Below are 57671 nucleotides of genomic sequence, written 5' to 3' on the forward strand. Positions count from 1 at the left end.
GAAGCAGTTCAGCCGCCGACGATTTGCAATCACTCCCTATAAAGATTTTATAATTTTACCCTCATGCCCTCATAAGCTACTTCAATCCCTTTATTCATCGGGGTTGTAGCTATGAGGGTAAACTATGATAGCACCCTGATAGTAAAAGTTACCCTCATACACAAAAATTACCATATCCAGAACTCTGTCATCTGATTTACAGGGTATTAATAGTTATCATGCCAAGTATTAACACTCTACATCCCAACTATTAATAGTTGAGAAATCAGGTATTAATAGCTGATAAATGATGCAATACTACCCAATAAATGATTCAGCATTACTTGAAACAACAGATAGAATAGCCTACAACTCTAAAGCAAAAAGTACATCTTATAGGATAACAACTTGTTTGCTATAGGGCGACAATCTGTTTCATGCTTTGAAACAATGTGTTCAGAGCCTTGAAACAAAGTGTTTCACCCTATTAAACAGTTTGTTTCAAGCGCTTGAAACAAATTTAATCTACTGCCAACCCGAAAAGTAAAGCATTTAATACGGTTGTTATCTAATTCCCGCCAATTTAATTGTTTGTACTCCAAAAATATCTATATTTACAATAAATGGCGAAAATTAACCGCCGTGAAATTAACCGTCGTTATTTTTAGGAGACACTATGAGATTTTATACATCTTCTGTTGAAGTTCCAAAAGTTCCTTTTCCATTTCTTTATCGTTTTTATTAAGGATAGTTATCTAAGAAACCATTCGCTGTTGGATATTTCACAAAAAAGAGAATATAGTCTTCATGAATTTCTAATCTGAAAACAGGCAAATTATTATCTTCCAATTTCAGTTGATATTGTCTTATTTGACCTTCTATTTCATCTGCAAGAAACGGACTAAAAGCATCTACACATTCATAAAGCTCTCTACACAAACCTCTTAATTTTGGTGGAAATAGACTTTTCACCAATCGCGCTTCATAATAATACTCAATATCATTATGCTCACATATATTTTCAATATAAGCATAAACAGTATTTTCTGTTTGAGAAACTATTTTATCTGTTTTCCATTCCAAACTCATAATTTTCTTAGATTAAATGAATGACAATAATTTGCAAATAGCTGACTATTAAGGCAGTCCATAGGCTTATTATCGGTATCTTTTTATTCGTTATCAGATTCAATATAATTTCGTTCCCATTCATCTTCAATAGATATTCGATGAGCTTCTTCTCCGTAGTCCAAATCAAAAACTTCATTCAAAGTTGCATCTTTTAGAATTAATTCTTTCAGAGCTACTAATTTAATATCTTTCCCGGTCTGCTCTCCGGTTAAAAACTGCCAGTCCCCGTCAGAATTATGAACCACATTTAATATCGGCTTACTTTCTTCCAACCATTGTTTGGTTGTAAAGACACCTAAATTTTCACTCTCAAAAAATTTAAAATCATAGTTCCTGTCCAATAGTGGTTGTTTAAATTTGAGATTGCTATCGAAATTTTCATCCCACGGAAAACAACCGTTCTTATCAGTCCAGATAAATTCTAAAACAGGAAATACGAAGTTATAATAATCAAGAGCGAATCCAACATAATCATTCAAACTCCGTTTATCTACTTGCAGAAAATAATTACTTCCATTCTCCAGAAAATCGCAATACAATTCGTTTGGCTGTACGATATTTCCATTTAGTACAAATTTACCAACTTCATTTACAATTGAATGAAGTATATCTATCGAGAGTCCGAAAACAATTATTTCCGGGTGTTTACATGTTTTCCATAATCCAATACTATACGCAAATGAAGGAAGATAATCCGTTGCTTCAATCAGAATGACCGAAAAACCATATTTATCAATATCCGAATTTATTTTTTCAAACACTTTCATATCATTATTATTTTACGTTATACTACATTTTGCAATTTATCGAAATTAAGATAAACAGCCTTGCCTAGAAAATCGTCAAAAGAAGGTGCTATGTACTTGATAGAAGCCATATCTAAATCTCCCAAATCCACCCTATATATACTATTGTCAGGCAGATAAAAAATATATCCAATATCACCATCCATGCCAAATGCCAAATACTCTTTTTGAAGATATTTTTGTATTCCATAATCATGATTGTAAGCAATAATATCTTCAATAGCCCATATATAAATGTAGTTATCTCCTAACTTACCCTCACCACCATTGCTCCATAACAAAAAACTTTTGTACTGTTTTGGCAAGGTTGTATTTAGCTGCTTTTCTACATCTTCAATAAACGCAGTATTTGCACCATCCTTTTTATACCATTTACTTTCTATTACTTCCATATTGTTTTTATTCCCAGTTCTAATGTTTAGTGACTAATCGACCTTTCAGGGCAGTTTATACCTATTGTTAGTAATCTATTTCACTTCCACTTAATAATGTAATATTTCCCAGTCTTTTATATTCTCTTTCTAAATCTTCTTTTGTGAATAGATAATAGTTATCCTCAAATCTTGGCAAATCATATCCCTTTACAAAAGACAAGAAAGAAAATATCTTTTCATCGACTTCTATACCATGTTTATCATTATCATCCAAAATTTGTAATAGACCATCAGCTTTCACAGAAATTGCATTTCTGACACCTTCTGAGTTATATTCTTCGTTATCAGGTAACGCTTTTAGAACTTGATAAAAATTTGTTATTTGCTGTTTGAGTTTCATTCTTAATGGTTTAAATGATTGGTAATGGGTTGGTGAGAAACTGCATTTAGCTGTTTACTCGACCTTATTACCGATATTTAATTTATAATTTATATAAAACATCCTTACCTCTTACTAAGTAGTTTCCATCATTTGTCACAATTTTAATTTTTAGATTATTTTTTCTATTGTAGTGCTTGAGATTCTTGAATATAATAGGCATTTGCATCAGCAAATCAACATTCCCATCTAAAATATTTATATCAATATATCCATATTTCAAACTATTCAAATTGGAAAAAAAGGAAGTGTCTTGCATTGTCCCACAATTTAATAAATATAAATCTTTTAGATTATGAAGTTTATACAATATCGAATAATTCGAGAAGCTCTTGCAATTTCTTAGCGCCAGCTCTTCCAAATTATCTACAGAACTATTAATACCTTCAATAGAACTTAAGTATCGACTGTTCTCAACTGTCACGCTTTTAAGGGACTGACATTCTGATAAAGCATTCAAGTTTGTTATAAATGAATGATTGATAAGGAATTTCTCTATTTTGATATTGCCAAAAGGTGCAAGATTACTTTCTTTATAGTTGAATATATAAAGCTCTTTTAGTTTATCAGCCTTTCCAATATTGACAATGCTGAGATTAGTAGCATCGTAACTCAAATAGGTTAGGTTCTTTAATCTGCAAAAATCAATTTCACCATAAACTTGGGAATTAGTGTGGAAATATTCTAATGTTTCCAATTCATTCAAGAAAGTTATATTCACCTTACTTTGAATACCCTTTATTTCCAACCCCTTTAATGGTATATTTTTAAGTAATGCCAGTTCTTCCTCACTCAAATCCAAAACAACTTCTATTTGGTTAATGCCATGTGCTATTGCATAGTCTATTCCTTTCTTATATGTAGCCTTTTTATCTAACAGTAAAACTTGATAAGGGATATTTTCTTCCCTTGAAAAGTCATTCAAGCAAAAATAGAAACCATCTTTCTTTTTATACAATAACTCTGTCATATTATCTGTTGTTTATTTTTCATTTTATCGGTAATGTTTGGCGGATAATCGACCTTTCAGGGGCCCATCATCACTTGGAAAATCAAACTCGCAACCATTATAGCTGTATGTATTTGAAGAATATTTCATTTCATCTCCTTTGTTTACAACAATATGTAGTTGAGAAATTATAAACGATTGCATTTGTTGTGTCGTCAATTTTTCCGAATTGATAATTATATATGACTTCATTCTTTTCTATTTTTCTCTGCATTATTTAAAAATACGAATAATGAGACTCAACTAACTGCGTTTAGCTGTTAAGATGATTGTTACCAATGTTTTGTTTGGGGAAATAATATAAGCTATCAACTTTGTTTTCCAAGAAATACAACTCTATGTTGCCAATTCTTACAGAATCATTTTGTGAAAGATTAGTCTTAAAATTATCTTTTACAGCATCTATATGTTTCCCCAGAATGAATATATCGTCAATAAATTCAATATTGATATTTTGCTTTTCTCTATTTATTTCGCTTTCTTCAACCATAATATATTGACACACATTATTTGCTTTATTAAAAGAAAACTCAATCTTATATTCAAGTGAGTAAGCTACCATAAGATGATGATGTTTTGTTTCAAACAAATCATCTGACATATTTTTGACAGCATCAATATTTATCAATTCTTTAACTATACTTTTACCAGAAAGCAACTCTGATGTCTTTATCTTATACATAGCTTATATTATTTTCGTAATTCACATATTGGTAACGTTTAGCAAATAAACCACCTCAAACGTTTCATATGTTTGTTAACAACCTATATTTATCCCTCTAATCCATTACATTCACATTCAATTTTACCGTTTTTTATTATTAAGTTATACCATATGACATGACCTGTATAGTAATCAGGAATACTGTTTATATACATATCTATTATTCCTTCTTCAATAGAAAAAACGATAGATTGTACTCTTAAACTATTACAAAAATCGGTTTGGGTTATAGGTAAAAATACTTTCTCTTTATCTATTGTCAAATAACAATCTTTTTCATCTATTACTTTAGAATCTTCGTCTTTCATCCATTCTTCTGCAAGTAATATCATTCCTTCCTCTATTGCTGCTTCAGAACAGGATTCCCTGTTATTATTTACCCATAATAAAACAGCTTTAATGATAGGCGAGATAGATACATTGTCTATTTCTTGTTTACTCAATATTTTAATACGGGGTTGACTATTCCATATTGAAACATGGAATAAAGAACTGAACGGTTTATTACCTTGCAAAAAATCCTTTTCGGTTAGTTGTTCTATTTCTATTACCATTCTATTTTCATTTTATGGGTTGATAATTGTTTGCAGCTAATCGCCATTTAAGACGATTGAAGTATGTGTGTACCGATATTTTCCTTCTGAATTATCCTATTCCACTAAAGATTGTACCATACTTTCGTAGAGTTGTTCACGCAACTGACTCAGTTTACTATTTTCATCTATGCAAATGACCCCATTTCTCACTAAAACCAAATCATTAAATGACCCCATTCCGCCAAATAGACTTTTAATTTTTCTTAGCCAATCCCATCGGGAAGAATAATTGTCTGCATACAACCTTTTGAGATTAGAAGCCCAGCCATGTTCACCTGTAATTTCTAATAATTCTATTATTTCTAAAAGAATTTCTCTTATTTCTTTTTCCATCTTTCCTTTCATGTTGACTGCCAATAATCGGCTATATTACAGATTCTATTTTTTCAGCGTTCTGCCATTAAGCGGTTGTACTGTTGTTATTTAGGCTTCATTCCTATTTTTATTATAGTGTACCAACCGGTCTTCTATTATCTAATAGTTTTCAATAATTAGCTGTTTGTTACCGGTTTTTAATTTTATAGTAGCAACCTTTCTGCCACCATAGACATCTAATGAATCTATTGTATTCAAAATTTCATGTGGTGCATGGTCAAACAAGAAGGATACTAAACAATCACTTACATATTTACCGGGTTCAAGTATGAAATTTTTTATACTCCAGTTTGAAGGAGCTACTTGTGGCAAAACAGTTACAGCATAACAGATTTCTTGTTTAGGAAGAACAGATAATCCACCTTCTTCTTGTTTTAGCCAATATATCTTTCCTTCTTTTTCCATTACTCCTTATTTAATTGATAGTATTATGCCAACAGCAGTCATTTACACTGTTATATTTCTAAGTATTTGCATTGTTATGTGCTTGTTACAACTACCTATATTTGCAAATATAGGGATTGTTTTTTGCAAAAGCGTATTAAAGATACAATAAATGATTGGAGAAGCTAAAGAACTTTCTTATCTTTATGTTCGTTAGATATTTAATAATGAAAGGAAAATAGTTATGGATACAGCAATGAATCAAGGCGTTTTTTTGAGCATACCGAAATCCGATATAAAGTTCTTCAAAGAACTTGCTAAAAAAATGGGATGGGATATTGATATAAGAGAAGACTTTTTGAAAGACTATATAGCATCACGTCCCCAAAAAGTAAATCTTTCGGAAGAAGAAATTCTAGCTGAATTAAACGCCACAAGATACGGGGAATAAAAATAATTATTGATACAAAAGAACTAAATGTTATCATACCAACACATTGTGGTACACCATTCATAAAAATACAGTACATAATAAAAGGGAGATATCAGGTTGTCACACCCAAATCCCCCTTTTTTAACTATCCGACCGACTATCAATTCTTTGTAAGCAGCCGTTTTTCCGAAATCGTTCCGTATTCTTCGCCGTTGATAGTAATACCTGTTGTATTCTCTATCTGTATCATCGAATCGTCGGGAGTTTCTATATCCACGTTCTCTATGTTAATCTTTGCGACTTTGTTAATCACAATGCCTTGCTTCGCACCCGTCACCACCATATTCTTTATGGATATGTTCTCAATCGGCATTTCGGGAAGCCCGTTCAGATACACTGCCCGTCCGGCTCCCTTGCAGAACACGTCCGAGATGTGTATGTTCCTGAATGCCGGAGTTTCTTCGGTAACATCCGGCACAGGCTCACCCGGAGCACCTTTGGCGGCATAATACAAGTCGGCAATCAAGGCATCATTCGGGATGTCTATCATGTTGATATTGTTGATATAGATATTCTCCACAACACCGCCACGACCGCGCGCACTCTTGAACCGCAGCCCTACGTCCGTACCGATGAAAGAACACTCGGACACATATACGTTCTTCACGCCGCCGGACATTTCGCTGCCAATGACGAATCCGCCATGACCGTGCAACACGGTATTGTTTCTCACAATCACGTTCTCGCAAGGCTCTCCACGTCTGCGCCCGTCTTTATCCTTTCCCGATTTCAGACAGATTGCATCATCGCCCGCATCGAAGAAACAGTTCGTTATCAGTACGTTCTTGCAGGATTCCACATCCAGCGCATCCCCATTCTGCGAATACCACGGATTGAACACCTTTACATCATTCAACGTCAGGGATTCACATGACAAAGGATGGAGACACCAACTCGGAGAATTTTTGAACGTCACTCCTTCCAAAAGTATTCTCTTACTCTTCACGACACTCAGCAGAACCGGGCGCAACCAGCTTTTCATTTCTTCCCACTCTTCAATGCCGATGTCCGGACGCTTGTTTCCCCAGTCCGCCATAAGCACAGATGCTTTCAAAGCCCCTTCGTTGGGATACCACACCTTGCCGCTTTCGTCTACTTTCCCACCGGATTTCAACAGCTTGTTCCACTGCCCTTCCGTCATTTTGCTTTTCTTTACAGGACGCCACTTGTCACCCGCACCGTCGAAAACGCCATGACCGGTAATGGCTATGTTCTCTGCGTTCACTGCCGAGATAGGTGATTGGCAACGCTTGGTATCCAGCCCTTCAAACGAAGTAGTTATAATCGGATATAAGGAAGTATCACCACTAAATACTACAAGGGCGTTCTTTTCCGCATGCAGGTTGACATTGCTGAGAAGGACGACAGGCCCCGTCAGCCATAGCCCTTCCGGGATAACCACCCGACCGCCGCCTTTGTCGTGCACCGCTTTGATAGCATTATTTATTGCTTCCGTATTCAGCGTCACGCCATCGCTCTTCGCACCAAAATCACATATATTCACCTGATAATCAGGAAAAGCAGGACGTTCCACGACGGGCATGGAGAAAGGCAGGTTGGCATATATAGCTTTCAAGTCCTGCCCTGTCCCTGCCGCCTGCGGGGCGGGATGCTGGCAAGCGCAAAGGACGCTTAGGATGGCTGGTACAAGACCAGCCATTTGAATCAATCTATTCATATCTTTTTTACCTTAATATATATTGAACTATTTGAACCAGTCGGCGTCGGTATAGCCGTCCCAACTCATGATGGTTTTGCGTGTCCCAAAGTATTGGTTGTACTGTTCGTCACTGAGTTGCAGCACAGTGTTGCGTACTGCTGCCGGAATAGACTCGTAGAGATTGGCTCCCGATTCCGTCTTACAGTTGTAAAGTTTGCAGCCGGTGGCGACAGTAGGCACTGCCGGAGTAAGTGGCTTGTTTTCACCCACAAAGTTGGCACCATATATATCGGCAAACGTACAATTCAAGAAAGTGAGGTTATCCGGTTCGTACTGGTAAATCAGGGTAGAACTGGTGACACCCGCGCCCACAGTGAAGCGGCTGTTCAGGAATACATAGCCCAAGTAGCCCTCTCTGACGCGTGCCTGCATTACGGCACGTGTGCCGGTAGGTGCATGAAGCTGGCAGTCTTCAAACAGTACTACTTTGCCCGAACCCCAGATAAAGTCGGTAGCTCCGGCTATGAAGCAATCCTTGAACCAGTTGTAGCCACCACCCGGAAGCAGGGTATCCTGAAAACTCAACACACGGCAATTAATGAAAGCAGACGACTTGTTGTTGATATAAAGCGCTTCCGCCTGACCATTCTTGCCCAATGTCCATCCATAAGCATTTTCTATCGTCACATTCTCGAAGCGAATCTTGTCGGAGTTTCCATCGAGCATCATCATCGAACGGCCACCGGACTTGGAAATTACAGTACCGACCGGGGCAAACTGGTCGATGTTGATTCCCGCACCTATACCACCGTTAATGTCATTGCTGTTATCGTATTGGATATTGACAGCCGTATTGTCGCTCGCATTCCCTTTCACAGTGATATTGGTCTGGTCGCGCAAGTAGATGATTTCCTGATAGATACCATTATCCATTTGGAATGTCTTGGGAGCATTCAGGTCGATGTGCGTCGCACAGAAATCAATAGCGCCTTGCAGGGTATAGAAGTCAGCGTTGGGGTCGGTATGGCTAATCTTCAGTTCATAATTCGGTCCTGCCGGCATCGGTGCGGGCTTGGTCTTGAAAGTCCATGCACGACCGTATATTCCACGGAAGTCCGTCTGCTTCACGGCAGCCTGGTCTATCGTCACATAATATTCGGTATCATATTGTAGGCGTTGTTGATGAGGTTTGATAATGAAATCGTTGCCTTCCACTCTTACCGGATAATAGTTTACGATACGGCGGCTGACGGAAGAACCCGTAGGCGTGACACCGATAATATCCATCCATGTATTCAGTGTAGTCACACCATCTTTAATAGACTCCCTGCGGTCTGACAGGCTGATTTCGTCTACCAGTTTATGGTCACTCATACGATAGATACGGATAAAGCCGCTTGTGCCAAGCTCGGGCGCAGCACCCTCGAACGATAGTTTCAGTTCGGTATCGGCAAGTACTTGCTGCGTGCCGTCGGCAGGCGTCAGGCTGTATCCGGCAACGGGTGTCTTATCACCGTCGGCTGTGCCATCCTCATTGCTTCCGTCTTCCCAGGGAGCAGATGAGTTTCCGCCGTCTACATTCTCGAGACGTCCCATTTCTACAAAACCGCTGTCGTCAATGTAGAGTGCAAAGGTATAGCTGTAGCCTTTGTGAAATTGTGGAAGCGCAATGTCCAAATTGGTGAATATCCACTCTTTCTCCCTGTTATCCAATACAAAAGAGACTTTATAGGTATCCTTCAACGCCGATGGAAGAACGATGGCCTCGTAAAACCCTGTCGTGGCATTATGATAAGGAGTGATAGTGGCGACAGAACTTTCGTCCAATGTCAGTACATCGGTCTGTACATTGAATGAAGCCGCCGTCTGCATCCCTTCAATCCGTACGTTGCTCACTTCCAACGGTTCTTTCTCCATATTCACGAATTTCAGAATCACTTTAGACAGACGATGCGTAAAGTTCAGCGCGATATGGGGAGCAGTCTCTTCGGAGTAAGTATAATCCTCGTTCGTAGCAGCATACAACAGGTCGCAGGCGGTGCTGCCCTTTCCTTGTGCCGCCAATTGTACGGGATAGTCAAAATTGCGCATATCGGCAGTGTATGGATAGTACGCCACGAACTTTACCGGTACTCCATCGTTCTGCACTTTTAACGGTGCGGTAGAAGTGAAAGAAACCGATGAGCCTTCTTCAGAGCAGATATATGGCACGTTCACTGTCTCTACGGCAGGTTCAAGCGTTTTCGCGTCCAACACGTACGCCCCAATCTTATCACCCTCATTCCATGACGAACCGTCTTGAGTGACACGGGTTGAGAAAGCAGTGAGGTCTACGCCGAATGTGACCTCGCCCGTAGCAGAGGGTTGCTTGATGCCCGTTTCCTGCTCGTCGTCCGAGCAGGAAAGGCAACACAAACTACCTGCCAATAAAGGGTATATTAATGAATGAAATAATTTCATAACTGGATTGTTTAATCAGTATTACAATAATGTATCAAAGATTACCGGGCACTCTTGTACCAACGCGGGTCACCTGCCTGTGCGTCAATCTTGAGTTTGAAGTTGCCGTTTGCGGGGTCTTCAAAGAGTTCGGAGACGGTCATAGAAGTATTTACCCAAGCATTGGGGAAAGTACTTGCATCTACAGGATTTCCGTGTACATTCACTACTGCCAATTTTCCGTCTTCGGAAGCAGCCGCATAATTACCGGAGAATGCCTGCACATTCATCTTATACCCGATATTAGGATTTTTATCTACGAAACAAGCCGAAACATTATTCCTGTAATATAAATTACCATTGTCATACCTGCTTTCAAAAGGAGTTGCAGTCAAACCGACCAAAGTACAGTTCTCTACAGTTACAGCTACATTATTGGCATCTTTTACGTAAACAGCACGCTCTGTCATATTGTAAAGTGTAGAATTAGTGATAGTGATTGCTTTAGAACCATAATAGTTGAAAACGCTTTTCATATTCGCAAACTGGCAGTCATCGATTAGCACGGCAGAAAGCAGGTTTTGCGCTCCATTATCTCCATCCGACCAGTCGCAAACAGTCTTCATATTATTGAAGTTACACTTCTTCAACTCAATGACAGCATCCACCGCGAGTTGGGCAGTTTCATTGTTAGTCAGCAAAGCCGTCAAGTTATCACCCGTAATATCCAGATTGTTCAACGCAACCTTTTGCAGACCAGTATGTTGAATTTGTTTCAGGTTCAGCTTAACCTGTTCTTCAGTATCACCAATCAACAATAATTCGTTTACCTCTTCGGGCACAACCATTGCGTCGCTGAACGTATAACCATCCGCATTGGCGGCAAAAACCAACGCAACCTTACCGGAAGCACCGGACAATACGGTTGTCAAATCTTTTTCCGCAGTAACCGCTTTCTGAGTATAGTCGGCAGGTATAGCCTCATTTTCGGAAACTTTATCACCGTCGCCGTCTTCGCTGCCACCATCACCCCAAGGTGTGTTGCTACCGTTACCACCACCGATTTCTCCGGTGGTTTCCTTGCCTACCGTGATATTGAAAGTATATTCATAGCCTGCCACAAACTTATCAATCCGGCTGGTTTCGGGCACAGTGTACTGATACTTGCTGCCGTCTGCCATAATAGTGAGGGACATCTTGTTTATCACCTCTTCGGCAGGCAGCATAATGCCAATGAATGACTTACCGTCTTTTTTCTGCAAGTCGACAGGTTTCGGCGTATCCATATTTGTCAACGTACCGTCAATCAGGTTGAAAGTAGCCGTAGTATTCATGCCGCCTACTGTCACACTCGTCACATTCGATACATTCTCATTCGTTATGTTGACACGCAGAAGCACCAACTGATGATGGAAAGTAAACGCCAATCCACCGGCCAACAGGGATTCCGTAGACTGATTGGCAGCCTTTGCCCACATTAAATCGTGGGCAGAGATACCATCGGACTGTTCGCCCAAGTCTACCTTATAAAGTGCCGCTGTGGCATCAAGCACATCGGCAGACGTGGTATGCGGATAATAAGCCACAAAATTAACAGGCATATCATAGATAGCTATCCCCGGAGTGGAAGAGAAGTTCACTGTACGTCCACTGCCAATTGTGGTATATTTCACGTTAAGAGCATCGTTCAATACATTCTTGTCCTCCGTGTCGAACATATAGATACCTATCGCGTCTTCGCTTTCCCACTCACTGGTTTCGCTATTCAACCGTGTAGAAAAACGGTCATTACCCGAACTGACGGAACTAAGCCTTTTCTGACCGTCGCCATCCGTAAAAGAACTTTCATTAACTTCGCTACAAGCTACTGCCAAAGTACCGGCAACTGCCAGAAAAAACAAATGTTTCAGATTCATACTATTATATTTTAGTTTATTTCTACTCATATTATTTCATTAAATAAATCTCTGTTTATTTTCTTAAGGTAACCAACGCGTATCACCGGCACGACTGCTTACTATCGGAGACGAAGTATCTTTAATCGTCAAGTCTCCATTAACCGGGTCGGCAAACAATTCGGCGGCCGTAATGTCGAGGTCGGTAGCGTTCATATTCTTACCACCCAGTAAATAGTCTGATGTAGTATAGTTGTCGGAGAAGGTGGTAGTGGTATTCGCACCGATAGCAAACAGGTCACCACAAGGAGATGCCAGTAAGATTCCCTTCATTACCAGTTCGGAACCTACGGCAGACTCTATGTTAATCAGACGTTGGTTGCGGCTGTAATTGTAGATAGTCACGTTCTTAAATTCCAAGTAGACAGGCTTATCCATATAAGGAGCATAGAACAGATTCCCCCAACCATAGCCGTTCGTTCCGTCATTGTCATTGCTGAACGTACAGTTGCGGAAGATGGCACGGTCTAACTGGTCATAAGACACTCCGTTATCCTTGTTGAAAGACTGAAGATTAACCAAACCATATGCACTGGTTTGCCATCCGCAACCTTCAAAACGGCATCCTTCCATCTCGAAGTTCATAATGTGCTTGGCATTGGCAGACTGATGACGCCAGAAACCACGGCGGAGACTGATAAAATCACAATTTACAAAGCTGACATTTTCTATCGTGTACGGTTTGTCGGAATTCATAAAGTAATTATTGTTGGCTTCGTGGCGGAATTCTATATTATCAAATTCCAGACTGGCAAGATAAGAACCCTCTGCCACGCTCCAACTACCCTCTAAAATAACAACAGGCTTGACACCGTCACGACTACCTGCCAAACGGAAACCTTTCATCAGAGTGAACGGAGTGATGCGATAGGAAGAACCTGCCGGCAAGTAGTATTCCGTTCCTTCGGGCACTTCGGGGTTAACGTCGTTATTCAGCAACATAGCGGACAAGTCATCGTCCAGACCTACCTGTATGGACATTGCCGACGGCCCGGCTGTACGGAAAGTAACCTGATTGTAAGGTTTGTCATACTTACGCGGTTTACTGGTATCATACAAGTTGACAGCGTACAGCGTATTCTTGGTGAGACCGTCCACTTCAGCGTATCCCTGCATCATTTCTTCGATAGTCAGATAGCGGCTCACACCGGACAGGGTGGTATCCATCATAGGCATGATGCTTATACTATCCACCGGATTCTGTTTGTTGTCTTTCTTCCAGCGAATCACAGCCGATGATTCCGTAACCTCGGTTTTGGAGACATCTTCCACCAGTTTGGCGTACTCCGGACGCGCTTCGGTAGAAGCACTGACGTAGCTCCATTGTGAGTTGTTTTCAGTTCGGGCAGCATTGCTGCGCACACGGATATAGAAAGTCGTCCCGTAGGGTATATCGTCAATGAACACATAAGGGTCGGTGGTTTCCAGATTCATGAACAAATCCGTGTGATACTGATCCCGATAGAGTTCCACTGTATAAGAGGCGGCATCGTTCACTTTATACCATACCAATGTCACAGAGTTTGCCTTCACCTCCGGTTTCTCCAATACAAACCGGGGCTGAAACAAGTCGTCCACCTTGGCGTATTTGTAATCTTCCTCACAGCCCGCAAGTAAAGTGCCGCACAGCAGTACAGGCAGCATAGCCGTAGCAAGTTTTCGTAATATCTTTATCATAACGTTTTGTCTTTTACTGATTAGTATCCATAATAGTTCCGAATCAATCCGCGATGGTCTGTTATGACCTTGGAAGGATAAGGACACAGGTATCTCACAGGGTCGGTAGGTTTCACCAACTGGTCGTTGTTCTTGTTAATAAATCCGCGGAAGCTCCATGAAATGGCATCCAGTGTCTCGTAAAGTTGTGTCTCCTTATTCAACACTCTCCATCCCAACGCATATTCCAATACCGTGTAGCCGGCAGGACGACCTACACCGGGGCCGTATTCGTCGATACCTACAATATCCAGCACCATCCTGTCCGGATGTTCAGGGTCTTCCACTTGCTTGTAGTAGATGTTGGTCGGTACTTTCTCAATGCCCGGAACGTATCCTCCCCGTGCCACGACACCCCAGTTAACCATCTCGTTATAAAGATTATAGATGACCTCACCATACTTGTTCCAACGGGCAAGGTCGTACTTGCGGATACCTTCTCCGCCAAATTCCCACTTACGCTCGTCCATAATAGCTTGGAAGAAGTCCGCCTCGTTGGTCAGGGTTTCTACATAGTTCTCCACTTTGTCCGTCCATTGAGCCGTATCGAAAGCACGGCGGCGGACACGTTTCAACGCTTCTTTGGCATCATCGCGCGGGCCGTAGAGTTCGTTCACGGCCTCAGCATACATCAGCAGCACATCGGCAAAGCGCATACGCACGCTGTTGATACCTGTGTTCGAACCACTGGAAGCACCCAGCGGAGACTGCATATAGAGTTTTGACCATTTGCCTGCCCCCATGCCGGTTACGCCCATATCAATCTCCTGATTCAGGTCTTTGTCATATTTATAAGGCACGCAAGTCATGCCGCGGCGCAAGTCGTCCTTGTCAAACGAGTAAACGTAAGTCCCGCAGAAAGTTACGTAATTGCGGGCACTGCCATAGGCATGTTTCCCTTCCGCGATAGTGACACCGATATTATAACCGTAGCGGCTTGTGACGCTCTTCAGCATCGGGACGGCAAAAAGCACATCGTCATTGTTGGCTGTCTTCCAATTACACTCGTTCACCCACAGGTTCTCAAAACTTTGGGTAAGGTCGTGCTTGCTTTCTTTAATCACCTTGCCCAGCCAAGTGACGGCAATCTCATAATAATGTTCAAAATTATCGCCACGTTCCATATAACCGACATGAGTCACGTCCTCTTTGTCGGCACGAAGCGTCCAACCGCCACGGTAGAGGGCGAGTTGCCCGATAAGCGCCTGGCAATATTCACGGGAAGCACGCTCCACGCCGTAATCCAAATCTGCGGCATATTTCATCATCGGTTCCGCGGCTATCAGGTCATTTATCAGATATTCCAGAATAACATTACGGTCGGTAGTGCCCAAGCTGAAGAAGCTATCCGTAGATTCGGTCGGTTCGGTGACAAACACGACATCTCCCCATGTGCGAATCAAGTCCAGATAGAGCATGGCACGAAGCGTTTTCACTTCTCCATACATCTGTTGTGTCTCGGTAGGAATGTCACCGGTGACTTTGGCGGAAAAAAGCGGTGACTCCTGCACAGCCTGCAAAAAGTCGTTGGCATAGTTGATGGCGTAATACAGGTTGTTCCATGTAGCGTTCAATACCGACCATGTGGGACGGGAGTCAAAACAGCCGATGTCCGAACCGTTGGTATTGACCGTATTGTTCTTGAACGAGCTCATCTCCACATCGGTATTCGTATTCAAGCCGCTGGCAAGGTTGCTGCCGTACAATCCGTCCTCCGTCATGGAAGAGTAGATGCGCGTCATCAACGCCTTCATTTCCGCCTCGTCGGAGAATATGTACTCGGGAGTAAAACCGGAAGCCGGCTGCACGTCCAGAAAATCATTGCAGGATGTCAGGGAAAGCATGCTTCCGGCAATGAGTGAATATATCAGTTTCTTATTCATAGTTCTTCTTTTTATAGATTTCAATTAAAAAGTCAACTGTGCGCCGAATGTATAGGTACGGCTGCGCGGATAACGGTTGTAGTCAATGTTCGGAGTCAACCCGGTGGCGATATTCACTTCGGGGTCATAGCCGCTATATCCGGTGAGGACAAACAGGTTGTTGCCCGACACATAGAAACGGACTTTGTTCAAACCTACTTTCCTCGTCCATGCTACAGGCAAGGTGTAACCGAACGTAGCCGAACTAAGACGCAGGAACGAGCCATCTTCCACCGCATACGACATACTGATAGGACGTCCGATGGAAGTAGGATTCCACATGGTCGCGTCTTTGTTGAATTCCGCCAGTATTTCGGGACTATAACGAATCTCATTACCCATGTCGTCAAAGTTGCGCCAACGTTTGTCGGATGCTATATCCATCAGGAAGTTATTGTCTTTATTGTCCGCCCAGGTGGTCAGCATAATCTTGTTGGCATTCAGCACATCAAAATCGTACATATAACTGAAGAACATACTCAAATCAAACCCTTTGTAAGTGGCATTGAGTCCGAAACCACCCGAGAACTTCGGAGTAGTGTTACCAATAACGGTACGGTCGGCTTCCGTCAACTGATAGGGATTGGTGCTGTTGGGGTCTACCGGAGTCAGTTTCTTGAACTTGGCATTACCGGGACGCGGAGTGTCGGACAACGGGCTTGAATCGACTACGCCCGCTTTCAACTTCCATGTACGAGCCTGCGTGTCGAAAGACTCAAAGTCGTCTACCGTGTAGAACCCGTCGTTCACGTACCCGTAAATCAAGCCGCTTGTGCCGCCTACATAAGCACGGTAGTCATCGGAATTTACGACGTCGTTTCTCCATCCCGAAGTAAGAATCCATTCCTTTTCACCGCTTGCCAGTTTGTCAATCTTGTTTTTATTATGACCGATATTGAAGGTAGCGTTGAGCGAGAAATCCTTCGTCTCTACCAGCCAGGCATTCAATTGAAGTTCGATACCGCGGTTCGAGGTCTGTCCGACGTTGGTCATCAGTTTGGTGTAACCGGTGTAACCCGGGATGTCCGAAGGAACCAACAAGTCTTTCACTGTATTCCAGTAATATTCGATAGTACCGCTCAGACGTTCTTTGAAGAAACCGAAGTCAAGACCGATATTGCGTGTAATGGTCTTTTCCCACTTCACATCGGGATTGTACACATATTTAGTGTTATAGAACGTGTAGTAATAATGGCTTGTCTCGCCCCATCCCGCCGGACGGTTATTGTTGGCACGATACAATTTCTGATAAAGGTCGGTGTCGATGCGGTCGTTACCGGAGATACCATAACTGAATCTTAACTTCAGGTTGGATACCACCTGACTATCTTTCAGGAAATCTTCGTTAGACATACGCCATGCCAGTGCTCCTGCCGGGAAGAATCCCCAACGGTTGCCGGACGCAAACTTGGAAGAGCCATCGGCACGTAGCGTCACCGTAGCCAGATATTTGTCGTTATAGCCGTAGTTGACACGCCCGAAGAAAGAAGAGATTCGCGAAGGAGAATCGGACACCGAAGAGTTTTGGTAAGCAGTTCCCAATGACAGATTGTCAAATGCTTTTTCCGCCGTGATGCTTTCAGGGAGATAACGGGTGGAGAAAGTTTTGGTAGTGGTCTGGTTATGCTTTATTTCCTGTCCGAGCATCAGGTCGATGGAATGCGCGTCTTTCAACATGAAGTTGTAGTTCCACACGTTGGTAAGCTGCCACTTGGTGCCTTGCTTCATGCTCCATTCCGCCATCGGCTGATTATTGTTGTTGCGGGCATTGCTTGTGCCCATTCCCCAAAAGCGGCGTTGCTCTTCGGAATTATTCTCAAAACCAAACTCGGTGCGGAAGGTCATACCTTTTATGATGTCCCATTTGACGGCACCCATCGTATTGAGAGACTTGTTGATTCTCTTCTTATAGTTCTTCTCCGATTCTTCTATCGGATTGAAGCGGGTCACTTCATCCAGTTGGTCGGGGTCAAAATAGGTATCATCCTCGGGAAGCGTCATATATTCGTCCAGACCGGTGGTAGGTCTTTCGCGCAAAGCCGTCAGCAGGCTGACTCCTTCCGTGCCCGAACCGTCCACCTCTTTATGCAGCAAGCGGGTGCGGTACTCAAGTGTCAGGAATTTGTAAGGCTTGAAGTTGAAGGAGGCATTCAGATTGTTCTGTTTCAATCCGTTGCCCACCATCACGCTCGGCTGATCCTGATGGATGAAAGATAGTTTATATTTGATTTTTTCAGTACCTCCGTTCACGCTGAGGTCTATCGACTTTGCCACCGGATTGCTTCCGAACACTTCATCCTGCCAGTCGGTTCCGGGATTGCCCTGATAGATATAGTGTTCATACGCATGCCCGTATTTATTGTTAAAATCTGTAGGATTAGAACTTTTCTGGCGGGCACTTTCATATTGCATCAGTACAAATTCGTAAGGATCCATGACATCGAGCTTCTTTGACAGTTCTTTGGTCTGCATATAAGCATTGAGGTTAATCACCACACGCCCTTCCTGCGGACGCTTGGTGGTCACCAGAATTACACCGTTGGCTCCACGTGCCCCATAAATAGCTGTAGAAGCCGCGTCTTTCAATACCTCGATAGACTCGATATCCGTAGGAGGAACATCATTGAGGCTGCTTACTTCAAAACCGTCGAGGATGATAAGCGGGCTGTTATCCTGTGTGATAGATCCTCCGCCACGTACCAGGATTTTGATTTCGGCATCGGGAGAACCGTCTACCGTGGTCACCTGCACACCCGGCAATTTACCGACAATGGCTTCGCCGACAGAAGTGGTCTGCACCTTTTCCAATATCTTGCCAGACACACTGGCGATAGAACCGGTAAGGTTGCCTCGTTTCTGGGTTCCGTAACCGATTACTACCACATCGTCCAATACGCCGATTGCTTCCTTCATGTGGATTTGGATATTGGAGGTACGTCCTTTCAACGGTTCTTTTACCTCTTCCATACCTACATAGCGAACTATCAGCACGGCCTTGGCTACATTGGGCACACCGGCTAATGTAAATTTACCGTCCAAATCGGTTGTAGCACCTATCGAAGTGCCTTGCACCGTCACTGTGGCACCAATCACCGACCCCATGTCATCGGTCACCGTACCAGTCACGGTAGCAGTCTGTGCCATAGCACCCACCGCTACCCACAGCAGGATAAATATGTTTATGATTATTTTATTCATCATTCTATGCTTTTATTATAAATAGATTTATTTGCTCCACAGGTTTATTTCTTTTCCATTACTACACCGCCCTGGTTCTGATAGTAGATGATGTGCTGTACCAGGTTGTGGAAATAAACTTCGATGTTCGGATAGCGTCCGTTAGGGTCGACCGAGGAATTTATCTGCCATGCGTCATTCGGGTCGTTGGGGTTCAGGCCGTAAGCCTCTTCCCAAATATCGGGAATACCGTCACCGTCCGTATCAGGCCAAGGTGTCAATGATTTCACGGAAATATAACCTTCGGTATCCGATACGGTATCAATGATTCCGGGCTGTTTGTCCTTGCCGTCCTCTTCAGGTTTGGAACCGATATGGGTATAGGTACCTTCCCTTACTTCGCGGACTACACGCTGGTCTATCAAGTCCCTGCGCAGAGAGGCTCCGGCGTATTCAAGTACTTTGTCATAAGCCTGCGCGGCTGTATGACTGGTCACTTTGCTGTAAGGCTGATAGTCCGCCATCTTCATGGCCTGCTTGTCAGCATCAGGAACATTACCCAGTGAAGAGTCAAATTGTTCCCAGACACCTTTTGTCCAGTTATCAGTCGTTGCATCAGAGTTACCCGCTACATAGTTGCCGTTAATATAGGCTCTGGCGGTAGGGTCGCTCGAAAGAATCCGGTAAGAGCGGTTGTTGGTTCCGGTGGCAGGCCCCGGTTTGTAGTAGCAGTTAGTAAGGTTGAAAGACGCGTACTTTCCGCCGTAACTGCCTTGTCCCCTTCCACTCCAATTATAATAGACGTTGTTTCGCACATCGAAATATCCGGTAAAGTCGTAAGATTCTTGTGTGCCGGGAGCGGACAAGTCGGAGATACGCGGACACCGACTACCGTGGTGTGCCAGTAATATATGGTGAAACGATGCGTTGTCACCGCTAAACATGGCTCCGTAACCGTGGGCGCCCTTGGCGTGATTGGACAGGTTCATGCTTTCGGAAGCAATGCACCATTGTGCCGTGAAGTTCCGCACACCATAGAAAGTCAGCGTCTCGTCCACACTCCATCCTGCCGTAACGTGGTCGATAATGGCATCTTTGAAGTAACGCCCGCCGATAGCGTCTTCACCATAATCGGCAAACTGGTCGCCCGGACGACAGCGTAGGAAGCGAACAACGGCATTCAGACTGGAACCTGCACCTATGGCCGGATCTTTAGAGAGATTGAAGGTGAAGTTATAGTTCTTCAAGGTGATACCGTCACCCGGCGCTGTCTGTCCGATAATGCTCAGATTGGGATACTCGTTCAGATACAGACCTCTTTTCAGTTCGATGATACCGGATACGTCAAAGACAATCGTACGCGGTTGGTTGGATTTTTCGATTCCGTAACGTAAGCTTCCCTCGATAGGAGTTTCATTTTTGTTATAGTCTGCCAGCGTTGTCACATGATAGATTTCGCCGCCACGGCCGCCGGTAGTAAAACGTCCGCCACCCTCAGCGCCCGGAAAAGCAAGGATAGAAGCAGAAGTGTCATCACCGATGCTTGTATCGGGTCTGCCGTATTGGAAAATGGTAAGTGTCTTATCCAATATCTTGACTGTCGCCGTACGTGGTAACGGGCTGTTACTGTTATCTTCGATATTCAGTACCACCTCGTCGGCAGTAGAGTTTCTCCTGTCCTGTGTAATCCATGTTTCGGATATGGAAGCATCGTAATCTACCGGATTTTCTCCCTGCGGAGCCGATATAACCAATGTACGGAATTTATAAGGAAGGATATACTCGTCCTGTTCTATGGTTACCTTACCGCTTACTCCGTCCTGTGTCACTTTCAAGATGCGTTGCAAGGTGTAGCCGCCTACGGAATTGAATGCCAGAATAGCTGTCCTGTCTTCCTGATTCGCATTGGCGTCTACGGTGAATGTTACTTCATCAGTAGCAAAGCTACGGGTTCTTGGTGTTGTTTCTTTCAACTTAATCCAGTTGTATTCTTCTGCTATATCCACATCCCATTCCACGTTTGCCACTACTTTGCAGACAAATGTACCTTCCCTGAACGGCAAGGGGTCTGATGAACAATCAAACAGAATATCGGGGTCGGCACCGAGTTGCTCAACGCTAATCTCCTGTTCCAATGTAGAGCCTGCGCCCGTCATTGAAACTTTGACCGTACCTGTACGCTTGGGGCCGTCCGTATTCTCGGTGAAGAACAGGCGAAGGTCACCATTGCCCTCTCCCGAGTTTTTGGATATACTCAACCAGCCACCTGTCGAGGTCACCTCGGCAGTCCATTCAGAGGTAGCCGTTATGTTGATGGTGAACGAGCCGTTCACATTGCTCAGCTTCACCTCGTTTTTCGACACTTCCAGTTTGGCGGCAGTTGCGGCTGCATTGGAATCGTCATCCGCACTACATGCGCTGAACAGTCCTGCCAACAGTATAAATAGAAAATATCTCATGTCTTGTATCTTTATATTATTAATACTCTATTGATTACTTTATCCAGTGCGAATCACCGATTCCGTTTGTATATACTTCAGAGTTTGTATCGGTAATGGTAAAATCTCTGTCTGCCACATTCTTGAAGAGTGTTTCCATCGGAAGGGCTGTTTCTGCCGGTATTTCAGCGGCATCGACTCCCCAGTTGGCTACTACAAAACCGTTGGTGCGGTAGTTATTCGCGAAAGTCTTGGTGGTGATGTTCCTTGTCGTAAACCAAGTTCCCTGACCGGCTTCACAAACACCGCTAAAGAGATTGTTGCGGACAATCAGGTTGAATGAAGAAGTATTCTTCGGATTCAAATCAAAGAAGGTCATTCCGACAGGAGCCATACTTACGAACGTACAGTTCTCTATTGTCACGTTGAGTTCTCCTGTCATAGAACCCAAGCCGGTTATCAGAGCTTTCGTCAAGTTGTTGGCATGGAATGTGGAGTTTTTGAACACAAAGTTGTGTACCGGTGCATCTTGTTTGGTAGAAAGACCGAACATACCGCTCTTGCTAGAATTCAAGCCGAAGAACCGACAATTTTCAATCACAATATTATCAACCACCTGCTTCTGGGGGGCATCCACTTCTTGATACCACATTGTACGTCCCAAGTCGCTTATCTCACAATTCTTCCATGAAATAGTGGATACATGGAAAGCCTGGTTCTTAAACTTGAAAAAGTCGGAAGTTGTCACTTTTATTTTCAGGTTCTCGAAGTGGAAAGCTTCAATAATGGCATCAGGGCAGTTGATACTCATGTTACCCATTTCCATATATGCCGGTTCTTCGCTGTCACCCGGTGTCTGTCCCATGATATAGAGAGCTTTCGGAATTTCGGTCTGTGTACCTAATTTATAGGTCGCTCCGGCTTTCAGGAAGAGTTTCACCTCGTTCACCGAAGCATCTGCCAACATCGACTTACAGATAGATTCAAGGTTTTCTTCCGGACTAACGTATCTGTATCCGTCGGGGATTCTCATCGGAGCTTCGGGGTTGATGTCTTCTTCATTCCATCCTTCCGACGCAATGCTCACAGTGTAGTCCTGTATTATCGGCTCGTCTACATTGTTCAACGCAAACGCCACTTGTACGGTATCATCAGGCAAAATGGAGAATGCCCCGTCAATAGCTTTAGATTGTATCACCGTATTGTTCTTGTCCAGATAGTCGATACGTACGGAAACTTTTTCATTTCCGCTCTGCGTTTCAAATAATACAAGGTCGTCAGTGTAGTTCACGCCACCGGTAGCAGTCTCTTTCTCACGTTGCACTTCTGTCGGAGCTTTTACGAAAGTAGCATCCGAGAGCCTGAAGCCTGAGACAGGTGAAGATATTACCGCACGTAATTTTGAATAGCTCTTATCGGATTTACGGTCGGTGGATTTCAGGCGAAGCACCCCTGTACGGCTATACATACGTATGCTAAGCGGTTCGTTAAAGGGAGACTTATACGTCACCGGTGCCGAAATGGCATACTTGGTTTTGCCTGCCGGATCTTGATTGATCACAATATCATTCAGATTCTTCGGAGCAGGGATAGAATCGGACTGCGTGGTAGAAATGATATTATAGCTTCCGTCAGCCAACTGGAAACGGTAAAGCGATGAATAATTAGCCACATATTCACCATCGGACGCATAGATAAACAGAGGTTTGTTGGACGAGCCCGTGTTCACCGACCACGGTTCATCATTCAGGAACAACTCTATATCTTTTACTACCGAGGTGGCATATCGTTCTTCTTCAGAACAGGCAATGGTTCCCGACAGGAGTATCAGTCCCGCCAGTGAATAGAATATACTTTTCATAAAACTCCTGTTTTTAAAATTCTGAAACTTCTAATGTAAACGGTTGAACCGGCACACCTTTTTCTTTATATGTAACCGCACGCACTGACGGCCAAGGTTCGTCCAGGTAATTTTCATCCGTAATCTTCATGTGTACGGTAGAACGTTTGGAAGGTTCGAAGCCTATGCCTGTATCAAGAGGGCTGATTATACGGTTCACCTCTTCGCCCCCTTTCAGGTAGACCACATCCACTGATGTCCTGGAACTGCCGTTTATTGTCGGGAACGAATAGACCGAAGCGGTAAAGCCGGTAGAAAGACTGGTGGAGAAGGTCACATCTTCTACTATACATTCTTTACTTTTCACTTTATACCCCACTGCCACATTCGTAAAGGTGACATCCAACCGGTCAAAACGGGTGATTGCATTCAGTTCTTCTTCCGTCTCCTTAGGTTGGAACACTGCCTGTCCCACCAAGCGCTTCAACTCTATATTGAGCGAGCTGACCGACTTATCAGAAGTAAATCCCACGACATCCGAAATATATACCGGTTTTTGAGCAAATACGTCCTGATAAACCACTACCTTGGAAAGGCTGTCCGTATCTACCAGACGCGCAGCGTTCGCCACAACGAAAGTTTGCAGGTTCTCTCCCAAAGGCAGGTCTACTTTCAAGTTCCCGTTACCTAAAGGAAGGGTCTTTCCATAAACCATGGAGTCTGTCAGATATACATAAATGCCGATTTCGGAAATTCCCTGCCCGGCAAAGGTTTCAAGACTCGCCCTGCTGAAAGAGAGTCCGACAGGATGCATCTCGGGCGCATTGGGAAGTTGTTCATCCTGTTTCCATTCATCATCCATCTGCTGTGTACAAGAGCAGCAAAAGAGAAACAACAGAAGAAATAGACTTGATAGATGTTTCATAAATATTAGTTTATATAGTTTAAAGATAATCATTAGTTAACACATTGGTCTTTCGACAGTGCAAAATTGAGAAAACATATGGAAACAAAAGAGTAAGATTTAGTAGAAAAGGAGTAAAAAACGGACTTGGCGCAAATAATACTCCTCATCCGCACAGAAGTGTAAAAATGATGTGCCCTTCCTATGTTATCATAAAACATAGAAAGGGCACATCATCAAAAATCACCGTTTTGAACGGTAAGTTATCGGGTTACTTTTCTTAATTCACCTGTATCCTTTATAATCCCAACCGTTCTTTCAACAACCGGTAACCGGAAAGGCTCACCCGCAATTTCACGCCGTTTTTCAGTAATAACTGATAGGTTTCTTTCCCGAATAATTCAACCCGTGATATTTGCGTCACATTGACAATCGTAGAACGATGCACGCGGACGAATGTATCCGGAGACAGGTGTGTTTCAAAATACTTCATCGTCTGTTCTTTCAGATATTCACCGGATGGGGTTATCAACATCACATAATCCCCGCATGCTTGTATGTAGATTAACTCATCGGACTTGACCAAATGAATACGTGAACCGTCTTTTACTGTAATGCGGTCGATTAATTCGACTGGCGGTTCAGCTTGCTGTTCGGTCACCTGATGCACAATCAGTTCCTTTTCGAATTCCCGGTTCAAGGCTTCTTCTTTGGCTACAATCAGGCGATACCAAAGAGTGACCGCAATCAGAATCGGTAGTCCGAATAATAACCGGAAAGGTATCGTTTGGGCGAAAGGGATATAAGATACTCCTGCAATCCGCTCCATAATGTCACATACCATAAAACTACCTGCGAGCCAAAGCAGGATTCCGACCAGTATCATAATGACATCCGTCTGGAACAGCGAAACAAGTCCGACGACAAACCACGCCAGGTAAGCAATAGCCGCCAACCAAGCAATCGTTGCTATTCCGTCTACCAAAGCGGGAATATAGCCGGTTCCTGTGTATCCACACACCAAGGCAACCTGGCAGGTAACCAGAACCAACGCCAGCACCAGCATCGGAATCCAGCGAAAAGGATAATCTATAATCGGATGTGCTTTCATAGGCTAACCTTTCACTTCCAGACCGCCGAAAGAGATCTTGCCCCGAATTACTAATACACTGTCCTGGTTAACATCCCCGTTCGGCCAACGCTTGTCATCACACCCACCAAAGAAGGCGTTACATTTAAATACGATTTTCCAGTCGGAAGGGGCATATATCTCGATTCCGCCCCAGTTACAATCCACGTCGATATAGGTTTCTCCCGACGCAATATGGGTATGGCGCAAATCAATAGTCGTCCCGCCAAATGAAGTACGGACTTCGGCTCCTTTAAATAGTTCGTCAAGGACGACGTGGCGTGCAGCCCCCCAAACATTCTCCGAATGTAAAAAGCCGTCGACCGAATCGGACTGCTGCTGTTGTTCATTTCCAAAGTTCATGCCTGGTCTGCCCTGATGCATTTCCATCCATTTCTGCCGATGCTCCATTGCATGCCGGCGCGCCCATTTCGCCTTCTTGTCCCTACCGGGTTTGAAGAAAAACAGAATACCTGCTATAATCAATGCGAAAGGCCATACCATTGCCTGTGAATTCTCCGGCAACCATGAAAGTCCGCCTATCAAAAAATAGACACCTATTAAAAAAAGTACGATTCCACCGATGAAATGACGCCGAATCATAGAATAGACACCTATTATAATAAGAAGTGAATGCCAGGATACGATCATATCGAATACTTCAGTAGTAATCCATCCCATATTGCGGGCGAACAACAAAACCCCGGAAATGATAAAAAGCGAAGCTATCAGAATCTTGCCGGAAAAGCCTCTGCCCGCAGGTGAAAATGTTTGTTTCTCTTCCATCGTCTTTATATTTAATTGATTGATGGTTCAAAGATACGCCATTTCTTTGTGCTTCTACAGGCTTTTCTGTCGATTTACGGTTTAAAATCCGGTGAATGCCGGATAAAAACCGATGAAAAAGTCAATTTATAAACCCCGGATTCGTATATTTGCCGCGCTTCATAACACAAATATTACCTTCCAAAGCTAATTCCTACACCTTGTAGCAAACTAAAAACAAAAAATACGAGGTGAAAAACAAATATTGCACATGGCTACATTCATATTATCATACTTTTGTAGCGATGAATAAACTCTCTTAAGAGAGATTAAAGACAATAAACAACAACCATTAATTTATAAACATGCAAAGTATGTCTAACAAAGTGAAAAACATGCGCTCCTTATTGCTAATACTATTTTCGGCAATATCGCTCAGCGTATCTGCGCAAACGATTACCGTAACAGGTAACGTGAAAGACACCAACGGAGAACCTATTATAGGAGCCTCTGTTGTAGAAAAAGGTAATACGACCAATGGTACGATTACAGACTTAGATGGTAACTTTTCTATCAAAGTCGATGGAAAAAAGACGCTTGTGATTTCATATATTGGTATGAAAACACAAGAAATTGCTATTCAAGGAAGAAAATCTGTTAATGTAACTATGCAAGATGACTCACAAGCATTGGATGAAGTAGTTGTTATCGGCTATGGTACAGTTAACAAAAGAGACTTGACAGGTTCTGTAGCATCAGTAAATTCTAAAGATTTAGCAGTGGTACCAGTATCCAGTGCAACTGAAGCACTGACCGGTAAACTTGCTGGTGTCAATATCACAACGACAGAAGGTTCTCCTGATGCAGACGTCAAGATTCGCGTACGTGGTGGCGGTTCTTTATCACAAGACAATTCCCCACTTTATATCGTGGACGGATTTCCCGTATCAAGCATTAGCGATATAGCTCCATCTGAAATTCAAAGTATCGATGTTCTGAAGGATGCATCTTCTACTGCAATCTACGGTGCCCGCGGTGCCAATGGTGTTATTATTGTTACTACCAAAAGTGGTAAGGAAGGTAAGACACAAGTAGATTTTAACGCTTCCTTTGGTTTCAAAAAAGTAGCTAAAATGACTAAAGTTTTAAGCCCTTACGATTATGTGGCTTATCAACGTGAAATTGGTTCTACTGCTAATTATGGTAATTATGCAGATATGGATCTTTGGAAGTCCTTCCCGGGAGAAGATTTACAAGACGAGATATTCGGACGTACAGGTAACCAACAACAATATAATGTAAACGTAAGCGGAGGTAGCAAACAGATTAAATATAGCGTAAGTTATGCTCACAATGAAGAAAAAAGTATCATGCTTGGTTCCGGCTTCAACAAAGATAATGTAAATGCTAAAATCAATGCTGAGTTGAACCAATGGATGACGCTTGATTTCAATGCACGTTTCAGCTACTCTTCTATTGAAGGATTAAGCGGTGGAGCAGATACAAACGAAAGCAATGCCGCTAACTCAATTGTTGCAAATGCAATAACTTTCCGACCGGTCGACGCTTTAAGCAACGGCGATCTGGAAGATGAAGAGAATAACTCGGTAACAAGCGCAACACCACTAGAACGCTTATTGGCTACAGAAAAGAACCGCAAGACATTCAACCAGAATTATAATATCGGTTTAAATTGGAAACCCTTCAAAAACTTCACATTCCGTTCAGAATTCGGTTATGGATGGAGATATGATGATACAGAACAATATTGGGGCACAGATGCCGTATCCAACTCCAAGTATGGATATAATGGACGTCCGCAAGCCTTCTTATTGAGAGAGACTTCCAAAAACTGGAGAAATGCCAACACATTAACTTACGAAAACAAGAAACTCTTCGGTGGTCGTGACCGCATGAATGTCCTGATTGGACATGAAGTAAGCAGCAGCTGGAAAAATTCCATAGAAAATGTCTCTGTATCTTTCCCCACATCAATGGGATTTGACGATATGAAAGCGAATATGGGGGCAGGTACTTCATTGCCTACACAATCAACCATCGGTGCGAAAGAAAACATGCTCTCTTTCTTCGGACGTGTCAATTACACCATGATGGACAAATACTTGCTGACGGTTACCATGCGTGCCGATGGTTCCAGCAAGTTCGCCAAAGGTAACCAATGGGGAATGTTCCCTTCCGCAGCTTTGGCTTGGCGTCTGTCTGACGAAGCATTCATGGAAAACGCCAAGGATTGGCTTTCCGCATTAAAAGTCCGTTTAAGTTTCGGTACTGCCGGTAATAACCGTATCAACTCAGGATTATTGGCTACTACTTTCTCAATGTCGGACAACTCTGCACGTGCTCCTTTCTTCGGTGAATCAATGGCTAACATGTTGCAACATACCACCACGCTTTATAATCCTAATCTAAAATGGGAAACAACCGTCACCCGTAATTTCGGTATCGATTACGGCTTTTGGAACAACCGCATTTCAGGCTCTTTAGACGTATATTGGAATACGACAAAAGACTTGCTGATGCAGGCTGAAGTACCATCAAGTACCGGCTATTCCTATCAATACCAAAATTTCGGCAAAACATCGAATAAAGGTATTGAATTTACAGCCAATGCCGTATTGGTGGATCAAAAGAAATTTGGATTGAACTTTAACTTTAACATCGCTTACAACCGTAGCCGTATCGATGAATTGAATACTGACAATCCGTGGCAAGATTACAAATGGGCAGGCAGTAATATTTCCAAATATGAAGTTTTCCGGGTAGAAGAAGGTGGACGCTTAGGTGAAATTTGGGGATATCGCGCCAATGGTTTCTATACAGTGTATGACCCGAAAACTAACCCGAACGGAGATTTAGTATGGAAAGGCGGAAACTGGGTGTTACGCGACGGTCTGAAAGACAACAGTGCTTCAGTAACAGGCGGTTCTTATAAACCCGGTGGATTAAAGCTGAAATGTGACGAAGACGGACAACCTGTAAAAGAACGTTTAGGCAACACAATTGCCCCTGTTATGGGTGGATTCGGTTTTGACGGTCATATCGGCAACTTTGATTTCAATTTCTTCTTTAACTATTCGGTAGGAAATGTGATTCTCAACGGTACCAAGCTTTTGTCGTCTTTCCAGACAGGAAGCAAGAAAGGGTATAATCTGAATAATGATTTTGCTTTAGGCAATCGCTATTCCTGGATTGATCCTGCAACCGGATTAAATCTTTCAGCAGAAAGCACCGCCGTGAAAGAAGCATATGGTGACATGATGACTGCCGGATTACGTCTGAATGAGCTGAACCGGAACGCACAAATCTACAACCCGGCTTCAATGACACAGGCACAAATATATGATTACGCAGTAGAAGATGCTTCTTTCCTACGAATCAACAATATAACAATAGGTTATACATTGCCCAAAACATGGGTGAAGAAAGCTTTCCTGCAAAATGTCAGAATATATCTGACAGGATACAACTTGTATTGTTGGACAAACTACAGCGGTTCTGATCCGGAAGTAGACACCATGAGCAAGAAAAATGCAATGAACCCCGGTATCGACTATGCAGCGTATCCTAAGAGCCGTACATTTGTTGGTGGCATTAACGTAACTTTCTAACTAAATCAAATTAACGAATTTATGAAACATATATATAAATCTGTATTTTTGGCTACCGGACTGTTGTCTTTGACTGCATGTTCCGATTTCCTTGACCAGTCATCTCCTTCTGAGATGAACGACAAAGTGGTATTCAACAACGAATACTACACAGAACTTACGTTGAATAAAGTATACGGCGGACTGACGCAAGACAAAACCTATTCTCAGTTCATGCCTATTCAAGCCGGACTAAACACCGACTGCGAATTAATAGACGGACTGGGGAGCGATGCTCAAAACACAACTCATCAACGTGGTGTGTTCAATTACAATGCTTCTCCCGGATTTGCAGATTTGGAAACCGTATGGAATAATATGTACGGAGTAATAGAAGATGCCAACCTAGTAATAAACGGAGTGGACAATAGTTCCCTTATTGAAGAGGGAAATGAATCAAGAGCTACCATGCTACGTTTCAGAGCAGAAGCCAAGACATTACGCGCAATGATTTACCTAGACTTGATCCGCTTGTTTGGAGACGTACCTTATAAAGTAGAAATCTCCAAATCCGACCTGAGTAATGCTTATTTAGGAAAAACGGATCGGGATGTTATTATGGAAAACTTGATTGCGGATCTGGAAGAATCTATTCCTGACCTACCTTGGGCCGGCGAACAGACAACAGAACATGTCACACGCGGTTATGCACATGGTCTGTTAGCCAATATAGCATTAACACGTGCCGGCTGGTTTATCCGTGAGTCTGCTAAAGAGGGTTATATTACTGCTACAAAAAATTCGGATGACAACTATCCTACGCAACGTTGTGACGATGAAACCAGAAAGAAGATGTACGAATTGGCAGAGAAGCATTTATCTACTATTATCAATAGCGGAAAACATGCATTGACAAGTACTCCTGAGCAATATTGGCTGGACATGAATGTGGGAAATTTACAAACCAGTACACCGGAAAATTTATTTGAGATTCCAATGGGTATTAATAAAAGCGGGGAATTAGGATATACTGTAGGTTTCCGCGTAAATGGTCCTACTCCCGATTATGGCAAGAAAGGAAATTCTACCGGTACTCTAAAACTAACAGCTCCCTATTTTTATTCTTTTGACAGAGACGACACACGCCGTGACTTAACTTGTGCCACTTATCAGTTAGAGAACAAAAGTTCATACACAGAAGCAATGTTAGGAAATGCCCCTTTCGGTATCTACTGTGGAAAATGGGATTATCGTAAGATGGCAGGTAACCCAACTTGGTTGGAAGCGGTGCTGGCCGGTGATGAAAAAGCTAAAATCAGTTCCGGAATCAATGTAGTAAAGATGCGTTATGCATACGTATTATTAATGTATGCAGAAGTAGTCAACGAGTTACATAAAATCCAGACTGCATACGGAACTGATTTAGACGGAAAGAATTGTACGTTATCTGCTTATGACGCTCTACTGCAAGTACATCAAAGAGCCTTTACCGACCGGAACGCAGCAGCAACAAAACTAAATCAACTGATTGCTGATAAAGGTTTCTTTGAAGCTATCGTACAAGAGAATGCCTGGGAACTGGCAGGTGAAGGAGTCCGCAAATTCGACTTGATTCGTTGGAACCTGTTAAGTGACAAGATTGATGAATTTAAATCAACTTATGAAGCCCACATCGGAAATGATGATGGAACAGGAACCAAGTGGCCGCAAAAGATTTACTTCAATTATAAGAAAAACAGTGATAAGGCTTATAAAGAAATCGACCAGTCTTCGATTACCTGGTATGAAACACCGGCAGATACAAAAGCTTACGAAGCCAACAAAGACAGTTTTGGTAAAATAGACACCAAACAAAAAGATACTAATCTGCCCTCTATCAGTAGCGGGTTGAATACACCGGTAAAGAATCGTTATCTGTTGCCGCTTTATTCAAGAACCATATCTACATCAAACGGCACTTTGAAAAACTCCTATGGATATAACTAAAAAAGGAAAGAACATATGAAAAACTTAAAATATATCATTAGCGCAGGAACCTGTTTACTCCTGACTATATTCCTCTCCACATCATGTACTGATGGCAATGATTGGGAGGTTATAGAAGCCAACCGACTGTTCGGCCCGACACAAAGCGATTTCAGCCTGACAGCCGATGACGAGATTGCCCAAATCGAGATTACGTGGAAAGGCGTAAAAGACGCACAAGGATACGTATTAGAAATCAGTACCGAACCATTGTCAAATGACATAGCATTGGGGGAAGCTGCCGGAAGTCAAATTTTCGGCAATGATGGAGAAAAAATATCAAGTCCGTTAACGGTTAAGGAATTACTTCCGGAAACGAACTACTATGCTCGTATCAAAGCAATAGGTTCAAATAAGGAATCCTATTGGGTTTACGCAGAAAAATCCGTTAAAACCACAAAAGAGCAATTATTAGAAATACCGACTGAGGATGCAGGAGATATAACCAAGGAATCTATTCGTGTCTCTTGGATGGAAGGGTGTAACGTAACAGCATTACACATCAGCTCAAACAGTGCCTCTGCTCCATACGAAGAAACCTTTATTTTGGAAGAAGCTGACAAAGAGGCTTGTTCATTCCTTTTTGAAGGTTTGTCATCTCTTACAGAATATACCATTGAATTGCTGAACAACGACATTATTCGTGGTACTATTAAAGTAACAACAGCACAAGGTGAAATGATTGAGGTCACAGTAGATGAACTCACTCATAATAGTGCTACATTCTCATGGGTAGAAGCCGCAGATGCATATACGCTTATTCCGGGTGAAAGTCCGACGGCAGATGGCGCAGAAGCTTTCCCGACTGGTTCGGCTACTACATTCACTGCTTCAAATTTGAACAGCAGCACCACCTATACATTCTCCGCCATTAAAAATGGAGCAATTGTCGGTTATGTAACTTTTGAAACAGAATATAAAGCTCCGGAAAATGCAGTACAAATCAATTCTGGAATTGATTTTGAAAATGCAATAACCAACGGTAGCGGCGATGTAGCACTTGAAATCATAGGAGATATTGAGGTAGAAAGTAGCACTAAAATTTCAGAGAACATCACTTCATTGACGGTATTCAGCAGAGGCGAGACTCCCGCTAGAATGAAAGTAGAAGGAATAGGTCTGAATTCAGGAGTCAAAATATCTAAAATTGAGTTCTATAATTTGGACTGCACTTATGAAAACACTAATAACGGCTATATTCTGAACGGAGATTCACAACGTGAAATAGAAAGTTTGATTATCAAAAAATGCAATATCCACGACATCCGTGGTGTAATTCGTCTACAAAAAAGTGGAGCCAATTCCATAATCGGAAACATTACAATAAGCGACTGTATCCTTCAAAGAATTGGTTCTTATGGTGTTGTAGAAATCAATGTAAGCGAAGCTACAGGTCATTTTAGCAAAATAACAATTGAGAAATCTACAATAAATGGTTTAGGAGCCCGTCTCATGAGATTCTCTGTACCAGGAGAGATTGCTATTAATCAATGTACATTCTATGGATTCACCGATAAAAATGCTACGATTGACGCTACTTCTTGCACTCTCTCAGTTTCTAATGTACTGATGGGAAATGTAATTAATACAACAACTGGTTATAAAGCAAATGGCTCCCCGCAGATTAGCAACTCTTATTATACAACAGACTGCTCATACACGAAAAGTCTGTTAGGAGAACAAATCGAACTTTCATCATTAGAACTATTCACTGCACCTTCAAACGGTGACTTTACAGTGAAAGACACTAAATACAAAGCATACGGTGATCCCCGTTGGAATAAATAATAAACAAATTAATCTAAGAAAACATGAAAGATAGTATATTTTCAATTTGCGGAAATCTGGCAATAGGTACTTTTTTAATGGTATCTTGTGCTGACATAGATCCTAAAATGACAAATGATACATTACCACTACTTCCTAATGAAGTAGAACAAGGTACTATTGTCCAGTTGGATTACGGTGAATTATTAGCTTTCCCTGGTGCAGAAGGACATGGAAAAAACACAGTAGGCGGACGCGACGGTTCGGTTTATCACGTAACCAAATTGACAGATGACGGAACAGAAGGTACACTCCGTTGGGCTGTTTCACAGAAAGACAAAAGAACAATTGTCTTCGATGTAGCTGGCACCATCCATCTAAATAGCGAACTAAAGACAACAAACGATTATTTAACCATTGCCGGACAAACATCTCCGGGAGGTATTTGTATCGCAGGTTATCCATTTATAATAAACTCAAATAATGTTATTATACGCTTTATTCGTTTTCGTCCGGGAAATGTCGACATTGATTGTGACGGTTTAGGAGGCAGTGACAAAGAAAATGTCATTATCGACCACTGCTCTACCAGTTGGTGCACAGATGAATGTTTATCCGTATATGGTATGGTGAATTCTACTGTACAATGGTGTTTAGCTTCACAAGCCCTGCGTGTAGTTCCCGGTAAACAAGAAGGCGAAAAAGTGAAAACACATGGATTCGGCGGAAACTGGGGTGGTCGTTTTGCTACTTATCATCATAATATGATTGCCCATTGCGAAAGCCGTGTCCCACGCCTTGGCCCTCGTCCTACTACATTGAAATTAGATGAAAAAGTAGATATCCGCAACAACGTATTCTACAATTGGGCAGGTGAAGGATGCTATGGTGGTGAAGCACAAAACGTAAATATTGTAAACAACTACTACAAACCAGGCCCTGCAACGGCAAAAGCATCCGATAAAGTTAAATACCGCATTGCCAAAGTAGGTATCTACGCTAAAGACTATGACAACGGAGCGGATTTCGAACCCTTCAAAGGAATATGGGGAACATTCTTTATTGACGGTAATTTCATGAACGGTAATGAAGACGTTACAACAGACAACTGGACAAACGGTGTCTATGCTCAACAACAATCAGACAAAAGTAACGACTTTTCATGGGATAACAACAAGGATAAAATCAAAAAAGAAACTCCCGTTACCAAATCTAACGGTGTGACCACCCATAGCGCAGAAGTAGCCTATACTAAAGTATTATCGTATGTAGGAGCCTGCAACTATCGTGATGCAGTTGACAAACTGATTATAGATGATGTCAATAAGGGTGAAGCTACCCAAACATCGGCTACTGATAGCAATGGAAATCCTACAGACAACAAGCCGGGCTACATCAATGATCCACGCCAATTTTGGGGAGATGATCCTTACCCTGCATTGACTGTCGATACCAAACGTAACATTACCGACACCGATGGGGATGGCATTCCTGATGAATGGGAAATCGCTCATGGTCTGGATCCTAATTATGCTTTAGACGGTAATATGCGCACTATAGATATACACGGCAAATATTCCAACCTCGAAATGTATATGAATAGTTTGGTCAAGGATATTATGGATCAATGCACAGAAGGTGGTAATGTGGTTGAATAACAATTAATATGAAAAGAGGATGTGTTTATAGATTTACCACATTCTCTTTTCATTTTACAGTACTCTCATAATAATCATACCATGAACAAAATATTACCAACAATTATTTTAAGTCTTCTTATTACAGCTTGTTCAAATACTGATCCCATAGCATCTCCTCTTCCGTCCGAACAGGAACCTGACAGCAGCCAGTCTGAAAACAAGCTCCCTGACCGACAATATACTCCTGCTTTCCCGGGAGCCGAAGGAGCAGGTAAATACACAACCGGCGGCGCAGGTGGTACTGTATACACAGTTACCAAGCTCACAGATGACGGCTCGGAAGGAACACTACGCTGGGCGATAGAAAAAAGCGGAACAAGAACGATTGTATTTGCTGTAGGTGGAGTCATTCCACTAAAAAAGAAATTATCTATTAAAAACGACAACATCACTATTGCCGGACAAACCGCACCCGGTACAGGAATCTGCCTGAAGAACTATACACTTAATATTTCTGCAAACAATGTTATTATCCGTTTTATTCGTTCACGGATGGGGGCAGACATCCAACAAAAAGGAGATGACGCAATGAACGGATTCCAGTCAAGCTATCCGGGCAAGCAAAACATCATTATAGATCATTGTTCCATGAGTTGGAGTACCGACGAATGTGCATCATTTTATGGAAATACCAATTTCACTCTCCAATGGTGTATCATCAGCGAAAGTCTTACCAACTCCATTCATGAGAAAGGAGCACACGGCTATGGAGGAATATGGGGTGGTAGTCCGGCTACTTTCCATCACAATCTGATAGCCCATCACAGTAACCGCACTCCACGACTTTGTGGAAGCCGTTATTCCAACCGTGAAGATATGGAAAAAGTAGATGTATGTAATAATGTCATCTACAATTGGACAAACGAAGGAGCTTATGGAGCACAAGGCGGCTCATACAATATCATCAACAACTACTACAAACCCGGTCCTGTAAACGCTGCAGAAAAAGTACATTGCCGCATTTTCACTGCTTATGTAGACGATGGGACAAATAATCAAAAAGCAGGAACTTACGGAAGATTTTACTTGAACGGAAATATATATGATTCTTCCCGAAATGATTTATCAACCAGCCAGCTAAAAGAAATTGAGAATGCCAACAATGATAATACTTCCCCTACAGCCTTCTATGTAAAAGATAACGCATATAAAGTTCCGGCCGAAAAGTTGCTAGTTTCTTCCCGTTTTAATATTTTAGCGGATTATTCTTTTGTCCAACCTGCTAACGAAGCTTATCAGGCCGTTTTAAAATATGCCGGTGCTTCTAACATTCCGGACAAGATAGACGCACGAATTGTAAAAGAAGTGAAAGAAGGCAACTACACGTACAAAGGGTCCAATGGCGGAATGTATGGTCTGATAGACACTCCTGCCGATACAGAAGGATGGAATGAATATGTAGAAATCCGTTCATCACAACAAGATACCGACGGTGACGGAATACCTGATGAATGGGAAAAGAAGAATGGTTTGAATTATAATGATAAAAAAGATGGTAACCGATGCGATCTTCATGAAAAGTATACAAATTTAGAAGTATATCTTAATAGTTTAGTCAACGCATTGTATCCGGCAACCAATAACTAATTAATAACAAAATGAGTACGAATATCTTCAAGGTCTTATTTATTACCCTATTTCTATCTCCTCAGATTATAAATAGCCAGAACAACGAGCACCCTACTCCTGACCGTAGCAAAGTAGCAGCTTTCCCTGGTGCCGACGGAGCCGGAAAGTATACCACCGGCGGAGCCGGTGGCGCAGTCTACACAGTTACCTCATTGTCCGACGACGGTTCCGAAGGAACTTTCCGCTGGGCTATCGGCAAGAAAGGTCCACGTACCATCGTTTTTGCCGTAAGCGGAATCATTGAACTTCAGAAACCACTAAGGGTCAATAACGGTGATGTAACCATCGCCGGACAAACTGCTCCCGGCGACGGTATCTGCCTGAAAAATTACACATTCTCCATTCAGGCAGACAATGTGATTGTCCGCTTCATCCGTTCACGAATGGGAGTAGACATCAAGCAGAAAGGTGACGATGCCATGAACGGAACGAAAGCTCACAAGAACATCATCATTGACCATTGTTCCATGAGTTGGTGTACGGACGAATGCGCCACTTTCTACGATAACAGCAACTTCACTCTCCAATGGTGCCTTATCAGCGAAAGTCTCGCCAACTCCATCCATGAGAAAGGAGCGCACGGCTACGGTGGCATTTGGGGCGGACAACCTGCCAGTTTCCATCATAACCTGCTCGCCCATCATACCAACCGCACTCCCCGCCTTTGCGGAAGCCGCTACACCGGAAAACCGGAAAATGAGAAGGTGGAACTGTTCAATAACGTGATATACAACTACGGGAGCGACGGAGCGTATGCCGGCGAAGGGGGATCTTACAACTTTATCAACAACTACTACAAGCCCGGCCCTTTCAGCGCAACGAAAGGCTCTTTCAAACGCCTGTTCACCGCTTATGCCGACGACGGCAAGAATAACAATGAAGCAGGTGTTCACGGCGTATTCTACTTCAATGGCAATTACATGGATCCGACTTGCCCGAAACTGACGGACAAGCAAAGAGAAGCCCTTTACAAAGTAAACAGGGACAACTCTTACGGCTTGGTCATCAAAAAGGACTTCGCAACCGAAAAAGAAGTATTATCCGGGAAAGCATTTGATATAGCCGAACACACTTCCCTGCAACCGGCAAAGAAAGCCTATAAGGATGTTCTCCAGTTTGCAGGTGCTTCCTATCGCCGTGATGCCGTAGACCAACGTATCGTAGAAGAGACACGCAAAGGAACTTATACCTATGAAGGTTCGCACGGAAGTACGAACGGAATTATCGACCAGCCGTCCGATGTAGGCGGATGGCCTGAATACAAATCAGAACCGGCTTTGACAGATTCGGACGGCGATGGTATCCCTGATGAATGGGAAAAGAAACATAATCTGAATCCTAACGATCCTTCAGACGGAGCAAAATACACTTTGAGTCCGGAATATACGAATTTGGAAATGTATATGAATAGCTTGGTGAATCACTTATATCCTAAAAAATAGAATAAACAAAAAGATACTACCAAAGAGGGACAAGACTTTTACAAAGTCCGTCCCTCTTTTGATTTATAACATAATTATTATGCAATTACCTGCCCACTTTCTCCTTATATTCTGTCGGCGTCATACCCACTTGCGCCTTGAAGCATTTGCTGAAATAACGCGGGTCGTTGATTCCGACCATATATGAAATCTGCGTCATATTAAACTCTCCGGTTTCAATTAGTTGGGTGGCACGCTTAATACGGATTTCCTTGATAAACTCGATAGGCGCCAGTCCGGTTAGTGTTTTCAGTTTCTTGAAGAATACCGAACGGCTGACAGCCAGTTCACGTACCAAATCATCTACTACCAAGTCACCATTATCCATATTCTGTTCCATCAGTTCCACCAGTTTATCCATAAACTTACGGTCGTTGGGAGACATATCGGGAACAGTAGGTTGAGGCTGAGTTTGCGCTCCCTGACTCAATTCAACTGAGTTTGCTTCCCCTGATACAACCTCTGCCGATACAGGCAAATTTTCGGGGACAGCAGACATATTGATATGCATCAGACTGTCCCGATAGAAGTTCTGCAACTTCTTGCGCTGCATCAACAGGTTTTCTACACGGGCTTGCAGATACGTAGCGCTGAAAGGCTTCGTGATATAATCATCCGCACCGTACTCCAGTCCTTCCAATTTACTTTCGATAGTAGTCTTGGCGGTAAGCAGGATAATAGGTATATGGCTGGTCGTCATATCCGCACGCAGTTCCCGCGTCATCTCGATACCGTCTTTTTCGGGCATCATCACATCACTGATAATAATATCCGGCAAATACTTCAACGCCTTGCTCCAACCTTCCATTCCATCGGCAGCTTCCACCACCCTGTACATCGGAGTAAATATACTACGCAGGAACTCACGCAATTCCTGATTATCTTCAACCAGCAACATCAGCTCTTTGGAGTTATCTTCCGCCGACGTTTCTTTCTCCGAAGGCGATTCCTCAACTCCCCTACCGTCTGCTGCCACCAAAGTTTCAGACTGGAGCGACGCATTGGCTATATCCACCACCTGCCCCATCCTCGCCGGAACTTCCGCATCCTCAAGGATAAATTCCACTTCTTCGTCATAATGCTCTTTCCCTTTCAGGAAATCAACCTTGAAACAACTTCCTTCTCCCAGACGGCTATCGACGGAAATGGTAGCCTTGTGCATCTCCACAAGCTCCTTCACCAGCGAAAGCCCGATGCCCGTACTAGCCTGATTGAAAAGATTCTTATCCACCAGATTCTCAAAACGGACAAACAGCGATTTCTTCTTATTCTCGGCAATGCCGATGCCCTGATCCTGCACGCCGATAGAAACGGTATTCTCGTCTTCACGGATGAAAATCGTAATCATCTTCCCGTTCGGCGTATATTTGAAAGCATTGGAAAGCAGGTTGAACACAATCTTTTCCAGTTTATCCACGTCCACCCAAAGGTAAAGATGCTGCTTCTCCGTCTCGAACAGGAAATCAATCCGGTGCTCCTCGGCAACGGCTTCGAAGTTATCCATCACCTTGCGTACAAAAGGCACGACATCCACTCGCTGCACCTGCATCTTCATCTTCTTGTTCTGAATCTTGCGGAAGTCCAGAATCTGATTGACAAGACGAAGCATACGGTTGGTGTTCCGTTCTACCACCACCAACTGCTCACGGGCATCCGCCGGCAATTTGTCATTCTTCAGGACTTGTTCCACAGGCCCCGCTATCAGCGTAAGCGGCGTGCGGAGTTCGTGGGAAATATTGGTAAAGAAACGCAGCTTTATATCCGAAATCTGCTGTTCGACGGACACTTCATGCTTCAACCGGTAAATGGTAAACAGGATATAAACCGCCACAAGAATGATAATCAGGATAAACAGCACATAAAGCACATACGCTACCGGAGTCTCCCAGAAAGAGGGAAGGATGACAATATTCAGCGTACGCTCGTTATCTACCCACACACCGTCGCTGTTTGTAGAACGTACACGAAGCACGTACTCCCCTTTCGGAAGATTCGTATATGTCACATTACGTTGCTTGTCAGCAAACGTCCACTGTTTTTCAAATCCGTCCAGAATATAAGCGTATTGCACATTCTGCGGATTCGTATAATCGAGTGCCGCAAACTGGACTGAAAAAATATTCTCTTTGTGCGAAAGCACCAATTGCTCCGTATCATCGATATCCACCCGCAACAACGATTTATCACCGGGCACAATCTCTTCATTGGTTACCATCAATTTGGAGAATACGACAGGCGGAACATAACTGCTCTTGCGGATAGAATCTGGATTGAATATAAAAACTCCGCCACTTGCCCCGAAAAGCATGCTGCCTTTCGCCGTCAACGCGGAAGCCGCCTCACTAAACCGCACCGGAAAAGTAATGCTACGCTCATCATAACTCTCAAACCGTTCACCGGACGGAACGAACTTACAGATTCCATTCTCGGTACTCATCCACAAATTCTGCCTGTTATCCTCTCGGATAGAAAGCAGCACGTCCGAAGGAAGCCCGTCCTGCACCGAGTAAGACTTGAACGTCCCGTGGCCGTCCTCACTGATAGATACCAGTTTGTTGAGTCCGCCGCCAAAAGTAGCCAGATAAAGCTCCTTATTCTTTGTGGGGATAATCCAGTGCACATCATTGTTACTCAGGCTTTGCGTATCGTTCGGCATACGGGAGAAATGGTAGAACTGCACCTCTTCCGGCTTCTTGAAATTCTCGTCAAAGGCTACGGCTCCCGTAGTCGTCCCCACCCACAGGCGGCCGTTATTGTCGGAAGTGATAAAACGGGCCTTGTAGCAGGGGTCGATAGGATACCCTTTCAGATTGTTACGGTGATTGATAAACATGACCTTTCCGTCCTCATTCTCCGTGAGATAATTGATACCGCTGCCAAAGGTAGCCGCCCAAATCCGTCCGTTATGGTCTTCGTACACACAATATACATTGTTATCGCTCAAACTATACATATCATCCTCATGATGAAGATAGCGGGTGAGCTTGTACGACATCCCCGAAGAAGAGGTTGACTCGGCACGGACAAGTCCATCTCCTTTTGTAGCAATCCAGATAATCCCTTTCGAATCCTGAATGACAAAATAGGCTGTCCCCGTCATCGGAGTACCGGTAGTAGAGACAACGCCGCTTTCCGTCAGATACCCCTTATACGTTCTGTCAGCATCATACAAACGGAGCAGACCGTCCTTCACGCCTACCCACAGATTGCCCAGATTATCTTCACAGAGGGCACGTATTTCATTATGAAGCGATTCATATTCCTGCGGCACGGGAGTCATCATCGAAAAAGGTACATTGCGATAAGTCACCTTTTCCAAGCCTTTGGAATGGGTGCACATCCACAGATTTCCCTGTTTGTCGGAGAAAGCCGAGTGAATCTTATTGGAGAAACGCCAGTCACGGCTACCCAGTCCGTTATAAAAAGGAACCAGCCGCTTCTTCTGAGGGTCAAAATAAGAGAATCCGCCCCCATACGGATGTACCCACAGATAGCCGTTTACGTCTTCATGGATATGGAAGGCCGGACGCGAACGTTCGGGATTGCTATATTCGATAAGAATCCGCTCGCGTGTCACCACTCCGGTGGCAGGATTGAAATGAGCCACCACGCCCGGTTCTTCCTGCTCGAACCACACTTCCGAGGAGCGGTCTACATAAGCGGAAAGAATCGGCTTCGCAGGCAACTCCCTGCATGTCAGGAATGAATAATGTACCGATGCCTTCGTTCCCAGATTATAGGTAAAGAAACCGTCCGAATCCGTAGTAACGACCGACATATCCGGCGAAACCATATGAATGGAAGTGATTCGTCCTTTTGTCGGAAGTTCGAGCAACGTAAATTCTCCGCTTCCTTTCTGATACGACCAGATACGGCCATGATCCGAAGCGAAACAGATATCTTCATCACGCTCCTGTACAGCATAGAAAGCCTGGTTCATGCCGCCGAACTTTCCCTTAGTCTCCGTAAAATAAGAAACAGGCTCTTTTTCTCCGGGACGAATCATGCCGAGCCCGTTGTCTGTCAGCAGCCAGTCGTTGCCTGCATTATCCTGATGAACTTTGAAAACATGCAAGGAAGGGAATAATTCCGTTTTACTGGAATAAATATCCCATGTCAGACGATTGTTCTCGTCCGGATGGGTAAGGATACGGATCGCTCCGTCATTTTCAGTCAGCAACCACACTGTTCCGTCCGGCATCACTTCGACAGTATGTACATTGAATGCACTCCCCTCTTCTCCCGCGGCAGGCACTTGTTCAAAAGTCTCCGTTTTCGGGTCGAAACGATGTACACGGTTATCATAGGTCAACAGCCAGAGGAAACCGTAACGGTCTTCATACATACGGTCTACACGGTTGTTTGTCAGACTGATGTAATTCCCCTGACGTGCCTTGTATGTCTTGAACGTGTATCCGTTGAAACGGTTGATTCCATCCCAGGTGGCAAACCAAAGGTTATCTTTATGATCCTGCAAGATGTTCATCACCGTATTTTGTGATAATCCATCTTCAGTAGAATAATGGGTAAAAAAACAATGTTGCTGCGCATATGTCGTGAGCACGACAGCCAGCAATAGAATCACTGAAATTAAGGTTTTCTTCATCATATTTACGCGGTTCTGTGGCGTAAAGATAGAAAAATAACAGCATTCCAATACTATCTTTTATCTGCTATTTAACAGAATCAAGTCATTCCGTCATTTAATTACCTTGTTTGAACAAGAAGCGTCTTCTCCATAACTGTACCATCCAATTGGTTATTCGGGAAGCCAAAGATTCGTCCAAGCTTGATATAACGGCTCTTTCGATTTCATGAACCCGTTCCAATTCCATGTCAAGCACTTCCGAGATCTTCTCTAATTCGGTTATTTTCCTTTGTAGATGGTCTATTTTCATCTTCTGCACTTTTATGGCTTCACGATACATATCGTTCATTGTAGTCTGATTATAACAAAACATTTCCAAATCATCCAGATAATCTACCGAAATCCGACATGTCTTTCGCCAGACCAAGTATTCTTCAAGTATCTTACCATTTACCCAAACTTCGTCCTCTCTTTTACGAGTTCCTTCAAATTTCTCCAATTCTACCCACAGACGAATGGTTTCTTTCTTAACTCCATACTTTTGGGCAGCCGCTTCCAAACTAATCATTTCTGACATAGTGTTTGTTTTTAAGTGTTTAACAATAAGGAGTAAATAACAGTATATTGAATGATAAAAGAAGCATTCATGCTTTCAGATTCCCAATCGGCGGGCTATGGTGGTAGGGTCATTCCACGGGAAACGAAAGACCGACCGGATATAAGAAAGGCATGAATGCTGTTGTATCATATATCCGAATCCTAGGCTAGCTACACCCTTCGCAAGATAATGATAACAACAGACACCCACGCCAATCGTTTATATATAACACATCTCTTACGAATATGTTGATATACATCCGCTCACGTGGAGTATCTGTCGTATCATCTCTCTGCTATAAAATTGGCTATTTTCAGGATTCGAGAGATAATACGTCTTTACTCCGTTTAGAAATAAAAACCGCTTTCTGCCTATTCCATCTCGCTGATGGGCAGAAAACGTACGACAAAGATAGACATATTTTTTTAATACAAGAATAATACAGAGTAGAAATATGGGAATAGATATAAGAAGTTTTGTATTAGTCTGACTAAGCATTCATTCAAAGTTAGTTCAATATGCGTTTATTATAGTAGTATACTTAATAAAGTCTAAAAACAAGTTGCTTGATATTACATTTAACAGTCCGTTGACTGATTGAATGTACAAATGTCAGTACCTTTGTATTACTAAATAAATATAGTTATGATACATACTGTACCTAATCCTAAAATGACCGTTCACGAAGTTGAAAAGTTTCGTGAGAATTTTCGTAAGTGTGTATCCGGCAAACTCACACTTAAAGAGAAAAAAGCAATAGAAGCTAGAACGCAACGAATAAATCGTGTTGCCAAAAGAATAATTGCTAATAACGGTGGTAAAAACCCGATCCTTGGATATTGACATTTCCATAAATAAACTAACTGGAGAGGACATGAATAATGTTCTCTCTTTTTCATGTGGCTGTGAAGAACTAGATCATTTCTTTCATGAAGAGATATATCTATGCACTAAACATCACTATATTTCTGCTTACTGCGCTAAAGATATTCGAACGAATGAAATTGTAGCAATATTCACTTTATCCAATGATTCGGTTGTTATAGATAATGTTGAAGACAGGGATGATTTCGTAGAAATGTCCAAAAGCAGAATTGATAATGAGTACATTCCTACATTTGAAAAACAAACCTCATTTCCTGCCATCAATATAGGACATTTAGGTGTGCGTACAAATATCCAAAGCAAAGGTGTAGGAGAGCAAATATTAGATTTTGTCCTATATACCTTCTCAAATTACAATATATCAGGTTGTCAATTTATAACCGTTGATTCTTTGAATAATAAACGGACGAACAAGTTTTATGTCAGAAATGGATTTGCAAATCAGACTAACAGTGACAGTTACAATTCAACAAGACGTATGTATCTGCCTATACAATTATTCCAACCTGAATAAACATCTTAAAAACAGACTCGTGTCACAGTCAACGTCTTACATCCAACAATTTATTCCCCTCTTCTACCGGATTCCAACCATCATCCCCTGCCAGAACTGTTTTCATCTCATATCCTTTCAGATTCTTCAACTGACGGGAGAAAGCGGCACGCGCTTTGGGATTGGCTCCTTCGCCACGGCTTTCGTATTCGGCGTAAAAGGCAGTTTTCTCGTTTTCCTTTTTTCCCCAGTTGTTCCATCCTTCGGGAAGAATATGTCTGCCCAGTTCGCAACGGATAAATACGGCTTGCGCATATGGACGCCAGGGACGGGACAGATATACTTTCGTGGCTTCCGGTTCAGCGGTGAGCTTGCAGTCGTAAAAGACATAGCCGTATTTTTTTCCTTTGTCGGTAGAAGGGGCGGTCACATAGCCGTCACGCTTGCTATGGATATGGCAGCGGTTGAAGACAGCGGTAGACCAGCCGAAAATAAAATCAACGGTTCCTTCGATGTAGCAGTCTTCGTAATATTGGCGGCTCTGTTTGCTGTAAGTGTAGAGGGTGTCTTGGAAACCTAAGAAGCGGCAGTTCTTGAAGAATGCACGGTCGGCAGAAACGAAGCAGGCGACGGCTTGTCCTACGGGGCCGGACGAGTTCTCGAATGTGATATTCTCCGCATAGAAGTCCGGAGCGTAGATATAGCAACTGGATGAACCGGAAGTTCCCATGTTTTCGCCGAATACATTTTTCTTACTGGCGAAATCATCATTAGTCAGCACTGCACCGTCTTCTCCAATCAAGGAGATATTAATCTTGCTTTCAGGGATGATTATCTTTTCTTTGTAAGTGCCTTTGCGGACAAGAATCGTGGTACGGATATTTTTACGGAAGTCGGGGACGGCATTGATTGCTTCCTGTACGGTGAAGAAATCACCGCTACCGTCTTGCGCCACTACATAATCGTAATGACGGATATATTTTGCCAGTTCGGGGATTTCCCTGCCGATAGCATCAACAGCCAGGCCTGCGATGGTTCGTGCTCCGTAGACATTCAAGTGGGTATTGTCTTCACGGCCTTTCGGAAAAGCGGGAACCTGATTGGGTTCGACGAACATGAAGAGTTTCTTTGATTCTACCGGCCCGAGCCCTTCCACCAGGTCATGCGTTATTTTATTCATATCAATAAATACGACTCCAAGCTCCTTTGCCACATTGCGCGGAGAATCCAGATAAGCTCCATGAGTGTCGAACAAGACCGTCCCTTCTTTGGGTTGCTCTTTTTCCCCGGGTGTGCGGCGGACATCTTTAGCGATGGAAGCATCTTGCGGTTGAACGAAATTACGACGGACGATGGAATTGAACAATACAGGGATGCCGCCTTTGGCGCGGGTTTCGTTTACATAGCGGCGGAGATTGTCGTCGAAAGTGGTTCCCGGCTCGGTGTGGCGGGTGGAATCCGCCTTTTCATCGTTGTGTCCGAACTGGATAAAGACATAGTCGCCTTTCTTCAATTTGGAGATGACTTTTGCCCAACGTCCTTCGGAAATAAAGCTTTTGGAACTGCGTCCGTTGGCGGCATGGTTATCTATCTTTATGTCTTCGGAGAAAAATCCGGGAAGTACCATTCCCCAACCGCGTTCAGGATTTCCACCATCCAATTTCTTGTTGGCCATAGTCGAATCCCCTATCATAAAGATAGTTACGGCAGGTTTGTCCGCACGAAATGCAGAGCAAAAGATAAAGGCAACCGCCAACAACAGTACTAATTTACTTCTATTTTCTTTCATTTTCTCTATACTACTCCCTATAATAAAAAATCATTTTTCTCTTTCACCTATCACCGGCATCCTTCAAACGCCCTATTCATCGAGGTTTCAAGCGGTGATAGGTTGTTTTTCAACCTATCACCCAACCTATCACCTATCACCGCTTCCCGACCTTCTTTATTTCTTCATTTCTTTATTTTTTCATTCTCAAACGCTACCGGAAGTAACATTTCTCCCGTTTCCAAGTTTGCTTATCCTTAACAGAAGAAAGTGTTCTCTGCTTGAAACACTTTGTTTCAAGCAGAGAAACTAAAGTTTCAAGCCTATGAAACTCCGGTTTCAAGTAATGGAAACAACAGTTTCAAGCAATAGAAACAAAAGTTCCAAGTAACGTTACTGATGGTTCAAGGCAGGAAACAACTATTTCGCACCGTAGAACCTGTCAAAAGCGCTAATGTTTCTACTTATAAGGATACCAGTTGCTACTTTCCTTAAAGATATTCTCCGGTGTGTACCTCAATGCTTCCTTTTTTGTGAGCTGTTTCCCCCATGTGACACGCCCGGAAGTCTCTGCGCCGTCACCTGTATTTCCAAATTCGGCATAACGGGCTGTCTTTTCATTCGCCGGATTCTTCCAGTTATGCCATCCTTCGGGGCGGATATGGTTGCCAAACTCACAGTTAATGAACACCGTAGCGGCGTAAGGACGCCAGGGACGACCTAAATATACCTTTTTCACTCCCGGAGCAGCAGTCAGTTTGCAGTTCTTAAAGACATAGCCGAATTCTTCATTTTGAGGAGTTGAAGCGGCAGTGATGTACGAATCACGCTTGCTGTGCAGTTCGCAATATTCAAAAAGTGCGGTAGAAGGGCCGAAAATAAAGTCGGTAGTACCTTCTATATAGCAGTTGGTAAATAAAAGGCGGGCGCCTTCCGCACCTGTATAGATAGTATCCTGATTGCCGAGGAAGCGGCAGTTTACAAACATCAGGCGGTCACCTTCGGTGTGAAGGGCTACTGCCTGTCCCAAAGGAGCGGCATTGTTCTCAATCGTCAGGTCTTTGAAAGTGATGTCATTGCCTTCCACCTTGACGGTATAGGTGCGGAATGTTCCCATTTTGTTGATATTGGCATGGTCATCGTACGTGATAATCGTCTTTTCTGCATCTTCGCCTACCAACTGTACGTTCTTCACCCAAGAGGGAATCACCAGTTTTTCCTTGTACGTACCGTTCTTTATATAGATAGTCACCGTGTAGTCCATAAAAGCGCGGACAGCTTCCACTGCTTCCTGAATATTGCGGTAATCTCCTGTCCCGTCACGTGTGACGACTAACGTGTCTTTGCGTTGCTGTTGTTGCGAAAAGACCGATGTTCCTGCTGCACTCAACAGGAGAAACATCATCATTCCTTTAAAAATAGTCCTTTTCATCGGTAGAAATTACTTTTGTAAGCGTTCGTATTCCAAGCTCGCCATGATAAAAGGCCCTACTGCTTTGGGGTCATTATTACGAATCGTTTCATTGATATAATAATCATAATCACCCGAACGGTAAACCTTTCCACCCAGTCCGGCTACGGCACAGGCTTTGGTGATGGTAACCAATCCGTCTTTATCCACTTCGATAAAATTCTCCAGGAAACCTTTGTACCCTTTCAATGCCACATCGAGATACGATTTATCAATATATCCCAGGCGCACTGCCTTGAATAAGGAATAAATAAACATGGCGGAACAGGATGATTCGAGATAATTACCTTTTTCGCCACTCTTGTCGAGCACCTGATACCATCCGCCCGTCTTCGGGTCTTGCAGTTTCTTCACTTGAACGGCAATATTATCCAGGATAGCGAGCAGTGAATCTCTTCCGGCTTCATGCTTCGGGATAAATTCCAGTGCGTCTACCAAAGCCATGGCATACCATCCCATAGCACGTCCCCAACTGTGTTTGGACTGTCCGGTCACCGGGTCTGCCCAGCGTTCGGTGCGGCTTACATCGGCAGCGTGACGGTAAAGACCGTTTTTGGGGTCGTATGTATGACGGGCACAAGTGACAAACTGATTGATAACATCCGCATAGTCCTGCGGAAGATTGTTGCGGAACGCATATTCCGCATAGAAAGGAGCACCCATATAAAGTCCGTCCAGCCACATCTGATGGGGATAAATCTTCTTGTGCCAGAAACCGCCGTCCTCATTGCGGGGCTGTCCTTCAAACTGGCTGTAAAGCAAATCAAGGGCTTTCTTATATTTAGGATTCTTCGTCTGTTCGTAGATACGGAAAAGAATCTTTCCCGAGTTGATGCGGTCGAGACTGTAATCGGTTAATTTATAAGCGGTAATCGAACCATCTTCATGTACCATCGTATCTGCGTACGCGATGGCATAATCGCGAATTTTCTTGTCGCCATACGTGTCATAAACGTCGAGCATGGCTCCCAATTCGAGTCCGTGGCAATAATCCCACTTCAACTTCGGTTGGAAATCGAGCTGCCAGGATTCAGGATAGCGTATCATCTCCGATTCAGTCATCCGTATAGACCAGGGGAGCTTGCTGTCCACCTGCTGTGAGGATGCCGGAAGGGCGATTATGACCAGTAGAGCCAATATAAAAAATTTAGAAAAGAGGGTTCGTCTCATGGTTTGTTATTTTAAGGATTAAACATACGAGTCTTTCACGGTACGAAAGTAGTGCTTTTCCTCCAAAGCCGGTTGGATTTTTTAATCTAGTAGGTGCATTTTTTGTTTTTCGTGCACGGAAACGACTAATTTTGTGCACGCAAACGTCAAAAATGTCCATTTTTGATGCAATATCTGATAAATTAATACTTTCGTCTTGGAAGAAAGCGGAAAAGGTCGTACTTTTGGCACGGTTTACAACTAATACCCTCTGGGGGAAACACAGTAATTTATCATTTAAAACAGAGAAAAAATAGAACAGAATGGAAGAAGTATTCAAGTACATTATCGGTCTCGGGGCGGCAGTGATGATGCCGGTCATTTTCACAATTTTAGGAGTATGTATCGGAATTAAATTTGCTAAAGCGCTGAAAAGCGGTTTATTAGTAGGTGTCGGTTTCGTCGGATTGTCGGTAGTGACAGCGTTGCTTACCAGCAGCCTGGGCCCTGCACTAAGTAAAATGGTAGAAATCTACGGATTGGAACTGGGTATTTTCGACATGGGTTGGCCGTCTGCGGCAGCAGTAGCCTACAATACTTCGGTCGGTGCTTTCATTATCCCGGTTTGCCTAGGTGTCAACATCCTTATGTTGGTTACCAAGACAACACGTACTGTCAATATCGACCTTTGGAACTATTGGCACTTCGCATTTATCGGAGCCATCGTTTATTTTGCTTCCGACAATATCTATTGGGGATTCTTCGCTGCCATCATCTGCTACATCATTACGCTGGTAATGGCTGATATGACTGCTCCCGCTTTCCAGAAGTTCTATGATAAAATGGACGGTATCTCTATTCCCCAACCGTTCTGCCAAAGTTTTGTTCCGTTCGCTATTGTTATCAACAAACTGCTCGATATGATTCCGGGATTCGACAAACTGAATATCGACTCGGAAGGTATGAAGAAGAAATTCGGTCTGATGGGAGAGCCGTTGTTCCTGGGTATCGTGATTGGTTGCGCTATCGGGGCATTGGGCTGCGGAAGCTGGAAAGAAGTGGTAGACAGTATTCCGGGCATTCTCGGACTGGGTATCAAGATGGGTGCGGTAATGGAATTGATTCCCCGTATCACGAGTCTTTTCATCGAAGGCTTGAAACCTATTTCTGATGCTACCCGCGAACTTATCGCCAAAAAATATAAGAGTAACACAGGTTTGAGCATTGGTATGAGCCCCGCACTGGTAATCGGTCATCCGACTACGCTGGTGGTTTCACTGCTTCTGATTCCTGTCACTATTTTCCTCGCAGTTATCCTTCCGGGCAACCGTTTCTTACCGCTGGCTTCTCTGGCAGGTATGTTCTACTTGTTCCCGATGATTCTGCCTATTACAAAAGGTAACGTGGTGAAATCATTCATTATCGGCCTGGTAGCATTAATCGTAGGTCTGTATTTCGTGACAGAACTTGCCGGATTCTTCACACTAGCTGCCAAAGACGTATATGCCGCTACGGGCGACCCGACGGTGAATATTCCTGCGGGCTTTGAAGGCGGCGCGCTCGACTTTGCTTCCAGTCTTTTCTGCTGGGGTATTTTCCACCTGACTTACAGCCTGAAGATTATCGGCCCTGCCATCCTCGTAGTTCTCGCGCTCGGAATGGCTATCTACAACCGTATCCGCATGACTAGAAATGATGCCAAGGCTGCATTGAACAGTAATAAGGAATAAGTAGAAAACTCGTAACTGACAATAAGTAGTATATAATATATAATCCAAATAAAAATTCGAAAGATGAAAAAATTAGCAATTGCAATGATGTTGGGTATCGCAGCTATGTCTGCTTCTGCCCAGGTGAATTACAAGATGCAAGTGGCTTGCAGTCCGCAAGACGTGAAAACGTATGATACAAACCGCCTGCGTAGTAGCTTCCTGATGGAAAAAGTAATGGTTCCGAACGAAATCAACCTTACTTATTCTATGTACGACCGCCTGATCTTCGGTGGTGCTGTTCCTGCAACGAAGGAACTGGTACTGGAAACTATCGACCCGCTGAAAGCTAAATTCTTCCTGGAACGTCGCGAACTGGGTGTTATCAACATTGGTGGCGAAGGTATCGTAACTGTTGACGGCAAAGAATACACATTGAAATTCAAAGATGCACTGTACGTAGGTAGAGGCAAGCAGAAAGTGACTTTCAAGAGCAAAGATTCAAGCAATCCTGCCAAGTTCTATATCAACTCGGCTACTGCCCACAAGGAATACAAGACTCAGTTGATTACTATCGACGGACGCAAGGGTTCTCTGAAAGCTAACTCTTTCGCTGCCGGAAAGATGGAAGAAAGCAACGACCGCGTTATCAACCAGTTGATTGTGAACAACGTACTTGAAGAAGGCCCTTGCCAACTGCAAATGGGATTGACAGAACTGAAACCGGGTAGCGTATGGAACACAATGCCGGCTCATACTCACAGCCGTCGTGTGGAAGCTTACTTCTACTTCAACGTGCCTGCCGACAACGCTATCTGCCACTTCATGGGTGAACCGCAGGAAGAACGCATCGTATGGATGCAGAACGAACAGGCTATCATGTCACCGGAATGGTCTATCCACGCTGCTGCCGGAACAAGCAACTATATGTTCATCTGGGGTATGGCTGGTGAAAACCTCGACTACGGAGATATGGACAAGCTCAAATATACAGAAATGCGCTAATCGTTGCGCGGCTCTGCATTACATATATAAAATCCGAGAAACTTCATCCTTTCCCCCACCGGGAGAAGGGATGAAGTTTTCCGGGTTTTATATACTTCAACCTCTCCCCCCGACGTTACAGACTAGACGTGTTATGAAACAATAAATATACTCTTTGAAACAAATAGCATATAAATGTAACGAATAATACATGAATTCGACCAAATTTTACAAATAAAATCCAGTCGAAATCCCGACCTTTGTCAACGAATCAAAATCTATTTAAATCCATTATCATGAATGCATTTCAAAAAACAGGCGAGAAAATGACAAACTACAGATGGACTATCTGTGCTATGCTATTCTTTGCTACTACAGTTAATTACCTCGACCGCCAGGTGCTTTCCCTTACCTGGGACGAGTTTATCAAACCGGAATTTCACTGGAACGAAGTTCACTACGGTACAATTACTTCCGTATTTTCTATTGTATATGCAATATGTATGTTGTTCGCCGGCCGCTTTATCGACTGGATGGGCACAAAGAAGGGGTATCTCTGGGCAATCGGCGTATGGTCGGCAGGTGCTTGTATGCACGCTCTTTGCGGTATCGTGACCGAACAGTATGTAGGTATGCACAGTGCGGCCGAACTGATGGCTGCTACAGGTGACGTAGTGGTGGTACTGGCTACCGTAAGTATGTACTGTTTCCTTGCCGCACGTTGTATCCTGGCTCTCGGTGAAGCGGGTAACTTCCCGGCTGCTATCAAAGTAACGGCAGAATACTTCCCCAAGAAAGACCGTGCCTACGCTACTTCTATCTTCAACGCCGGTGCTTCTATCGGTGCCTTGATTGCTCCGGTTTCTATCCCGCTGATTGCGAAAGCATGGGGATGGGAAATGGCATTTATCGTTATCGGTGCCCTCGGTTTCGTTTGGATGGGTATGTGGATATTCATGTACGATGCTCCGTCAAAGAGCAAGCACGTCAACAAAGCCGAATTGGATTATATCGAACAAGATAAATATGAAGAAGGCGCTGCTCCGGTAGTTGTTGAAGAGAAGGATGAGAAGAAGATGAGCTTCCTTCAGTGCTTCACTTATAAGCAGACATGGGCTTTTGCCGCCGGTAAGTTTATGACGGACGGTGTGTGGTGGTTCTTCCTGTTCTGGACTCCGTCTTACCTGAATACCCAATTTGATATCAAAACTTCCGACGGATTGGGTATGGCATTGATTTTCACGCTGTATGCTGTGACGATGCTGTCTATCTATGGTGGTAAACTTCCGACTATCTTTATCAATAAGACGGGTATGAATCCGTATGCCGCACGTATGAAGGCGATGTTGATTTTCGCGTTCTTCCCGTTGGTGGTGCTCTTGGCACAGCCGTTGGGTACGTTCTCTCCGTGGTTCCCTGTTATCCTGATCGGTATCGGTGGCGCTGCCCACCAGTCATGGTCGGCCAATATCTTCTCTACCGTAGGTGATATGTTCCCGAAAACAGCGATTGCAAGTATTACAGGTATCGGTGGTATGGCCGGTGGTGTAGGTTCAATGTTGATGCAGTTTGGCGCAGGTCTTCTGTTTGTTCACGCTGACGAAACGCATATGACGTTCATGGGATTTGAAGGCAAGCCTGCTGGATATTTCATCATGTTCTGTATCTGTGCCGTGGCTTACCTGATTGGTTGGGTTATCATGAAAGCATTGGTACCGAAGTACAGACCTATCGTACTGGATTAATCAATCCTGAACTATAATAAAAGAAAAGAGGAAGATGTCCGATGACGGATTATCTTCCTCTTTTTTTATAACAAATCTTTTCAGACAAAAAGAAAAAATAAAAAAGCCTCTTCTCCCGAAGAAGGCTTTTTAGGTTTACTTATTCTGCATCATCACCCTGCAATATTTTCAACCGAACACTAAAAAACAGTGTTCTTGCATTCCTATAATGAAGGATAGTAAACGTTAAGATGAAAAAAAGGGAAGTCTCACGACTTCCACAATTCTTCTAACCTTAAATCTAAATCTCTATGAAAAAAACGTGTTGCAAATATAGGCGTTTGTTCAACATATAGGTGTTAATGAATTGCATAAAGAGAGAATAAAAACTAACTTCTGCAAAATGATGCAATTTTTCAGGCATGTTCTATTAAATTTAATAAACTTTTATAGATAGGGTTTCGCTTTAAGAGTCCCGGAACACCTGTAATGAACATTTGTTTCCGTGCGCGTGTCAAGGCGACATTCAATTTTCTGTCAATCAAAACACCCGCTTCTTCTGTCAGATTCGACAGGAATTTTAATTGATAGGGATGGTTGACGCAGAAAGAGTAGATAATTACGTCCCGTTCGCTTCCCTGAAAACGTTCGACAGTATCAACCAGTATCCGGTTGAGCGCCGGAATGCCTAATGTCTCTATTTCTTTTTTAATAAGGGCTATTTGACTACGGTAAGGAGTTATGACTCCCAGTGTACGGGATTCGTCAAAATGCTTCTGATTGCTTTCATAAATCCGGGCAGCCAGTCCGGCGACAATCCGGGCTTCTGAAGAGTTGACTTTTGCAGAGCTTCCCGCTCTCTCCGGTATGGATGGATAAAAAGCGACACGGGAGATATGTCCGGAATCTTCCAACTGGTGAGGTAATCCGACAGGAATCAAGCGTCCGCCATAGAAAGCACGGTTGGCAAACAAGGCAACTTCGGGATGCATGCGCCCTTGACGGCAAAGCATGTCGAATGAACGACCAGTGGCAGACGATGTGTTATCGGCAATAATGGACGACAAGCTGTCGTTGCCAGAAGAACAATTCCGGTAAAGACGCTCGAACAGCGAGTCTTTCAGATTTACCAGTCCGATAGAGAGCAGTGATTCATCGTAGATGGCGGATTGTTCCGTGTTTTGCAACACGACAGCAGGAAGCTGTTTATGGTCGCCAATCAGGATAAACTTGTCAATGGCGTTCCGGTCATCTTCACCGCGGGCACAAAGGATTCCCAGTAATTGAGGTTCGAGTATCTGCGTAGCCTCATCTATGATGGCTACATTGAAATGTTTCAGACGGAAAAGTTCCGGTTTGCCGGAAATGGCAGCGACTGTTCCTACAATAATACAGCAGTTCCGGATACGTTCGTAGACTTCCGAACGACGATTGCAGGACGACAGTTCATTTTCTATCAGATGGCTACGGTAACTTTCGTCACACGACAATTCACTTCCGACACGGATAAAATCAACAGCGGGACGGATGGAAGCCAGCGACTTACATATTTCATCAACTGCCCGATTGGTGTATGAAAGCAACAAAATTTGTGCTTCTTTATCAGCATGAAAAGTCTCTACCATCTTCTTCAGGGCGCAGGAAGTCTTGCCTGTCCCCGGAGGGCCGACGAGAAGGAAATAGTCTTGTGCGGCTTTCGCTTTCAGTGCAACACGGGCAAAATCGTCTTCCGCTTGTGAAATAAGGGTATCCAATGATTCGTCAAATTTCGGCGGGCGTTGCGATAGCAACAGGTCGCGACGCTCCTGTGTAGCAGAAAGATAAGCGTACAATCCCTGATACATGGAACGGAATGTCGTATCCATCGTATCGTGCTCTATGGCATAAAGGCTTTCGGCAGGAAGAACGGAAGGATTCTGCTGTGTAGAACGCAGACGGATACCAATTTCATTATCTGTCAGATGCTCGATGTTCCCCTTGAATACCATTTTGTTGGTCACATTATCCGTCTCACTGTTACGTTCATACAAGATAATTGCATCGCCCTGACGGAAGTTGGGAAGTACAGATTCTAATCGAGACTCACATTCTTCAGAACGAACCAATAATAAATGAGCTTTATGCTCGTTAGCGGCATGGTTTTCCTTGATTCGTAAATCATAGATTATCTCTCCTGCCTCGCACTTTTCCGCCAGTGTGGAAAGCCATAAAGAAGCTGCTCCCGTACGTCCTTCATAGTCGACATCACCGGATTTAGAGGTATAGAGTTCTTTAGTCAGGAAATTATATACGGCATAGAAATATTTCTTTTCCAGTGGCGAAAGAACTTTCAATTTCTCCTGAAAATTGTCGATAGACGGGCGCAGCCAGGTTTCCCAAAAGCGACCCTTCAGTCCACGTTCATTCAGAGTGGTAGCGTTTATTTCAGATAGTTTCTCTTCGGTATATTCCAGGCTGTTCCGTAATTGGATGCCGTATTCATTGGCAACAATCCGGTTTCGCAAATCAATTACCCGGCGCACCATCGCCCAGGAAGGGCGGGACGGGTACAGAAGCGGGTAACGGGTATAGAGCAGATAGGCTTTCACTTTCCGGTGATCCATCCCCATCGAGTATTGAAGGACGGCCTGATAGAGAAGCATCTGCACTTTATTGTTTTCCTTAGGTTCCACTTTGCCGCGGATGGCGTATTCGTCGGCTTTGCCGGATTTCATTTCTATGAAGGAAGACATATCCCGTTGCATATAGTCGAGACGGCCTTGCAATCCGAGCGCTTCGCAGATATAAGAAGGTTCGAGCACTGCATCTGTCTTGTCGAGTTCATATCCGGCGGCATGAAAGGTATCATTCACCGTCTCACGGATATGCTCAAAGTGCAGTTTGCAGTCGTCAAAGAACTGACGTTCTTTCTCCCTGTCCCGCAAATCGGGGCAGGCTGCCAGTTCGATAGGATAACGCCGGAAGGCTTTTTGCATACAAGTCCGGTAATCGATATCTTCTTCGTCCTGTGCATGAATCCATTCATCCAGGAAAAGGTTGGCTATATTTCCCAGTAACAAAGGGCGGGCGTTTTCAATCGGCTGGAGACGGGACAGGTAATAATTCGCCGGATGATGCCCATAGTCACGGAAACATTCGGCAAGGGAACTGATGTCAATCAGATAGTCCGGTTCGAGAACAATAAATGAGGGGGTCAACACTCCTTCATTGTCAATGGCTACATCCAAGAGATTCACTTGGGTATGACGCCAAAGTAGCTTGCACGTTTCTGCAAATTCTTCATTAATCTGAGGGATATTGTAGCGGACGAGTAGCGGTTTCTCCGAGACTTCATCCAACGGGGTGGCATACAGATATTGTTCGTCGGCATATTGAAAGCAAACACGCATCCGTTGCACCCGTTCACGGGCAGGTGGAGCAACTATGTAGGTAGCGTCCGCACGTGGCAGCAAGCGGTAGAGTACATCCGGTATATCTTCGTCCGAGAGTTTACGGATCAAGAAAGCCAGTGTCTTGGCATCCCGCAACAGGTTCTCCCTGGTCGGTTCGAGACGGCGGTTCAGTATTTGATTGGAAGTCAGGCGGAAAGTATGCAGCCGGTTCTGCTCGCCTGCCGAAAGATCTATCTTTGCGGCGATAAAGCTGATACGGGCGGAAAGGTCGGTCATTTGCAGACTTTCGTTCTGCATTTGTGAACGGCAAATGCGTTCCAGCAAGTCACGCATTTGCTTGTATCCTACGGCAAGCCGGGCATCTTCCGCCCGGCAAACGGCTAAAAGTAATTCATAAGATTCTATCGCTTCACTCTTCTGACAAGGCAATTTCATCTTCTATCTC

At 43.5% G+C, this 57671-nt stretch carries 40 protein-coding genes (2 of these 40 running past the window's edge); 13 read left to right on the forward strand and 27 right to left on the reverse strand.

All coding sequences use genetic code 11. The annotated features are described in order from the left end of the window. Window positions 1–53, forward strand: the end of a protein-coding gene (gene xyl3A / locus AB5443_RS13400) for a xylan 1,4-beta-xylosidase (protein ID WP_368113927.1). 2539 nt of this gene lie to the left of the window's left edge; only the last 53 of its 2592 coding nucleotides appear in the window; the start codon falls outside the window, past its left edge; its stop codon occupies window positions 51–53. A 667-nt stretch (window positions 54–720) separates the two neighbouring features. Here the strand turns inward: xyl3A and AB5443_RS13405 are convergent. From AB5443_RS13405 to AB5443_RS13445, 9 genes are all read right to left on the reverse strand, one after another. Beyond that, window positions 721–1068 carry a hypothetical protein gene (locus AB5443_RS13405; protein ID WP_277133011.1) on the reverse strand — a complete coding sequence of 116 codons (348 nt, stop codon included), beginning with the start codon at window positions 1066–1068 and terminating at the stop codon, window positions 721–723. 83 nt (window positions 1069–1151) lie between these two features. After that, a complete protein-coding gene (locus AB5443_RS13410; protein WP_277133009.1) occupies window positions 1152–1877 on the reverse strand; it encodes a DUF4262 domain-containing protein in 726 nt (241 codons plus the stop codon). 17 nt (window positions 1878–1894) lie between these two features. Next, window positions 1895–2308, reverse strand: coding sequence for an SMI1/KNR4 family protein (locus tag AB5443_RS13415; protein WP_022137783.1), 414 nt, complete (start codon window positions 2306–2308; stop codon window positions 1895–1897). 67 nt (window positions 2309–2375) lie between these two features. Next, window positions 2376–2690 (reverse strand): hypothetical protein, encoded by a 315-nt coding sequence (locus tag AB5443_RS13420; RefSeq protein ID WP_022137784.1) that lies wholly within the window; start codon window positions 2688–2690, stop codon window positions 2376–2378. An 82-nt stretch (window positions 2691–2772) separates the two neighbouring features. After that, window positions 2773–3699 (reverse strand): hypothetical protein, encoded by a 927-nt coding sequence (locus AB5443_RS13425; RefSeq protein WP_277133006.1) that lies wholly within the window; start codon window positions 3697–3699, stop codon window positions 2773–2775. Window positions 3700–3991: 292 nt separating this feature from the next. After that, complete coding sequence (locus AB5443_RS13430; RefSeq protein ID WP_022137787.1) at window positions 3992–4420, reverse strand: hypothetical protein; 429 nt, start codon at window positions 4418–4420, stop codon at window positions 3992–3994. Window positions 4421–4509: 89 nt separating this feature from the next. Further along, entirely contained in the window at window positions 4510–5016 is a 507-nt protein-coding gene (locus AB5443_RS13435; RefSeq protein WP_022137788.1) for a DUF2262 domain-containing protein, read from the reverse strand. A gap of 96 nt (window positions 5017–5112) precedes the next feature. Beyond that, on the reverse strand, window positions 5113–5391 hold the full coding sequence (locus tag AB5443_RS13440) for a hypothetical protein (RefSeq protein ID WP_368119612.1): 279 nt from the start codon (window positions 5389–5391) through the stop codon (window positions 5113–5115). 141 nt (window positions 5392–5532) lie between these two features. Continuing rightward, entirely contained in the window at window positions 5533–5838 is a 306-nt protein-coding gene (locus AB5443_RS13445; RefSeq protein ID WP_022137790.1) for a hypothetical protein, read from the reverse strand. Between the two features lie 223 nt (window positions 5839–6061). Here AB5443_RS13445 and AB5443_RS13450 point away from each other — a divergent pair, with 223 nt between their 5' ends. Further along, window positions 6062–6268, forward strand: coding sequence for a hypothetical protein (locus AB5443_RS13450; RefSeq protein WP_022137791.1), 207 nt, complete (start codon window positions 6062–6064; stop codon window positions 6266–6268). A 142-nt stretch (window positions 6269–6410) separates the two neighbouring features. Here the strand turns inward: AB5443_RS13450 and AB5443_RS13455 are convergent, their stop codons facing one another. The 11 genes from AB5443_RS13455 to AB5443_RS13505 all read right to left on the reverse strand — a co-directional run bounded on the left by AB5443_RS13455 (window position 6411) and on the right by AB5443_RS13505 (window position 26276). Next, window positions 6411–7988: a glycoside hydrolase family 28 protein gene (locus AB5443_RS13455; protein WP_368113932.1), complete on the reverse strand. Its 1578-nt coding sequence runs from the start codon at window positions 7986–7988 to the stop codon at window positions 6411–6413. 27 nt (window positions 7989–8015) lie between these two features. Continuing rightward, the gene (locus AB5443_RS13460) at window positions 8016–10430 is read right to left on the reverse strand and encodes a pectinesterase family protein (protein WP_368113934.1); all 2415 of its coding nucleotides are present in this window, start codon (window positions 10428–10430) and stop codon (window positions 8016–8018) included. Window positions 10431–10471: 41 nt separating this feature from the next. Continuing rightward, window positions 10472–12325, reverse strand: a complete 1854-nt coding sequence (locus tag AB5443_RS13465) for a fimbrillin family protein (protein WP_368113936.1) — start codon at window positions 12323–12325, stop codon at window positions 10472–10474. A 63-nt stretch (window positions 12326–12388) separates the two neighbouring features. Next, complete coding sequence (locus AB5443_RS13470) at window positions 12389–14041, reverse strand: DUF5123 domain-containing protein (protein WP_368113938.1); 1653 nt, start codon at window positions 14039–14041, stop codon at window positions 12389–12391. Window positions 14042–14061: 20 nt separating this feature from the next. Beyond that, window positions 14062–15963, reverse strand: coding sequence for a RagB/SusD family nutrient uptake outer membrane protein (locus AB5443_RS13475; protein ID WP_368113939.1), 1902 nt, complete (start codon window positions 15961–15963; stop codon window positions 14062–14064). Window positions 15964–15987: 24 nt separating this feature from the next. After that, window positions 15988–19200: a TonB-dependent receptor gene (locus tag AB5443_RS13480; RefSeq protein WP_195406036.1), complete on the reverse strand. Its 3213-nt coding sequence runs from the start codon at window positions 19198–19200 to the stop codon at window positions 15988–15990. Between the two features lie 44 nt (window positions 19201–19244). Next, window positions 19245–21638, reverse strand: a complete 2394-nt coding sequence (locus AB5443_RS13485) for a BACON domain-containing protein (protein ID WP_195405851.1) — start codon at window positions 21636–21638, stop codon at window positions 19245–19247. 34 nt (window positions 21639–21672) lie between these two features. Beyond that, on the reverse strand, window positions 21673–23478 hold the full coding sequence (locus tag AB5443_RS13490; RefSeq protein ID WP_195405850.1) for a DUF5123 domain-containing protein: 1806 nt from the start codon (window positions 23476–23478) through the stop codon (window positions 21673–21675). A 13-nt stretch (window positions 23479–23491) separates the two neighbouring features. Next, on the reverse strand, window positions 23492–24382 hold the full coding sequence (locus tag AB5443_RS13495) for a hypothetical protein (RefSeq protein ID WP_368113942.1): 891 nt from the start codon (window positions 24380–24382) through the stop codon (window positions 23492–23494). Between the two features lie 277 nt (window positions 24383–24659). After that, on the reverse strand, window positions 24660–25472 hold the full coding sequence (locus AB5443_RS13500) for a LytTR family DNA-binding domain-containing protein (protein ID WP_195663115.1): 813 nt from the start codon (window positions 25470–25472) through the stop codon (window positions 24660–24662). 3 nt (window positions 25473–25475) lie between these two features. Then, complete coding sequence (locus AB5443_RS13505) at window positions 25476–26276, reverse strand: LiaF domain-containing protein (RefSeq protein ID WP_022137802.1); 801 nt, start codon at window positions 26274–26276, stop codon at window positions 25476–25478. Window positions 26277–26629: 353 nt separating this feature from the next. Between AB5443_RS13505 and AB5443_RS13510 the strand changes: the two genes are divergently transcribed. The 6 genes from AB5443_RS13510 (at window position 26630) to AB5443_RS13535 (ending at window position 38426) form a co-directional block, all read left to right on the forward strand. Beyond that, complete coding sequence (locus AB5443_RS13510; RefSeq protein WP_368113944.1) at window positions 26630–29884, forward strand: SusC/RagA family TonB-linked outer membrane protein; 3255 nt, start codon at window positions 26630–26632, stop codon at window positions 29882–29884. A gap of 21 nt (window positions 29885–29905) precedes the next feature. Next, complete coding sequence (locus tag AB5443_RS13515) at window positions 29906–31849, forward strand: RagB/SusD family nutrient uptake outer membrane protein (protein ID WP_368113946.1); 1944 nt, start codon at window positions 29906–29908, stop codon at window positions 31847–31849. Between the two features lie 15 nt (window positions 31850–31864). Next, a complete protein-coding gene (locus AB5443_RS13520) occupies window positions 31865–33676 on the forward strand; it encodes a DUF5123 domain-containing protein (RefSeq protein WP_073347657.1) in 1812 nt (603 codons plus the stop codon). Between the two features lie 107 nt (window positions 33677–33783). Beyond that, entirely contained in the window at window positions 33784–35313 is a 1530-nt protein-coding gene (locus AB5443_RS13525) for a pectate lyase (protein WP_231590179.1), read from the forward strand. An 81-nt stretch (window positions 35314–35394) separates the two neighbouring features. Further along, complete coding sequence (locus tag AB5443_RS13530) at window positions 35395–36942, forward strand: polysaccharide lyase family 1 protein (protein WP_368113948.1); 1548 nt, start codon at window positions 35395–35397, stop codon at window positions 36940–36942. A gap of 11 nt (window positions 36943–36953) precedes the next feature. Beyond that, complete coding sequence (locus AB5443_RS13535) at window positions 36954–38426, forward strand: pectate lyase (RefSeq protein ID WP_368113950.1); 1473 nt, start codon at window positions 36954–36956, stop codon at window positions 38424–38426. Between the two features lie 85 nt (window positions 38427–38511). On the opposite strand, the gene AB5443_RS13540 is transcribed toward AB5443_RS13535, so the two are convergent. Both AB5443_RS13540 and AB5443_RS13545 read right to left on the reverse strand, forming a co-directional pair. After that, window positions 38512–43074: a two-component regulator propeller domain-containing protein gene (locus AB5443_RS13540; RefSeq protein WP_368113951.1), complete on the reverse strand. Its 4563-nt coding sequence runs from the start codon at window positions 43072–43074 to the stop codon at window positions 38512–38514. A gap of 94 nt (window positions 43075–43168) precedes the next feature. Then, window positions 43169–43630: a hypothetical protein gene (locus tag AB5443_RS13545; RefSeq protein WP_368113953.1), complete on the reverse strand. Its 462-nt coding sequence runs from the start codon at window positions 43628–43630 to the stop codon at window positions 43169–43171. Between the two features lie 666 nt (window positions 43631–44296). Between AB5443_RS13545 and AB5443_RS13550 the strand changes: the two genes are divergently transcribed. After that, window positions 44297–44494: a hypothetical protein gene (locus tag AB5443_RS13550; RefSeq protein ID WP_195663126.1), complete on the forward strand. Its 198-nt coding sequence runs from the start codon at window positions 44297–44299 to the stop codon at window positions 44492–44494. Then, a complete protein-coding gene (locus AB5443_RS13555; RefSeq protein WP_277132957.1) occupies window positions 44484–45050 on the forward strand; it encodes a hypothetical protein in 567 nt (188 codons plus the stop codon). Before AB5443_RS13550 ends, AB5443_RS13555 begins: the two co-directional genes overlap by 11 nt. A gap of 28 nt (window positions 45051–45078) precedes the next feature. On the opposite strand, the gene AB5443_RS13560 is transcribed toward AB5443_RS13555, so the two are convergent. The 3 genes from AB5443_RS13560 to AB5443_RS13570 form a co-directional block, all read right to left on the reverse strand. After that, the gene (locus AB5443_RS13560) at window positions 45079–46818 is read right to left on the reverse strand and encodes a pectinesterase family protein (protein ID WP_368113956.1); all 1740 of its coding nucleotides are present in this window, start codon (window positions 46816–46818) and stop codon (window positions 45079–45081) included. Window positions 46819–47257: 439 nt separating this feature from the next. Beyond that, complete coding sequence (locus AB5443_RS13565) at window positions 47258–48229, reverse strand: pectinesterase family protein (RefSeq protein ID WP_277132953.1); 972 nt, start codon at window positions 48227–48229, stop codon at window positions 47258–47260. Between the two features lie 9 nt (window positions 48230–48238). Continuing rightward, window positions 48239–49438, reverse strand: a complete 1200-nt coding sequence (locus AB5443_RS13570; protein ID WP_277132951.1) for a glycoside hydrolase family 88 protein — start codon at window positions 49436–49438, stop codon at window positions 48239–48241. 302 nt (window positions 49439–49740) lie between these two features. Here AB5443_RS13570 and AB5443_RS13575 point away from each other — a divergent pair, with 302 nt between their 5' ends. The 3 genes from AB5443_RS13575 to AB5443_RS13585 all read left to right on the forward strand — a co-directional run bounded on the left by AB5443_RS13575 (window position 49741) and on the right by AB5443_RS13585 (window position 53855). After that, window positions 49741–51147 (forward strand): PTS galactitol transporter subunit IIC, encoded by a 1407-nt coding sequence (locus AB5443_RS13575; protein ID WP_195662685.1) that lies wholly within the window; start codon window positions 49741–49743, stop codon window positions 51145–51147. A gap of 63 nt (window positions 51148–51210) precedes the next feature. Continuing rightward, entirely contained in the window at window positions 51211–52131 is a 921-nt protein-coding gene (gene kduI / locus AB5443_RS13580; protein ID WP_073347651.1) for a 5-dehydro-4-deoxy-D-glucuronate isomerase, read from the forward strand. Between the two features lie 275 nt (window positions 52132–52406). After that, the gene (locus AB5443_RS13585) at window positions 52407–53855 is read left to right on the forward strand and encodes an MFS transporter (RefSeq protein ID WP_022139811.1); all 1449 of its coding nucleotides are present in this window, start codon (window positions 52407–52409) and stop codon (window positions 53853–53855) included. 395 nt (window positions 53856–54250) lie between these two features. Here the strand turns inward: AB5443_RS13585 and AB5443_RS13590 are convergent, their stop codons facing one another. After that, window positions 54251–57661 carry a DEAD/DEAH box helicase gene (locus tag AB5443_RS13590; protein WP_277132947.1) on the reverse strand — a complete coding sequence of 1137 codons (3411 nt, stop codon included), beginning with the start codon at window positions 57659–57661 and terminating at the stop codon, window positions 54251–54253. Further along, window positions 57636–57671 carry the end of a twin-arginine translocase subunit TatC gene (tatC, locus tag AB5443_RS13595; protein WP_022139814.1) on the reverse strand. Its footprint extends 789 nt past the window's final position, so only the last 36 of its 825 coding nucleotides appear in the window; the start codon falls outside the window, past its right edge; the stop codon is at window positions 57636–57638. The genes AB5443_RS13590 and tatC overlap by 26 nt, the downstream gene beginning before the upstream one ends.

It is taken from the genome of Bacteroides sp. RTP21281st1_H5_RTP21281_210402, from assembly GCF_040918965.1.
Classification (GTDB): domain Bacteria; phylum Bacteroidota; class Bacteroidia; order Bacteroidales; family Bacteroidaceae; genus Bacteroides; species Bacteroides congonensis.

Excerpts from the sequence above, each read along its gene's own strand:
- AB5443_RS13585 (WP_022139811.1), top strand. The coding sequence starts at position 52,407 with ATGAATGCATTTCAAAAAACAGGCGAGAAAATGACAAACTACAGATGG.
- kduI (WP_073347651.1), top strand. The coding sequence starts at position 51,211 with ATGAAAAAATTAGCAATTGCAATGATGTTGGGTATCGCAGCTATGTCT.
- AB5443_RS13475 (WP_368113939.1), bottom strand. The coding sequence starts at position 15,963 with ATGAATAAGAAACTGATATATTCACTCATTGCCGGAAGCATGCTTTCC.
- AB5443_RS13570 (WP_277132951.1), bottom strand. The coding sequence starts at position 49,438 with ATGAGACGAACCCTCTTTTCTAAATTTTTTATATTGGCTCTACTGGTC.
- AB5443_RS13425 (WP_277133006.1), bottom strand. The coding sequence starts at position 3,699 with ATGACAGAGTTATTGTATAAAAAGAAAGATGGTTTCTATTTTTGCTTG.
- AB5443_RS13550 (WP_195663126.1), top strand. The coding sequence starts at position 44,297 with ATGATACATACTGTACCTAATCCTAAAATGACCGTTCACGAAGTTGAA.
- AB5443_RS13415 (WP_022137783.1), bottom strand. The coding sequence starts at position 2,308 with ATGGAAGTAATAGAAAGTAAATGGTATAAAAAGGATGGTGCAAATACT.
- AB5443_RS13510 (WP_368113944.1), top strand. The coding sequence starts at position 26,630 with ATGTCTAACAAAGTGAAAAACATGCGCTCCTTATTGCTAATACTATTT.
- AB5443_RS13530 (WP_368113948.1), top strand. The coding sequence starts at position 35,395 with ATGAACAAAATATTACCAACAATTATTTTAAGTCTTCTTATTACAGCT.
- AB5443_RS13540 (WP_368113951.1), bottom strand. The coding sequence starts at position 43,074 with ATGATGAAGAAAACCTTAATTTCAGTGATTCTATTGCTGGCTGTCGTG.
- AB5443_RS13460 (WP_368113934.1), bottom strand. The coding sequence starts at position 10,430 with ATGAAATTATTTCATTCATTAATATACCCTTTATTGGCAGGTAGTTTG.
- AB5443_RS13505 (WP_022137802.1), bottom strand. The coding sequence starts at position 26,276 with ATGGAAGAGAAACAAACATTTTCACCTGCGGGCAGAGGCTTTTCCGGC.
- AB5443_RS13535 (WP_368113950.1), top strand. The coding sequence starts at position 36,954 with ATGAGTACGAATATCTTCAAGGTCTTATTTATTACCCTATTTCTATCT.
- AB5443_RS13440 (WP_368119612.1), bottom strand. The coding sequence starts at position 5,391 with ATGGAAAAAGAAATAAGAGAAATTCTTTTAGAAATAATAGAATTATTA.
- AB5443_RS13465 (WP_368113936.1), bottom strand. The coding sequence starts at position 12,325 with ATGAATCTGAAACATTTGTTTTTTCTGGCAGTTGCCGGTACTTTGGCA.
- AB5443_RS13545 (WP_368113953.1), bottom strand. The coding sequence starts at position 43,630 with ATGTCAGAAATGATTAGTTTGGAAGCGGCTGCCCAAAAGTATGGAGTT.
- AB5443_RS13410 (WP_277133009.1), bottom strand. The coding sequence starts at position 1,877 with ATGAAAGTGTTTGAAAAAATAAATTCGGATATTGATAAATATGGTTTT.
- AB5443_RS13430 (WP_022137787.1), bottom strand. The coding sequence starts at position 4,420 with ATGTATAAGATAAAGACATCAGAGTTGCTTTCTGGTAAAAGTATAGTT.
- AB5443_RS13485 (WP_195405851.1), bottom strand. The coding sequence starts at position 21,638 with ATGAGATATTTTCTATTTATACTGTTGGCAGGACTGTTCAGCGCATGT.
- AB5443_RS13450 (WP_022137791.1), top strand. The coding sequence starts at position 6,062 with ATGGATACAGCAATGAATCAAGGCGTTTTTTTGAGCATACCGAAATCC.
- AB5443_RS13435 (WP_022137788.1), bottom strand. The coding sequence starts at position 5,016 with ATGGTAATAGAAATAGAACAACTAACCGAAAAGGATTTTTTGCAAGGT.
- AB5443_RS13565 (WP_277132953.1), bottom strand. The coding sequence starts at position 48,229 with ATGAAAAGGACTATTTTTAAAGGAATGATGATGTTTCTCCTGTTGAGT.
- AB5443_RS13470 (WP_368113938.1), bottom strand. The coding sequence starts at position 14,041 with ATGATAAAGATATTACGAAAACTTGCTACGGCTATGCTGCCTGTACTG.
- AB5443_RS13525 (WP_231590179.1), top strand. The coding sequence starts at position 33,784 with ATGACAAATGATACATTACCACTACTTCCTAATGAAGTAGAACAAGGT.
- AB5443_RS13405 (WP_277133011.1), bottom strand. The coding sequence starts at position 1,068 with ATGAGTTTGGAATGGAAAACAGATAAAATAGTTTCTCAAACAGAAAAT.
- AB5443_RS13520 (WP_073347657.1), top strand. The coding sequence starts at position 31,865 with ATGAAAAACTTAAAATATATCATTAGCGCAGGAACCTGTTTACTCCTG.
- AB5443_RS13590 (WP_277132947.1), bottom strand. The coding sequence starts at position 57,661 with ATGAAATTGCCTTGTCAGAAGAGTGAAGCGATAGAATCTTATGAATTA.
- AB5443_RS13490 (WP_195405850.1), bottom strand. The coding sequence starts at position 23,478 with ATGAAAAGTATATTCTATTCACTGGCGGGACTGATACTCCTGTCGGGA.
- AB5443_RS13445 (WP_022137790.1), bottom strand. The coding sequence starts at position 5,838 with ATGGAAAAAGAAGGAAAGATATATTGGCTAAAACAAGAAGAAGGTGGA.
- AB5443_RS13420 (WP_022137784.1), bottom strand. The coding sequence starts at position 2,690 with ATGAAACTCAAACAGCAAATAACAAATTTTTATCAAGTTCTAAAAGCG.
- AB5443_RS13515 (WP_368113946.1), top strand. The coding sequence starts at position 29,906 with ATGAAACATATATATAAATCTGTATTTTTGGCTACCGGACTGTTGTCT.
- AB5443_RS13495 (WP_368113942.1), bottom strand. The coding sequence starts at position 24,382 with ATGAAACATCTATCAAGTCTATTTCTTCTGTTGTTTCTCTTTTGCTGC.
- AB5443_RS13560 (WP_368113956.1), bottom strand. The coding sequence starts at position 46,818 with ATGAAAGAAAATAGAAGTAAATTAGTACTGTTGTTGGCGGTTGCCTTT.
- AB5443_RS13480 (WP_195406036.1), bottom strand. The coding sequence starts at position 19,200 with ATGAATAAAATAATCATAAACATATTTATCCTGCTGTGGGTAGCGGTG.
- AB5443_RS13575 (WP_195662685.1), top strand. The coding sequence starts at position 49,741 with ATGGAAGAAGTATTCAAGTACATTATCGGTCTCGGGGCGGCAGTGATG.
- AB5443_RS13455 (WP_368113932.1), bottom strand. The coding sequence starts at position 7,988 with ATGAATAGATTGATTCAAATGGCTGGTCTTGTACCAGCCATCCTAAGC.
- AB5443_RS13500 (WP_195663115.1), bottom strand. The coding sequence starts at position 25,472 with ATGAAAGCACATCCGATTATAGATTATCCTTTTCGCTGGATTCCGATG.